Origin of the sequence: Lactonifactor longoviformis DSM 17459, from assembly GCF_900129135.1 — a bacterium.
GTDB classification, from domain to species: domain Bacteria; phylum Bacillota; class Clostridia; order Lachnospirales; family Lachnospiraceae; genus Lactonifactor; species Lactonifactor longoviformis.
This window is the reverse complement of the sequence record NZ_FQVI01000007.1, coordinates 1-57,671: the sequence shown is the minus strand read 5'-3', so window position 1 is coordinate 57,671 and position 57,671 is coordinate 1. Positions and strand designations below refer to the sequence as shown.

Annotated in this window: 55 protein-coding genes and 2 other annotated features; of the genes, 5 read left to right on the top strand and 50 right to left on the bottom strand. The window is 46.5% G+C overall.

What is annotated here, in order from left to right:
* Positions 1-201: 201 nt before the first annotated feature.
* The 20 genes from BUA56_RS08585 to rsxC form a co-directional block, all read right to left on the bottom strand.
* The gene (locus tag BUA56_RS08585; RefSeq protein WP_072850918.1) at positions 202-618 is read right to left on the bottom strand and encodes a GerW family sporulation protein; all 417 of its coding nucleotides are present in this window, start codon (positions 616-618) and stop codon (positions 202-204) included.
* A gap of 2 nt (positions 619-620) precedes the next feature.
* Positions 621-1,580: a DUF2953 domain-containing protein gene (locus tag BUA56_RS08580; RefSeq protein ID WP_072850916.1), complete on the bottom strand. Its 960-nt coding sequence runs from the start codon at positions 1,578-1,580 to the stop codon at positions 621-623.
* Positions 1,581-1,593: 13 nt separating this feature from the next.
* The gene (locus BUA56_RS08575) at positions 1,594-1,920 is read right to left on the bottom strand and encodes a hypothetical protein (RefSeq protein WP_072850914.1); all 327 of its coding nucleotides are present in this window, start codon (positions 1,918-1,920) and stop codon (positions 1,594-1,596) included.
* Between the two features lie 11 nt (positions 1,921-1,931).
* A complete protein-coding gene (pap, locus tag BUA56_RS08570; protein ID WP_072850912.1) occupies positions 1,932-3,446 on the bottom strand; it encodes a polyphosphate:AMP phosphotransferase in 1,515 nt (504 codons plus the stop codon).
* 56 nt (positions 3,447-3,502) lie between these two features.
* On the bottom strand, positions 3,503-3,955 hold the full coding sequence (locus tag BUA56_RS08565; protein ID WP_072850910.1) for an NUDIX hydrolase: 453 nt from the start codon (positions 3,953-3,955) through the stop codon (positions 3,503-3,505).
* Between the two features lie 81 nt (positions 3,956-4,036).
* Positions 4,037-5,527: a peptidoglycan D,D-transpeptidase FtsI family protein gene (locus tag BUA56_RS08560; RefSeq protein ID WP_242946745.1), complete on the bottom strand. Its 1,491-nt coding sequence runs from the start codon at positions 5,525-5,527 to the stop codon at positions 4,037-4,039.
* Positions 5,454-6,827 (bottom strand): FtsW/RodA/SpoVE family cell cycle protein, encoded by a 1,374-nt coding sequence (locus tag BUA56_RS08555; protein ID WP_072850906.1) that lies wholly within the window; start codon positions 6,825-6,827, stop codon positions 5,454-5,456. Before BUA56_RS08555 ends, BUA56_RS08560 begins: the two co-directional genes overlap by 74 nt.
* Before the next feature lie 8 nt (positions 6,828-6,835).
* Complete coding sequence (locus BUA56_RS08550) at positions 6,836-9,037, bottom strand: U32 family peptidase (RefSeq protein ID WP_072850904.1); 2,202 nt, start codon at positions 9,035-9,037, stop codon at positions 6,836-6,838.
* Positions 9,038-9,096: 59 nt separating this feature from the next.
* Positions 9,097-9,504: a cell division protein ZapA gene (locus BUA56_RS08545; protein ID WP_072850902.1), complete on the bottom strand. Its 408-nt coding sequence runs from the start codon at positions 9,502-9,504 to the stop codon at positions 9,097-9,099.
* A gap of 70 nt (positions 9,505-9,574) precedes the next feature.
* Positions 9,575-10,570, bottom strand: coding sequence for a Holliday junction branch migration DNA helicase RuvB (gene ruvB, locus BUA56_RS08540; RefSeq protein WP_072850900.1), 996 nt, complete (start codon positions 10,568-10,570; stop codon positions 9,575-9,577).
* An 18-nt stretch (positions 10,571-10,588) separates the two neighbouring features.
* A complete protein-coding gene (gene ruvA / locus BUA56_RS08535; protein ID WP_072850898.1) occupies positions 10,589-11,203 on the bottom strand; it encodes a Holliday junction branch migration protein RuvA in 615 nt (204 codons plus the stop codon).
* A 42-nt stretch (positions 11,204-11,245) separates the two neighbouring features.
* Positions 11,246-11,734 (bottom strand): Gx transporter family protein, encoded by a 489-nt coding sequence (locus tag BUA56_RS08530; RefSeq protein ID WP_242946744.1) that lies wholly within the window; start codon positions 11,732-11,734, stop codon positions 11,246-11,248.
* 16 nt (positions 11,735-11,750) lie between these two features.
* Positions 11,751-12,110: a NusG domain II-containing protein gene (locus tag BUA56_RS08525; protein ID WP_072850894.1), complete on the bottom strand. Its 360-nt coding sequence runs from the start codon at positions 12,108-12,110 to the stop codon at positions 11,751-11,753.
* Positions 12,111-12,203: 93 nt separating this feature from the next.
* On the bottom strand, positions 12,204-13,199 hold the full coding sequence (locus BUA56_RS08520; RefSeq protein ID WP_084067792.1) for an FAD:protein FMN transferase: 996 nt from the start codon (positions 13,197-13,199) through the stop codon (positions 12,204-12,206).
* Entirely contained in the window at positions 13,196-13,987 is a 792-nt protein-coding gene (locus BUA56_RS08515) for an RnfABCDGE type electron transport complex subunit B (RefSeq protein WP_072850890.1), read from the bottom strand. The genes BUA56_RS08520 and BUA56_RS08515 overlap by 4 nt, the downstream gene beginning before the upstream one ends.
* A 12-nt stretch (positions 13,988-13,999) precedes the next feature.
* A complete protein-coding gene (locus tag BUA56_RS08510; RefSeq protein ID WP_072850888.1) occupies positions 14,000-14,590 on the bottom strand; it encodes an electron transport complex protein RnfA in 591 nt (196 codons plus the stop codon).
* A gap of 12 nt (positions 14,591-14,602) precedes the next feature.
* Positions 14,603-15,301 carry an electron transport complex subunit RsxE gene (gene rsxE / locus BUA56_RS08505; protein ID WP_072850886.1) on the bottom strand — a complete coding sequence of 233 codons (699 nt, stop codon included), beginning with the start codon at positions 15,299-15,301 and terminating at the stop codon, positions 14,603-14,605.
* Positions 15,302-15,303: 2 nt separating this feature from the next.
* The gene (locus BUA56_RS08500; protein WP_072850884.1) at positions 15,304-15,909 is read right to left on the bottom strand and encodes an RnfABCDGE type electron transport complex subunit G; all 606 of its coding nucleotides are present in this window, start codon (positions 15,907-15,909) and stop codon (positions 15,304-15,306) included.
* Entirely contained in the window at positions 15,909-16,862 is a 954-nt protein-coding gene (locus BUA56_RS08495) for an RnfABCDGE type electron transport complex subunit D (RefSeq protein ID WP_072850882.1), read from the bottom strand. The genes BUA56_RS08500 and BUA56_RS08495 overlap by 1 nt, the downstream gene beginning before the upstream one ends.
* 14 nt (positions 16,863-16,876) lie before the next feature.
* Entirely contained in the window at positions 16,877-18,199 is a 1,323-nt protein-coding gene (gene rsxC, locus BUA56_RS08490; RefSeq protein WP_072850880.1) for an electron transport complex subunit RsxC, read from the bottom strand.
* A gap of 258 nt (positions 18,200-18,457) precedes the next feature.
* Between rsxC and BUA56_RS08485 the strand changes: the two genes are divergently transcribed.
* Positions 18,458-19,483 carry a ribonuclease H-like domain-containing protein gene (locus BUA56_RS08485; RefSeq protein ID WP_072850878.1) on the top strand — a complete coding sequence of 342 codons (1,026 nt, stop codon included), beginning with the start codon at positions 18,458-18,460 and terminating at the stop codon, positions 19,481-19,483.
* A gap of 333 nt (positions 19,484-19,816) precedes the next feature.
* Here the strand turns inward: BUA56_RS08485 and rpsA are convergent, their stop codons facing one another.
* From rpsA to BUA56_RS08440, 9 genes are all read right to left on the bottom strand, one after another.
* A complete protein-coding gene (gene rpsA, locus BUA56_RS08480) occupies positions 19,817-20,911 on the bottom strand; it encodes a 30S ribosomal protein S1 (protein WP_072850876.1) in 1,095 nt (364 codons plus the stop codon).
* A complete protein-coding gene (gene ispH, locus BUA56_RS08475) occupies positions 20,892-21,740 on the bottom strand; it encodes a 4-hydroxy-3-methylbut-2-enyl diphosphate reductase (protein WP_072850874.1) in 849 nt (282 codons plus the stop codon). The genes rpsA and ispH overlap by 20 nt, the downstream gene beginning before the upstream one ends.
* On the bottom strand, positions 21,731-22,420 hold the full coding sequence (gene cmk, locus BUA56_RS08470; RefSeq protein WP_072850872.1) for a (d)CMP kinase: 690 nt from the start codon (positions 22,418-22,420) through the stop codon (positions 21,731-21,733). The genes ispH and cmk overlap by 10 nt, the downstream gene beginning before the upstream one ends.
* Entirely contained in the window at positions 22,410-23,660 is a 1,251-nt protein-coding gene (locus tag BUA56_RS08465) for a BaiN/RdsA family NAD(P)/FAD-dependent oxidoreductase (protein ID WP_072850869.1), read from the bottom strand. The genes cmk and BUA56_RS08465 overlap by 11 nt, the downstream gene beginning before the upstream one ends.
* Positions 23,653-24,579 (bottom strand): MurR/RpiR family transcriptional regulator, encoded by a 927-nt coding sequence (locus tag BUA56_RS08460; RefSeq protein ID WP_072850867.1) that lies wholly within the window; start codon positions 24,577-24,579, stop codon positions 23,653-23,655. The genes BUA56_RS08465 and BUA56_RS08460 overlap by 8 nt, the downstream gene beginning before the upstream one ends.
* A 200-nt stretch (positions 24,580-24,779) precedes the next feature.
* Positions 24,780-25,979, bottom strand: coding sequence for a metallophosphoesterase (locus tag BUA56_RS08455; RefSeq protein ID WP_072851094.1), 1,200 nt, complete (start codon positions 25,977-25,979; stop codon positions 24,780-24,782).
* Positions 25,980-26,089: 110 nt separating this feature from the next.
* The gene (locus BUA56_RS08450) at positions 26,090-27,373 is read right to left on the bottom strand and encodes a nickel pincer cofactor-dependent isomerase, group 22 (protein WP_072850864.1); all 1,284 of its coding nucleotides are present in this window, start codon (positions 27,371-27,373) and stop codon (positions 26,090-26,092) included.
* Between the two features lie 18 nt (positions 27,374-27,391).
* Positions 27,392-28,756, bottom strand: coding sequence for a GntP family permease (locus tag BUA56_RS08445; RefSeq protein WP_072850862.1), 1,365 nt, complete (start codon positions 28,754-28,756; stop codon positions 27,392-27,394).
* Positions 28,757-28,787: 31 nt separating this feature from the next.
* Positions 28,788-29,828: a zinc-binding alcohol dehydrogenase family protein gene (locus tag BUA56_RS08440; RefSeq protein WP_341443408.1), complete on the bottom strand. Its 1,041-nt coding sequence runs from the start codon at positions 29,826-29,828 to the stop codon at positions 28,788-28,790.
* Positions 29,829-30,090: 262 nt separating this feature from the next.
* On the opposite strand from BUA56_RS08440, the gene BUA56_RS08435 reads away from it, so the two are divergent.
* The 3 genes from BUA56_RS08435 to BUA56_RS08425 all read left to right on the top strand — a co-directional run bounded on the left by BUA56_RS08435 (position 30,091) and on the right by BUA56_RS08425 (position 33,896).
* Positions 30,091-30,747 (top strand): GntR family transcriptional regulator, encoded by a 657-nt coding sequence (locus BUA56_RS08435; RefSeq protein WP_072850848.1) that lies wholly within the window; start codon positions 30,091-30,093, stop codon positions 30,745-30,747.
* Positions 30,748-30,894: 147 nt separating this feature from the next.
* Positions 30,895-32,367 (top strand): tagaturonate reductase, encoded by a 1,473-nt coding sequence (locus BUA56_RS08430; protein WP_072850846.1) that lies wholly within the window; start codon positions 30,895-30,897, stop codon positions 32,365-32,367.
* Between the two features lie 23 nt (positions 32,368-32,390).
* Positions 32,391-33,896 carry a UxaA family hydrolase gene (locus tag BUA56_RS08425; RefSeq protein ID WP_072850844.1) on the top strand — a complete coding sequence of 502 codons (1,506 nt, stop codon included), beginning with the start codon at positions 32,391-32,393 and terminating at the stop codon, positions 33,894-33,896.
* A gap of 994 nt (positions 33,897-34,890) precedes the next feature.
* On the opposite strand, the gene BUA56_RS08420 is transcribed toward BUA56_RS08425, so the two are convergent.
* The 21 genes from BUA56_RS08420 to BUA56_RS08320 form a co-directional block, all read right to left on the bottom strand.
* A complete protein-coding gene (locus BUA56_RS08420) occupies positions 34,891-36,303 on the bottom strand; it encodes an oxaloacetate decarboxylase subunit alpha (protein ID WP_072850842.1) in 1,413 nt (470 codons plus the stop codon).
* Positions 36,304-36,331: 28 nt separating this feature from the next.
* Complete coding sequence (locus BUA56_RS08415) at positions 36,332-37,480, bottom strand: sodium ion-translocating decarboxylase subunit beta (protein ID WP_072850840.1); 1,149 nt, start codon at positions 37,478-37,480, stop codon at positions 36,332-36,334.
* A 72-nt stretch (positions 37,481-37,552) separates the two neighbouring features.
* The gene (locus tag BUA56_RS08410; protein ID WP_072850838.1) at positions 37,553-37,924 is read right to left on the bottom strand and encodes a biotin/lipoyl-binding carrier protein; all 372 of its coding nucleotides are present in this window, start codon (positions 37,922-37,924) and stop codon (positions 37,553-37,555) included.
* An 18-nt stretch (positions 37,925-37,942) separates the two neighbouring features.
* A complete protein-coding gene (locus BUA56_RS08405) occupies positions 37,943-38,710 on the bottom strand; it encodes an OadG family transporter subunit (protein ID WP_072850836.1) in 768 nt (255 codons plus the stop codon).
* A 14-nt stretch (positions 38,711-38,724) separates the two neighbouring features.
* Positions 38,725-40,161 (bottom strand): acyl-CoA carboxylase subunit beta, encoded by a 1,437-nt coding sequence (locus tag BUA56_RS08400; RefSeq protein ID WP_072850834.1) that lies wholly within the window; start codon positions 40,159-40,161, stop codon positions 38,725-38,727.
* Positions 40,162-40,337: 176 nt separating this feature from the next.
* Positions 40,338-40,994 carry a TetR/AcrR family transcriptional regulator gene (locus BUA56_RS08395; protein WP_072850832.1) on the bottom strand — a complete coding sequence of 219 codons (657 nt, stop codon included), beginning with the start codon at positions 40,992-40,994 and terminating at the stop codon, positions 40,338-40,340.
* Between the two features lie 50 nt (positions 40,995-41,044).
* Positions 41,045-41,830 carry a tryptophan synthase subunit alpha gene (gene trpA, locus BUA56_RS08390; protein WP_072850830.1) on the bottom strand — a complete coding sequence of 262 codons (786 nt, stop codon included), beginning with the start codon at positions 41,828-41,830 and terminating at the stop codon, positions 41,045-41,047.
* Positions 41,823-43,007 carry a tryptophan synthase subunit beta gene (trpB, locus tag BUA56_RS08385; protein WP_072850828.1) on the bottom strand — a complete coding sequence of 395 codons (1,185 nt, stop codon included), beginning with the start codon at positions 43,005-43,007 and terminating at the stop codon, positions 41,823-41,825. Before trpB ends, trpA begins: the two co-directional genes overlap by 8 nt.
* Positions 43,000-43,614: a phosphoribosylanthranilate isomerase gene (locus BUA56_RS08380; protein ID WP_072850826.1), complete on the bottom strand. Its 615-nt coding sequence runs from the start codon at positions 43,612-43,614 to the stop codon at positions 43,000-43,002. Before BUA56_RS08380 ends, trpB begins: the two co-directional genes overlap by 8 nt.
* 4 nt (positions 43,615-43,618) lie before the next feature.
* Positions 43,619-44,398 carry an indole-3-glycerol phosphate synthase TrpC gene (trpC, locus tag BUA56_RS08375; RefSeq protein ID WP_072850824.1) on the bottom strand — a complete coding sequence of 260 codons (780 nt, stop codon included), beginning with the start codon at positions 44,396-44,398 and terminating at the stop codon, positions 43,619-43,621.
* Positions 44,395-45,414, bottom strand: coding sequence for an anthranilate phosphoribosyltransferase (gene trpD, locus BUA56_RS08370; RefSeq protein ID WP_072850822.1), 1,020 nt, complete (start codon positions 45,412-45,414; stop codon positions 44,395-44,397). Before trpD ends, trpC begins: the two co-directional genes overlap by 4 nt.
* A 27-nt stretch (positions 45,415-45,441) precedes the next feature.
* Positions 45,442-46,011, bottom strand: a complete 570-nt coding sequence (locus BUA56_RS08365) for an anthranilate synthase component II (RefSeq protein ID WP_072850820.1) — start codon at positions 46,009-46,011, stop codon at positions 45,442-45,444.
* Entirely contained in the window at positions 46,011-47,471 is a 1,461-nt protein-coding gene (gene trpE, locus BUA56_RS08360) for an anthranilate synthase component I (protein WP_072850818.1), read from the bottom strand. The genes BUA56_RS08365 and trpE overlap by 1 nt, the downstream gene beginning before the upstream one ends.
* Positions 47,472-47,533: 62 nt before the next feature.
* Positions 47,534-47,783 (bottom strand) — a binding site (T-box leader).
* A gap of 115 nt (positions 47,784-47,898) precedes the next feature.
* A complete protein-coding gene (locus tag BUA56_RS08355; protein WP_084067790.1) occupies positions 47,899-49,254 on the bottom strand; it encodes a DUF4367 domain-containing protein in 1,356 nt (451 codons plus the stop codon).
* Complete coding sequence (locus BUA56_RS08350; protein WP_072850814.1) at positions 49,166-49,783, bottom strand: RNA polymerase sigma factor; 618 nt, start codon at positions 49,781-49,783, stop codon at positions 49,166-49,168. Before BUA56_RS08350 ends, BUA56_RS08355 begins: the two co-directional genes overlap by 89 nt.
* A gap of 110 nt (positions 49,784-49,893) precedes the next feature.
* Entirely contained in the window at positions 49,894-51,114 is a 1,221-nt protein-coding gene (gene tyrS, locus BUA56_RS08345; RefSeq protein ID WP_072850812.1) for a tyrosine--tRNA ligase, read from the bottom strand.
* A 91-nt stretch (positions 51,115-51,205) separates the two neighbouring features.
* Positions 51,206-51,464 (bottom strand) — a binding site (T-box leader).
* Positions 51,465-51,557: 93 nt separating this feature from the next.
* Positions 51,558-52,787, bottom strand: coding sequence for a sensor histidine kinase (locus BUA56_RS08340; RefSeq protein ID WP_072850810.1), 1,230 nt, complete (start codon positions 52,785-52,787; stop codon positions 51,558-51,560).
* On the bottom strand, positions 52,784-53,461 hold the full coding sequence (locus tag BUA56_RS08335; protein WP_072850808.1) for a response regulator transcription factor: 678 nt from the start codon (positions 53,459-53,461) through the stop codon (positions 52,784-52,786). Before BUA56_RS08335 ends, BUA56_RS08340 begins: the two co-directional genes overlap by 4 nt.
* 118 nt (positions 53,462-53,579) lie before the next feature.
* Positions 53,580-55,109 (bottom strand): ATP-binding protein, encoded by a 1,530-nt coding sequence (locus BUA56_RS08330; RefSeq protein ID WP_072850806.1) that lies wholly within the window; start codon positions 55,107-55,109, stop codon positions 53,580-53,582.
* Complete coding sequence (locus BUA56_RS08325; protein ID WP_072850804.1) at positions 55,099-56,397, bottom strand: vWA domain-containing protein; 1,299 nt, start codon at positions 56,395-56,397, stop codon at positions 55,099-55,101. The genes BUA56_RS08330 and BUA56_RS08325 overlap by 11 nt, the downstream gene beginning before the upstream one ends.
* Before the next feature lie 46 nt (positions 56,398-56,443).
* The gene (locus BUA56_RS08320) at positions 56,444-56,785 is read right to left on the bottom strand and encodes a hypothetical protein (protein WP_072850802.1); all 342 of its coding nucleotides are present in this window, start codon (positions 56,783-56,785) and stop codon (positions 56,444-56,446) included.
* 111 nt (positions 56,786-56,896) lie between these two features.
* Here BUA56_RS08320 and rbr point away from each other — a divergent pair, with 111 nt between their 5' ends.
* Positions 56,897-57,487 (top strand): rubrerythrin, encoded by a 591-nt coding sequence (gene rbr, locus BUA56_RS08315; RefSeq protein WP_072850800.1) that lies wholly within the window; start codon positions 56,897-56,899, stop codon positions 57,485-57,487.
* The last annotated feature ends 184 nt before the right edge of the window (positions 57,488-57,671 follow it).

The following is a 57,671-nucleotide window of genomic DNA, read 5'->3' as shown; positions in this document are numbered from 1 at the left end:
CACTATCTGCAAAATAGATTATATCCCCCTAACAGGCATCCTGCTGCCACTAATACGATAAAAAAGCACTTGGGAAATATCAGGGCAATGAGCATTCCCACTCCTACCCAAAATAACAGGAATCCAATGAGACGACACATTTTTGACTCCTTTTGTCCTCTTACTTTTTAGTATATGCAGGGACCCGCTCCTTCAATACACCTAGTCTGTGGGCTCTTCCTGGGAATCCGCTTCTGTCTTTTTGTCCTCTGTCTTCTGATTATGAGCGATAATATCATCGGCTTTCTTGTCTGTAAACTTATTGACAAAGTCTGGCACCATATCCAGAATCTTGGTAAGTCCGTCCTGATTCTTAACATTTACCAGCTTTGTTGTCCCATTGGAGATTACAAGTACAGCGCTGGGAGATACTTTGCCGCCCATGCCTCCGGCACCATTATTCTTTTTGTCATCGGCAAAAGCGCCCGCTGCCACTCCAAAGGATACATCGATGAGCGGAAGTATAATGGTATCACCTACCGTAATTGCCTCGCCCACCACTGTCTTAGTTGTGATAAAACTGTCCATTCCCTTAAAAAGAGAATCTACTGTTGTCTGAAAATTATTCCCGTCTGCCATTATTACTCCTCCTTGTGCTTAAATCTTTTTATCATATATTTTATATTAGAATCACGATACAGCTTCCATGCCACAGCCAGCAAATGAACCCCGTAGATTCTTCCCCTGAGATAGAGATCTGTCTCCAGAATCTTTCGGTCAAAATATGGGTAGATACGCAGTCTGTCCCCATATTTGGGATAGAAAAAACTGAGCCCCGCCAATACCTGACCGGTCAGGGCAGGGTCGTCGAAACCGTAAGAGAGGGTCCCCTTTATCTTAGTCGGTCCCAGTCTCCGCAGCAGTATCCTCAGCTGCCCCCACAGCAGCGTTCTGGCTCCCAAAAATTCCTCTGACTTTATCAGCTCCAGAAACACTTTCATTCTACCATATATTTCCCCGGTTGTTGAGTAAATATTTCTGACTGCCGCAAGAATCTTTTCCGGCAAGTGAAATAGATTATACAGGATCACCTTCAGTTTCTCCAGAAATGCGGCAAATTTGTTCTTTTTGTCCTCGTTTGCCGGTATCTCCCTTTCCTCCAATGCCGCCTGTACACTGCGTCCCCCCTGCAGAGTTTCTTCCTTTTCTTCGGTATGCTCCTCCAGTGTATTATATGGAAGCTTGGTCTCCTCGGATGACGCTGTCTTCAGCTGCTTCTTTGTTTCCGGCTGTGTCTTTTTCCGCCGGAAACGAATTTTGCCAAGGCGTGTCACCAGTCCTTTCAGCCGTTCTGCAGGAATCCCTAAAATTCTTAATTTCATCCTGAATTCCCCATGCTCATAAAGGATTAGCACAGACAGTCCATGGGCCAGCCAGGTAATCTTTCCTCTCCCGGCCACCCCATTCCCATCCTTCTGCAGCTTTCCCTGGTAGCGCAGGGGCACCAGAAGCAGGGACAGCAGAAGCAGAAGAACAAGTCCTACCAAAATGCCCAATATGATTGCTATAACTTTTAGTATTCCCAAAATAATATGTAGCATATTCTCACACCTATTATTTTTCTAGTTCTTTCTGTTTCAGATATCCCCGCACATCTGCGGTCTTCGTATTCTCATAGACTTCCTGTACCATCAAAGCCACAAGCTGTACCGCTTCGTCATATCCTTTTGCCAGGCCTACAATCATGGGACAGGTACGGCGAAGAGGCTTCTGCAGAAGAAGATTTGCAGAAAATATCTCCAGGAGATTCTCCGGATTCTTAGCAAGCGTCACAAGATAGACATCAATGACTCCGGCGCCATGGTTGATTTTCCATATCAGTTTATTTTTCTTCTTTTCTGCAGTATCGCCCACATACAGATTCTTATACCATTTTAACATAATTTCTTTCCTTACTGCTCTTGCTTCAATCTTTCCTCAATCGCCTGTACCACAGATTCCAGGACTTTGATTCTTGCATAATATTTACAGTTACCCTCTACAATAATCCAGGGGGCATAGGAGGTGGAGGTCCGGATAATCATTTCATTCACGGCTTCCTCGTACTGTTCCCATTTCTCCCGGTTTCTCCAGTCCTCCTCCGTAATCTTCCACTGCTTTTCAGGATTCTCCATTCTCTCTTTAAAGCGCGCCTCCTGCTCATCCTTATCAATGTGCATCCAGAATTTCAGGACAATGGCCCCGGAGCGGGATAGATGAGCTTCCATATCATTGATCTCTTTATAGGCTCTCTGCCACTCCTCTTTGGTACAGAACCCCTCAATTCTTTCTACCATCACGCGCCCGTACCAGGTTCTGTCATAGATAGCCACGTGGCCGTTTTTCGGTATTGTTTTCCAGAACCGCCACAGATAGTGGTGCTCTTTTTCCGCACCGCTGGGAGCAGCTGTGGGATTGACAACATATCCCCGGGGATCCATTGTCTCGGTCAGACGTTTAATTGCGCCGCCCTTTCCCGCCGCATCCCAGCCTTCAAACCCCAGCACAACCGGAATCCTCCTGCGGTACAGCTCACTGTGCAGAAGCGCTATTTTATCCTGCAGCTTCTTCAGCTTTTCTTTGTACTCGTCCTTCGTATACGAAAGGCTCAGATCCACACTGCTCAGACTGGAGGATTTCAATACTAAATCTTCCTCTGTGGGCTTTTTAGACTGCCCCTCTGCCTCAGCTTTCTTTTTTTCTTTTCCGGCCCGGCGCACCAGCTCTACCTGTTCATTCAGCCTGTCAATTACCGTGCGGTAGATTTTGATGGTGGCAAACTTCCGATCCATCCCCTCAACAATGGTCCAGGGAGCATACGAAGTGTCTGTCTTCTCCAGCATCTCCTCATTCATCTCTTTGTAGAGTTCATACTTTCTGTTTCTTTTCAGGTCACCGCTGCTCACCCGCCAGGCTGTCTCCGGAGAGGCCAAAAGCTTCCGGAATCTTTTTTTCTGTTCCTTTTTGTCAATATGCAGAAATATCTTAAGGATCACGGTGCCGTCGTCATTCAGCTGCTTCTCAAAGGTATTAATCTCCTGATATGCATATTCCAGCTCTGCGTCCGTGGTTTTCTTGTCAAACCTGTCCACCAGCACCTTCCGGTACCAGCTCCTGTCAAAGATAGCGATTCTTCCTCTGGCAGGAGTCTTTGTCCAGAATCGCCACAAAAAGGGGTGCATTTTCTCATCCTCAGACTCACCGCTGATAGCGAACACTTGGAATCCTCTGGGATCCAGAGGATGGATCAGCCGGTTGATCTGCACGCCTTTGCCCGCTGCGCCAAAGCCTTCAAATACAATAATCACAGGAATCCCCAATGTTCTGCATTCTCTCTGAAGCTCTGCCAGCCTGGTTTCCAGCCTGTCGATTTTTTCATGATACTCTTTTTTCACAATGCTCTTTGTCAAATCAATCTGCTCCAACATCGTCCGCTACCTCCTTTAATTTCAGCAAGAGGGACTGAATAACAGTCCCTCTTCCGTTAAAAATATTTCTTATTTCCCCATAGATTTGCCTTTTTCAAATCCAAATATTCATTGTACGCTTTCTCCAAAATCTGCTTTTCATTGGAAAAGCGCAACAGATGGTAAGCTTCATGGAATTTATAATACCCAGAATCCACAAAATATTCCTCTCTCTGAGGTTTGCTGTAATAGCTGTTCGCCGCCATCAGATACCAGTGTACATCCTTCTCTACCATATCCTCCGGCACGCAGAAACTGTATTGACTCTTACCCACATACTTAATTATGGTCGCTGATACTCCCGCCTCTTCTCTTACTTCCCGTATGGCTGTATCTTTAAAGTCTTCCCCTGCTTCAACTGTTCCTTTTGGTAATACCCATCCCTCGTATTTGTGCTTGTAAGTCTTATACAAGGTCAGTATTTTGCCACGATAAATTACCACCCCGCCACAGCTCGTTGCTTCAATCATCTGCAATTCCTCCTGTACGGTTGTGTTCAAACCTATTTTAGTATAACTCTTTTTCAATTCTCACGCAAGGGAGGAAATAAATTAATAATAGTATTCATTAAACACTGCTCTGGCGATGGGAACGGCGGCCTCACTGCCTGTCCCTGCCCCCTCAGCTATCACGCTGACTACAATATCCGGATCCTCCACATTAGAAAACCCCACAAACCAGGAGTGGGTCTGGCGCTCGCCTCCCTGATCGTACTCTGCCGACCCTGTCTTGCCGGCAGCTGTGTAGCCCTGTCCGTTCAGCTTTTTTGCAGTACCGTTTTCCACAACATCGATCATCAGTTCTTTCAGAGTGTCCGCCTCTTTCACAGACATAAGCCTTTTGTAAGTTTCCGGCTTTGTCTCACTTACTTTGTCTTCGTTGTCATTCTCCACCCGCTCAATAAGATAAGGCGTCATCAGCTCCCCTTCGTTGGCTACTGCACTGGTGATCAGCGCCATATGCATAGGAGATACCAGCGTATTTCCCTGTCCGATGGAAGTCTGCATCAGCAGAGGCTTTCCGGCGCTGGAATCAAGAGAAAAACGGCTCTTTCTGTACGTGAGATCCACCGGCAGTTTTTTATTAAACAGCAGGTCCTCACTTGCAGATTTCAGGGCTCCCGCCCCCAGATCCAGACCAATCTGGGCAAAGGCACTGTTGCAGGATTTGGCAAAGGCTGTGGTGAAGTCCTCCTGACCGTGTACCGTATCGTTATAACAGTGAATCGTATGTTCTCCCACCGTGATACTGCCCTGGCAGTCAAAAGAATAGCCATCCAGGGTCCCATGTTCCCTCAGGTAAGCCAGAGAAGTCACAATCTTGAATGTAGAGCCTGGAGGATATGCCCCCTGGGTCGCCCGATTCAGCAGGCTGGAGTTGCTGTCGTCACTGACCAGCTCATCCCAGTTGTCAGCCAGATGATTCGGATTAAAATCTGGTTTGCTCACCATAGCCAGGATTTTGCCAGTCTTGGGTTCCATCACAACCACTGCACCGTTATAATCCCCCAGGGCATCATATGCTGCCCTCTGGATACTGGTATCCAGAGTAGTTATTACATTGTCCCCGATCACCTTATCTCCCTTAAAGGCTTTCTGCATCTGTCCCAGATATCCTTCATGGGAAGTCAGAAGCTGGAAATTGGCCAGAGATTCCAGGCCGCTTTTCCCCTTCTCCGTATAACCCACCACATGGGCAAAAAGATCATCGTAGGGATACACTCTTGTCTCGGAACCGTCCTCCGCTGTTTCCGTATAGGCCAGACTCTCTCCGTCGGCAGAGAGAAGCTTTCCGCGGATCACCCGGTCTGCAAAGGTATCCTGCCGTTTATTGTAGGGACTATTAATAAATTCCTCGCTTTTCAGAGCATCAAAGTATACCAGATAGCCAATAAGTGCTACAAAAATTGCTACAAAAAAGTAAGACACAATGGCATATTCTCTGTTTCTGGCCTTTTTTGCCTTCTTCTTAGCTTTTTGTTTTTGCTCTTTTTTGATTTGTCTGAGCTCTTCTTCTCTCTTTCTGCTTTCCAAGTTCCTCATCCTCATCTTCTCTTAAAATATATAATCCCTGAACAATGGCCAGCATAATAATCGTGCTGAGCACAGAACTTCCTCCATAGCTGACAAGAGGCAGGGTAATTCCTGTCATCGGGATAAATTTTGTAGCGCCTCCTATGGTAAGGAACACCTGAAATGCGTATTCTGTGCCAAGTCCCAGCGCAATTAGCTTGTAAAATGGATTCTTAATCTGAAGAGAAATATTAACCACCATCAAAAACAGGCTCATACAGACCAGAATCAGACACATGGCAAAGATGCCTCCCAGTTCTTCACAGATAGCAGCAAAGATAAAATCCTGCTTTACGACCGGTATAGAGTCAGGCGCTCCCTGACAAAGCCCCATACCAAACCAGCTTCCGGTTCCTATGGCAAACAGGGACTGCACAATCTGATAGCCCTCTCTGTCGTATACAGAAAAAGGGTCCTTCCACGCCACTACTCTCTGACGCACATGATTAAACAAGAAGTAGGCGCCCACAGCCGCCACACAGCCGCCCCCTGCACCCGCCGCCAGATAGAGCGGTTTTTTGGTTGCTACATATACCATTGCCAGATATGTGATAAAGAATACCACCGCACTTCCCAGGTCTTTGGATGCCACCAGTATCAGAACATAGGCACCTGCGACCACCGTGGCCTTTACCACCTGTATAAAATCCGTGTTTTTATAGAGCATGGAGGCCACAAAAAACACGAAAATAATCTTAACAAATTCAGAGGGCTGAAAGGAGAAGCCGCCCAGATTAATGGAAAGCTTGGCCCCATATTCCGTCCGTCCCAATACCAGCACGACGGCCAGCAGCACAAAGCCTGCACCGGCATAGACCCAGGTAAGCTGATTCAGAAACTTCATCCTGCGGATCATTACCGGTATCACCAGCGCTATGACTGTGGCAATCACGACAATCTGAAACTGCTTCACCGCACGCTCCAGATCCAGTCTTGCCAACATAATAAATCCTATGCTCAGCAGCATGCACATATGGTTCAATACCAAAAAAGCCGCCTTTTTATAGATAATGCGGTACAGGATCTGAACCACAGTAAAGTAGATCAGCTGTGCTGCAAAAAAGGTCAGGATCTCTATTTTCTGTATCTTCAGAAATATAACCGTAAAGGCAACCAGATCCATAAAATAAATCAGGAACAGCTGTTTCCTTAAAATATGTTTCTTTTCTCTCTCATTTCTCTCTTTAAACACAGTGAAGCACTGAAGAGTATACAAAGCCATGAGAATAATAATCAAATATCTGGATAACTCAACAATAACATTTACCACGTTTTCACCTACTCTACCCCTCTTTTAAAATGTCCCTTGGTAAACTCCGGTACATTCTGGGGATTCTTTTGATGGTACAGGTATACACCTGCGAAAAGGGCTATCATCTCTCCGGTTTCCTTTGCATTTTCAGTAGTAAATGCCATCCGGAGGCTTCCCGGTCCCAGATTCTTAACACTTTGACTCTCCTTCAGAAGTCCGGTGGGGATACTGTTATATATGACGTTATAACAAAAGCTGCAGAAGCATTTCACAGGAAACCTCTGTCCGTACCGATCTGCAAGCTCAGCCCGGCCGTCTCTTCCGCTGCACTTCCCTGCAGTTTTTAAGAGACACTGTGCAGAGATCATCATCGGATATCTCCCGTAGATAATCATCTCACTGCCGCTGTTATACCGCCTGTGCAGTTCTCTTTCATTCAGTTCCAGCGGCACGGTCTGCCGCTTTACGCCCTCGTGCTCCCAAAAAGACTCCGCCCGGTTATTAAAACTGTACACTACATAGTCTAACACAGCTTTCCTCTCCAGTCCAAGTTTTTTTAGCAGTGCCCAGCTTTCCAGATTCCGCACCAAATATCCGTCAAGTCCTGCATCCGCCAGCTCTTTCAGAGTGTTTTTTTCTTTTTCCAGGGTATCGCCTCTCACAATATAGGGAAGCGAAAGATAACATTCCTTTCCCGCATTCTGAACCTCACGAAGCAGCTTTTCCGCTCCGGCAAATAAACTATTTCCCGCTGTCATAGAACAGTCAACATAAATCCCTGATACCTCTTTCCGTTTCAGCGCCTCAGAAAGCTGTTCCCTGGTTTCCACAGAGACATAGAGAGATAGCTTACACGATCCCACGCCGGGCTTTTCCTCTGCTCTGCCTGCGGGAACAGGCGGCTTTCTCCTGTAAGTCTTCAGCAGTTCCTTTTCCAGTTCTTCCAATCCCCTGCGTCTCAGTTCATTGAGACTCTGCATAGGAAGGAAGAGTTCCCCTTCCATCATAATCCCGGGATTTTTAAATGAAAAGGGGGTGGCACCAGTTTTTCTCAGCTGTGCCTTAATCCTTTCTTCGGACAAAGGCTGTTTTACGGCCCGCTGAGCCGGTTCCCCGGATACACTGACCGAGGCTTCCCGGCACTTGACAGTGAAAAGAGAAGGTTCTCCCTCCTTCAGATGCAGGCTTCCCTCTATGCCCACCGGACTGCTCTTCCCCACAAACTCCCGGGCCAGCTTTTCATAAAGAGCCCTGGTATTTTCTTCTCTCAGACAGCCTTTTTTTTCGGCAAGCTTCTGGTTTTTCACCGCCATCATTTCTTTTCCATTGTGTACCTGATAATAGCCCCGGCTAAATCCATCCCTCTGGTATAGGGCAGCCAGTTCTCTGTAATCATCCTCGGACACGGAAAACGTCTCAGGACTTGTCAGCGCCATGTCCAGATACTTTCGATAGATCCGGGTAACCCCGGCCGCATATTCCGGTTTTTTCATTCGTCCTTCTATCTTAAGGGAGTATACTCCCCCGCGGAGAATCTCGGGAAGAAGCTCTATGGTACACATATCTTTTGGACTTAAAAGATACTTGTCCTCCTTGCTGTTCAGGCGCTTCCCATTTTCATAGACATCGTAGGGAAGGCGGCAGGGCTGGGCGCACCTCCCTCTGTTCCCGCTTCTCCCTCCCAGAATGCTGCTGAAAAGACACATGCCCGAGTAAGAGTAGCACAGGGCACCATGGATGAAACTTTCTATCTCTACATCTGCAGTATCGTGTATGGTGCGGATTTCATTCAGGGAAAGCTCTCTTGCCGTCACTACTCTGGTTACTCCCAGTTTTCTCAGATATGCGGCGCCCCCGGCACCGGTCACAGCCATCTGTGTGCTTGCGTGTATGGGAAGAAGGGGAAAATTCTCTCGGATGAAAGAGAGTACCCCCAGATCCTGCACAATGACCGCATCCAGACCCCGCTCATAGAGAGGAGCCAAATACTGAAAAAGGCGGTTCTCCAGTTCAGCGTCTTTAAGCAGGGTATTCACCGTAAGATACAGTTTTTTCTCATGTATATGGGCATAATCTATGGCCTCTGCCATCCGTTCATCCTCCAGGTTATTAGCATATGCCCTGGCTCCGAAATTCTTCCCGCCAATGTAAACGGCATCCGCTCCTGCCAGAAATGCCGCTTCCATGCCCTCCCAGGAGCCTGCAGGAGATAAAAGTTCTGCTTTCATATCGTTCCTTTCTATTTTTCAAACAAGAAAAGGAGATCACCGCGGCAATCCCCCTTCCTCTATGATAATAATTCATTTACTTCTTTTTCCAGCTCTTCCACCTGACCGGACAGCTTATGATTCTTATCCTTCAGCTCATTCAGCTCGTTCACAGCATTCTCAAGCCTCACCTGAAGCAGTGCCATCTCATGCCTCAGATCGTATACTTCTTTATCTTTGCCCTGCAGATCCTCTTCAAACACTTCTGCCTGCCTTTTCGCTTTAAAATAATCATCTGTGACATTCAGGCTCAACAGTGTATGCTTTGTCTCCACAGACTGCCTGTTATATCCCGGCAGCTGACTGAGCTCTGCAATTTTATTATTAATATAGGACGCCACCTTCTGTAAATACTCTTCACTTTCATAACCGCTCAGGGTAATAATCTTTCCTCCGATTAACACCTGCGTCGTATTTTTTACTGCCATCTCGGGTCCTCCCACCTATTTTCTCATATGTCTATTATAATCGAATTCTGCAGAAAAACAACCCTTTTTATCAGGGCTGTGCGATCCCCAGATGATGATAGGCCAGCTCTGTCGCAATCCTTCCCCTCGGTGTGCGGGATAAAAAGCCGTTCTGAATCAGGTAAGGCTCATAAACATCCTCAAGGGTCCCCGCATCTTCACCGATAGACGCAGCCAAGGTATCCAGTCCCACAGGTCCGCCCTGGAATTTGACTATCACAGTGGTAAGAATTGTCCGGTCCGCCTGGTCCAGGCCATACCGATCCACCTCCAGCAGATTCAGTGCAAAATTTGCCACCTCTTCTGTTATCCTGCCGTCATATTTCACCTGTGCAAAATCCCGGACCCGCTTCAGCAGCCGGTTGGCCAGACGCGGGGTTCCTCTGGACCTGCGTGCCATCTCTTCCGCGCCCTTTTCGTCTATCTCCACCCCAAGCACTTCTGCTGAGCGGATAATAATCGTCTTAAGCTCACTCACATTGTAGAATTCCAGACGGTGTACCACGCCGAACCGGTCTCTCAGGGGTGCTGTGAGAAGTCCTGCCCTGGTGGTCGCGCCCACCAGGGTGAATTGAGGAAGATCCAGACGAATGGATCGGGCAGTAGCCCCCTTTCCAATCATGATATCAATGGCATAATCCTCCATGGCGGGATAGAGAACCTCCTCTACCTGCCGGTTCAGCCTGTGTATCTCATCAATAAAGAGTACATCCCCCTCCTGGAGGTTATTCAGAATTGCCGCCATCTCCCCAGGCTTTTCAATGGCCGGTCCGGAGGTTACCTTCATATGAACTCCCATTTCATTGGCAATGATTCCTGCCAGGGTGGTCTTTCCAAGACCCGGAGGACCGTAAAAAAGTACGTGATCCAGGGCATCCCCACGCTGTCTGGCTGCTTTTATATAAATCTTCAGATTCTTTTTCGTCTTTTCCTGGCCAATATATTCGTCCAGTGTCTGAGGCCGGAGGCTGCCCTCTATAGGCAGATCTTCTTCCGTTACATCTGTGGTTATAATTCTTTTTTCCATGTTACCATCCTACTTCTGTTATATGTGCATTTTCTTCAGAGACTGTTTCAGGATCTCCTCCACACTCATCTCCCTGGCACCTTCTACCAGTTTCACAGCCCTCAGGGCATCTGTGCTGGAATATCCCAGGGCTACCAACGCCTGCACCGCCTCTTTTGAGGCGTCGCCGCTCCCGGGAAGCTCCCCCCGGGCCGTCTGGCGGCTGCTTAGCTTCTGTTCAAAGGCATCCTCCAGATTCAGCTTGTCCTTCAGCTCCAGAATCAGCTTCTGCGCCGTCTTTTTTCCGATTCCCGGTGCCTTTGCTATGGTGGCCGCATCATCTGACAGCACAGCGAATCTCAGCTCATCCGCTGTTATTCCCGACAGAATGCCAAGGGCACCCTTAGGACCGATTCCATTGACTCCCAGCAAAAGCTGAAAGGTATTCAAATCATCCTTTGTCAGGAAACCATACAGCTGCATAGCATCCTCACGGACATTCAGATACGTGTATATTTTCACCTCATCCCCGGGATGCAGCATCCCATCCAGTGTAGAACCCGGCATAAAGATATTATATCCTATCTGACTGCTCTCCAGAATAATTTTATTCTCCTGAACCTCAATCACTTCACCTTTAATAAACGCTATCATATTTCCTCCTGCCTAAAGTATGCCAGGGCCGTCTGCCGTTCGTTAGAGCAAAGGCTTCAGACGCCTTATGAGCATCTGGCCTACTATTCCGATCAGCAGCCCGGTTACCAGACCCGCCACCAGTAAAACTGGCACATAATAAAACAATTTTATATTCTCTACTACCAGAGCAGCTACCAGAATCTGTCCGATATTATGAAACACACCCCCGGCAATACTCACCCCTATAACACTGAGTCCCGGAACCTTCTTCATCCACACCATCACCATAAGACTCAGATATCCCCCGGCCAGACTGAACAAAATGCTGAACAGACTGCCAAAGAGAAAGCCTATTACCAGAATACGTATAGTAGCAATTACAGCGGCTTCTTTCCATGTAAATACATAGAGCATAAACACAGTTACCAGATTGGCAAGTCCCAGCTTAATCCCAGGTATTCCGGTGAATATCGGAAGGAGCGTCTCTATGTATCCGAATATAATGGCAATCGCCGCCATAAGACCCATCCACGCTGTCTTTTGTCTCACCTCTGTCTTCCACTCCTCACTGGGCTATAGTATCTGCCTGTGCATCCTTCCCGTCCTGGGAGATTTCCAAAACCACTTTGTTTGGAAGACACACAATCGTACCGCCGGAAGCGTCAATACTCTTCTGCTTTCGGCAGAGCTGATCCGGGCAGTCAGCCTCTGTCATCCTAACCACACCATCTTTTATCTCACACCGGTTGGTAGAACCGATTACAATTTCCTGATCTACAGATAGATCGTAAGTCCCGTATACCTCTCCGTCTACGGTTATCACCAGCATATTCCCTTTCTGATCTCCAAACATCCTGAATCCGGCCCAGCAGGCTGCCGCCGCAAGCAGAATAATTCCTATAAGAATCAAATCTTTTTTCTTCACATTCAGGCACCTCCCGAAAAGTATGAAATATTGCTAATGCAGGATGCTTGAAAGAGTATACCATAAAAAAGACGTGATTGCAAAAATATCCGTCTATTGTTCTGTCAGATTCATCCCTTCTGTTGTATGAATAGTTCCGTCCTCCAAAACAAAGGCAGCCTCCACGCCCTCCAGGCTTTCTGCCAGTTCCCTCCCCTTCTCGTATCCCAAAAGCAGACAGCTGGTGCTGAGACCGTCTCCCTGTAAAGAGCTGTCAGACAGGATGGTTACCTGGGTAAGGCTGTTCTCCACCGGACAGCCCGTGGCAGGATCCAGCACATGATGGTATCGCTTATTATTTTCCTCAAAGTAACGCTCGTAAATGCCGGAGGAAACCACGGATTGGCCGTCTGCCTCCACAACCGCAAGAAGCTCGTTTCTGTCGGCAAAGGGTTTCTGGATACCTACCTTCCACGGCGAACCGTCACTCTTTCCCCCCAGAGTCAGAACATTTCCTCCCAGATTAATCACCCCTTTTGACACTCCCTGTTCTCTTAGGAACTCCTTCAGCCGATCTGCAATATAACCCTTTGCAAGCGCTCCCAGATCAATCATAGTTTCATCATTTTCAAAGGTAAGAGTGTCTCCCTCCAGAGATATACCGGACATTCCCACCTTACCTAAAGCTTCCTGAATCTCAACCGGAGAAGGAACCCGGGGATTTTCTCCCGTAAAATTCCACAGTTCCTCCAGGGGGGCAACGGTAATATCAAACTTTCCATCTGTCAGTTTATAATATTCCATAGCTGCTGCGATCAGCCTTTGCACATCCTCTGACACTTTTACGCTGCCGGTGCTCCTGTGATTAATCTGATACACCTCGCTGTCCTCTCTGGTCCGGCTGAAAATATTCTCATACTTCTGGCAAAGCGCCAGGCATTGGTCCAGAATCTTCTCCGACTCTTTTTTGGCTTTTCCCGCTATACTGATTTTAATTACTGTATCAAAATAAAAACCCTGCTTGCTCACCAGGGTATCTTGTTCTCTGCAACCAGTCAGGCTGCAGACGAGAACGACTGCAGCCATAACCAGACAACTTATTTTTTTCATTGTATAATTCCTAATCTCGGGCAAGAATCTTTGCACTTACCGCAATTGGTACATTTTTCATAGTCAATATGTGCTATATTGTCCGTAACCGTAATTGCCCCTGCCGGACAATCCTTTTCACACTTTTTGCAGGCAATACAGCCTACCTTACAAGCATTCATAACTGCTTTGCCTTTGTCCTTGGAGCTGCAGGCCACTAAGTATTTCTGCTCATAGGGAACCAGCTCAATGAGGTGCTTCGGACAGGCATCCACACATTTCCCGCAGGCCTTGCACGCTTCCTTATCTACCACAGCAATTCCGTTTACGATATGAATCGCATCAAAAGGACACGCCTTTACACAACTTCCGTAGCCCAGACATCCATATTTGCAGGCTTTTTCTCCGCCTCCCGGGATGAACTGCATCATCGTACAGTCTTCCACTCCTGTATACTGATAACTTTTTGTTGTTTTCTCACAGTCGCCGGCGCATTTCACAAAAGCTACTCTGTGAACGGCTTCCCCTGCATCCTGGCCTAAGATAGCGCCAATCTTGGCAGCAACAGGCGCCCCGCCTACCGGGCAGGCATTCACAGGCGCTTCCCCGGAAGCAATTGCCTTTGCCAAACCGTCACAGCCAGGGAATCCGCAGCCGCCGCAGTTATTTCCAGGCAGTTCTTCTCTGACGGCGATTTCCTTTTCGTCAATCTCCACGGCAAACTTCTTGCCTGCAATTCCCAGGAAGATTCCGATAAAAAGGCCGGTTCCGCCTACTAATACTGCCGCAATAATAATACCTTGTATCATCGTCTCTCCTCCTTATATAATTCCGGAGAATCCGAAGAATGCGATAGCCATAAGTCCGGCAGTCAAAAGCACACTCGGAAATCCCTGGAAAGCTTTTGGAATATCATTGTACTCCATCTTCTCGCGCAGTCCCGCCATTAACACAATGGCAATGGTGAATCCCACAGCAGTGGCAAACCCATTTATGGTTCCCTCCAGCACATTATACTCTTTCTGTACATTGATGATAGCAACACCGAGAACCGCACAGTTTGTAGTAATCAGAGGAAGATAGACTCCCAGACTGTTATACAGGGACGGAACTGATTTTTTCAGGAACATTTCGACGAACTGTACCAGTGCCGCGATTACCAGAATAAATACAATTGTCTGCATATATTCCATGTGAATGGCTTCATTGGCCAGAATATATTTATAAATAATACTGGTAACAAAGGAGGCCAGGGTAATAACAAAAACTACCGCTCCTCCCATACCTGCAGCTGTGTCTATCTTTTTCGATACACCGAAGAACGGACACAGGCCCAGGAACTGACTCAATACAACGTTATTTACTACTGCCGCACCAATTCCGATGATCAATAACTCTTTTAATGCTTCCACGGTACCTACCCCCTATTCTTTCTCTTTGGCAGAAGAAATTCTTCCGCCGCAGGATTTATTGCCGCAGGCCTCACAGCCCTCGATGCAGCTGTGCATACTGTACTCTTTCTTTGGTTTGCCGTCCATCACTTTATTGCGGACAGCTGCCAGCATAGCAAGCACAAAGAAGGCTCCGGGAGCCAGGATAAATATAGTTACCGGCACATAGCTGTCAGGCATAATCTGCAGACCGAAAATCTGGCCGGCCCCTATAAGTTCACGGAACGCCCCCAGGATAGTGATAGAGACAGTAAAGCCCAGTCCCATTCCTATACCGTCAAAGATAGAGGCAACCACACCGTTTTTGGAAGCGTAAGACTCTGCTCTTCCCAGAATAATACAGTTTACTACAATCAGCGGGATATAGATTCCAAGCGCATCATACAGAGATGGTATAAATCCCTGAAGCAAAAACTGTACCATGGTTACAAAGGATGCCACCACCACAATGTAGGCAGGCATTCTCACCTTGTCGGGAATCACATTCCGAAGAAGGGAGATGAACAGGTTTGACATGGTAAGAATCACTGTCGTAGTAAGTCCCATTCCAAGTCCATTCATAGCTGCAGTCGTAACCGCCAAGGTGGGACACATTCCTAACACCAATACAAAGGTTGGGTTTTCTTTAATAATACCGTTATAGAGACGTTCTCCAGGTGAATTTGGTTTCATTCTTAGTTACCCCCTTTCTCATATTGGAAAGCCAGAAGACCGGCATTGACACCTCTGGTTACAGCTTTGCTGGTTATGGTGGCACCGCTCAGCGCATCAATCTCATTGTCAGCCGAAGCCCCTGTTTTTGTAACTTCAAAGGAATCCACCTGTTTATCCTTAAACTGATTTTTGAATTCATCCTTCGTGGCATTCATACCAAGACCGGCTGTCTCACTGATGGTCAAAATGGAAATGCCATTGGTGGTTCCATCCGCTTTCACACCCAGAGAAAAGGTAATATCACCGCCGTATCCCTCTGAGGTTGTAATATTAAAAGCATATCCCAGACTGTTTCCGCCGGCATCTACTGCCTCCATCACTTCATTAATGGTCTGGGCCGCATATCCTTTTTCCGCCAGAAAAGCCTGAAGATCCGCATCCTCTTCCGATATCACAGGTTCAAAGGTATCTGCTTCTTCAAATACAGCTTTATAAGCCTCAATTTTTGCGGTTTCTTCCTGCTGGGCAATGGGCTCAGCGGTAATCTCGTGCACTAATCCAAGCAAAAGCCCTGCCACTAATGTAATCAGAGTAAGAGCTAATGTATCTTTTACAATATTTTTCATTATTTCTTACCTCCCTTTCCAAAAGCTGTAGGACGAGTAAATCTCTCAATGATAGGAATCAGAAGGTTGCTGAATATAATCGCATAGGAAACACCTTCTGCAGAGCCGCCGAAAATACGGAACAGGCCTGTCAGAATACCGAGGATGATACCATATACAATCTGTCCTTTTTTCGTGATAGGTGTTGTCACGTAATCAGTAGCCATAAACCAGGCTCCCAGCATCAATCCGCCGCCGCACAGATGAGCGCCGATAAATTCCAGATCAAATCCATGTCCGCCGAACAGGATAATGAACACCAGAAAAGTAACTATGTAAGTGAGCGGAATCCGAAGGTCAATCACCTTCACCGCCAGAAGGAAGATCGCTCCGATGAGAATCGCAATCACTGAGGTCTCGCCAATGGTTCCCTGGGTGTTTCCCAGAAACATTCTCATTACATCGACACTTTCTCCTGCTTTCACTGCAGCAAGAGGAGTGGCTCCGGATACAGTATCCACCAGTCCCCAGGCACCTTTTTCCACACTGAAATCCGTCATCAGACCGGTAAATGAGATGAGCAGGAAACATCTCCCCGCAAGAGCCGGGTTCATAAAATTCTGTCCCAGTCCCCCAAACAGCTGTTTTACAATAATGATAGCAAATACCCCGCCGATGATCGGCATCCACCAGGGAACGCCGACCGGAAGATTCAGTGCCAAAAGAAGGCCTGTAATCACTGCACTGTAGTCCCTGACCGTTACTGGTTTGTGCATGAAATGTTCGTAGACGCCCTCGGAAAGTACGCAGGTAGCTACGGATATGAGAACCAGAAGCAGTGCTTTTGGCCCAAAGTTAATAATTCCAAAGATCGTTGCCGGCATCAATGCTATGACAACCATCAGCATAATATTACTTGTGTTCACCTTTGACCTAACGTGAGGCGAAGATGATACGTGTAATAATTCATTCATACTTTTCTTTCCTCCTACTTAGGTTTCTTACGGTTCGCAAGCGCAATTTTTCTCATAGACCTGATGGACTGTGTCAGAGGACGTTTTGCCGGACATATGTAACTGCAGCAGCCGCATTCCACACACTCCACTCCGTCATATGCTTCAAACATATCCAGCTGGTTGTGGTTGGCAAAGGTCGCCAGTCTGGACGGCAGAAGTCTCTCCGGACAGGCACTGACGCAGCGTCCGCAGTTTATGCAGGCCGTCTCCGGCTGTTCAGAGACATCATCATTGGTCAGACATAGAATTGCTCCGGATGTCTTCACAGTAGGAACATTCAGGTGAAACAGCGTCATTCCCATCATAGGGCCGCCGGCAATCACCTTTTTGGGAGTTTCTTTTAACCCTCCCGCTTCTTCAATCAGGCACTCCATGGAAGTACCGGTACAAACAGAAAAGTTACAGGGGTTGGCAATTGCATTCCCTGTCACGGTAACAATACGGTGCATAAGCGGCTGTCCAAGCATAACGGATTTATAAATAGCCACGACCGTATCTATGTTGTCAACCACACAGCCTGCGTCGGCCGGAAGCATAGAGGAATTAATCTCTCTGCCGGTGGTTGCATTGATCAAACAGCGCTCCGCGCCCTGAGGATACTTGGTCTGCAGAGGTTTTACCTGAATCCTGGATTCATTTTTTACCATTTCCTCCATCTTTTTGATGCAGTCCGGCTTATTATCCTCAATACATATAAATCCCTGGGCATTGTCAAACAGTTTCAGCATACATTTCAAACCGCCCACTACTTTTTCCGGCTCTTCCAGTATTCTGCGGTAGTCAGATGTAAGATACGGCTCACACTCTGCACCGTTGACAAGAACATATTCTATTTTATCCGGCTCTTTGGGAGATAACTTCACATGTGTGGGGAATCCGGCTCCTCCCATGCCTACGACTCCGCCCTCCTGAATCCGCTTCAGAATCTCTTCCTTTGTGAGAGCTTCCAGTGATTCTGCAGGATGGTATTCAACCGTCTCATACTGGTCGTCGTTTTCAATCACTATGGCATTTACCATAGCACCGCTTGTAGTCAGACGCGGCTCAATGGTTTTCACTGTACCTGAAACCGATGCGTGAATAGGTGCAGACACAAATCCGCCTGCTTCCGCAATTTTCTGGCCTACCAATACCCGTTCTCCTTTTTCCACGACAGGCTTTGCCGGAGCCCCGATGTGCTGTGAAAGCGGATACACCAACTCTCCCTTGGGAAGTACGGCCTGAATTGGCTTTTCTTTTGACAGTTCTTTTCCGTCATAAGGATGAACTCCACCCTTAAAGGTTAAAAGCCCCATTTCTTTCCCTCCTTCAATTAGTAGAATCTTCTTGGCTTTTAAACTGCATATACTCCTAATTTGCTTAATTTGTTGAAAGTGCCTTAGGGGCATCATTACTTTTTATTTGTTTTTAATTTAACAAGGAGAAAGCCAAACTCCTTTCACAATAATACCACTTTTCTATAGAAAATACTATAAAAAATACTATATTTTTTATTCAATTTTTATTCATGTTTCATGCTATAATATGTGCAATCGGAAAGGAGTTTGTATTATATGTTTAAAAAAAATATGATCCTGACAAATTTATCTCATACTTTTCTTACCGGTTTTCCACTGGAAGAAAAATCCCCCGATCAGATTCTGTTCTTTGATATTGAGACCACAGGACTTGGATGGAAGCGTTCCATCGTCTATCTGATAGGCGCGGTTCACTATAAAAACGAACAATGGATCCTGACACAATGGTTCGCCGAGACAGAGGATGAGGAGAAAGAAATCCTCGTGGATTTTTATCTTCTGGCCGACAGAAAATCCTATTTCATCCACTATAACGGAACCAGTTTTGACGTGCCATATCTGAAGCAAAAGTACAATTTTTACCAGCTTTTCCATCCCTTTACTGACAAGAAGCAGCTGGATCTTTATCAAAAATTTATGCCTTTAAAAAAGCTTTTCAAACTGGAAAATATGCGCCAGAAAGACCTGGAGTCACTCCTGTCCTACCCAAGAAAGGATACCTTTTCCGGAAGAGAACTCATTCAAAAATATAAGGAATATCTTAAAAATCCCGCATCAGAAGGGTTGGAGCTTATACTACTCCACAATTTTGATGACCTGATGGGAATGATCGCGCTCAGGTCCCTGTTCTCCTTCTTTCAGCTCTGGAACGGCAGCTGCATCATCCGGAAAGCCAGCGTAATATCCACAGAGACTTACGAAGGGACAGAAGAACCGGAACTGCTGATTACCCTTGATCTGCATGTACCTCTCCCCTTCCCTTTTTCCTTTTCCAAAGCAGGCTATTACCTCACGGGTAAAGACCGGCAGGCACACATAAAATCCCCTGTGAAAGACGGGATGTTAAAATTATATTTTCAGGACTACCAAAATTATTATTATCTGCCTTTGGAAGATACTGCAATACATAAAAGCATTGGAGGCTACGTAGATAAAGAACACCGGATAAAGGCGACCCCCGAGCTGTGTTACCAGAAATTCGAGTGTACAGAAGAATTTCTGGAAGATCCGGAAAAGCTCTTGCGGTATGTGAGAGGGGTGTTGGGGGTGTTGAGGATGTGAAGTTTGGGTTTAATTAGGCTGTGGACGGAGACAGAAGGGAGCACCGGTACGAGGGACACAGGGCGGCCGGAGGAGCAGGGCAGCTCGAGGCTTCGCTCCCCTTAGCTTAGTCCTACCAGCTGCTAAGTTCGTCGGGAGAGCCCTCCTCACTAATCAGCTAGTGGACTGGATCTTCGGCTCGCTCCGCTTAACCTCCCTGCCCTGCTCCTCCGGCCGCCCTGTGTCCCTCGTACCGGTGCTCCCTTCTGTCTCCTGGCAACGATTCACTTCACATTATTGAATAACAGGAGAAAAGAGCCGCCGCCTCTCAGCAACAGCTCTTTCATCTCTCAATTATTCTTCTGTTTCAAATGCATCCTCTGCCGGTGCTTCACCAACTGGTTCTAACACCTTCATACTCAGGCTGATCTTTCTCTCGTCTCCGTTGAAGTCTACCACCTTTGCTGTGATAATCTGTCCTACTGACAGTACATCAGATGGTTTGTCCACGTGTTCCCTGGAAATCTGGGATACGTGAAGGAGTGCGTCCACACCGGGTTCTAATTCTACGAAAGCGCCGAAGTCGGTCATACGTGCGATTCTTCCCTCGATTACATTTCCCACTGCATATTTGTCAGCTGCTGTGAGCCATGGATTCTGATCTTCAAATTTCAGGCTTAAAGCAATTTTATCTCCATTGATGTCTTTGATTAGAACCTTAATCTGATCTCCTACCGTAAAGACTTTTTTAGGATTCTCTACTCTGCCCCAGGACATTTCGGAAATGTGCAGGAGTCCGTCCGCACCGCCCAAATCGATAAATGCACCGAAATCGGTAACGTTTTTGATAGTTCCCTCTACAACATCACCCGGCTGAATTCTTGCAAAAAGTTCTTTCTGCATCTCAGCTTTTTCTGCCATTAACAGCTGTTTTCTGTCACCGATGATACGGCGGCGTCTTGGGTTAAATTCACTGATTACAAATTCGATTTCCTGATCTGCATATTTAGATAAATCTTTTTCATAAGTATCGGATACCAGACTTGCCGGGATAAAGATTCTTGCCTCATCAATGACAACGCTTAAGCCGCCGTCCAATACCTGTGTCACTTTAGCTTTTAAGATTTCTTTATTCTCGAATGCTTCTTCTAATCTCTTGTTGCCTTTTTCTGCTGCCAGTCTCTTATAGGTAAGCAGCACCTGGCCCTCACCGTCATTGACCTTTAATACCTTAGCTTCCATTGTGTCACCGACATGTACAAGAGTTGTCAAGTCCACATTCGGCTCATTTGTATATTCACTTCTGGAAATGATTCCATCTGCTTTATAGCCGATGTTCAGGATAATTTCATCTTCTTTTACGTCGATGACCGTACCCTCTACCACCTCTCCATTTCTGATGGTCTTAAATGATTCGTCTAACATTTGTTCAAAGCTCAGTTCTGACATGTTCTTGAACCTCCTCAATAATATTATTTGGGGTGGATGCCCCTGCTGTAATACCTACGCAACCAATGGATCGAAAACAATCAGAATCCAAGTCAACAAGTGTCTGTATATAGTAAGTATTTTTACATTCCTCTTTACATATCTGGTATAGCTTCTGGGTGTTGGAACTATGCTTTCCACCAATAACAATCATAGCATCCACATCTTTTGCGATCTGTCTTGCTTCCGTTTGTCGCTCCTTTGTTGCCTGGCAGATCGTATTAAAAACAAGTCTATCATACCTCTTTTTGCTAAAAATTTCAACTAGATCTTGAAAATTATTGTAATTAAATGTCGTCTGTGCCACGATACACAGCTTTTCTACAGGCTTTTTCAGGAATTCCAGGGCCTCTTCTTTCGTCTGGATCACTGTCACCGGGCCGTTGCACCAGCCCTTGATCCCTTCCACCTCCGGATGGCTGTCATTGCCAAAAATTAATATATGCCGGCCCTTTCGGCTTTCCTCATCCACGATTCTGTGTATCTTTTTAACAAAGGGACAGGTGGCGTCAATATAGGAAATCCCTTTTTCCTCCATTTTCTCACACACAGCACGGGGGACACCATGAGAGCGGATCAGTACAGTGCCCTCCCGGATTTGATACAGATCTGCCTCTGTTTCCAGGATCCTTACCCCTCTGCCTGCAAGCTCCTCCACTACCTCTTCATTGTGAATAATAGGACCGTAGGTATAGACTTTGCCATCCTTTTCAGACTCTTTATACGCGGTTTCCACCGCCCTTTTGACTCCAAAACAAAACCCTGCGGACTTCGCTACTTTTACTTCCATACTTCCTCATTTCTCTGTTTTTTTTCTTCATATATTTCAAGAATTGCGTGTATTACTTCAGGAATATCCATATCTGAGGTATCCACCAAAACAGCATCCTCAGCCTGTCTCAGGGGAGATATTTCACGGGTCATATCCCGGTGATCCCTCTCATTAATGTCCGCCTCAATTGCATGGATATCGCAGGCAATTCCCCTCTCTGTCAATTCCTTATATCTGCGCACAGCCCTGGTGTGAGCGCTTGCAGTGAGAAAAATTTTGACATTGGCATCCGGAAGCACCTGGGTTCCGATATCCCTGCCGTCCATGACTACATTTGTACTTCTGGCCATCTGCCGCTGCAGCTCCACCAGTTTCCTGCGGATAGCCGGACTGGCCGAGCTTACAGAGGCCATATTCCCTACCTCTTCGCTTCTGAGCCTTGCGGTCACATTCTCATGATTCAAAATCACCTGCTGTTCGCCGTTTTCATACTGTATGGTAATATCCGCCGTACGGCAGGCCTTTTCCATCCCCTGGGCATCCTCCGGAGGAATGCCCTGCTGCAGGAGATAGTAAGCCATTGCCCGGTACATAGCTCCTGTGTCCACATAAACGAAGGACAATTGTCGGGCAATTTCCTTTGCAATGGTACTTTTCCCGGCCCCCGCCGGACCATCAATTGCGATGTTATCTCTCATCCTGCTCTCCTCCTTCTATTGCCTGAGCCGCCGCGTAAGCGGTAGACCAGGCGATCTGCAGATTAAATCCACCTGTAACTGCATCCAGATCCAGCACTTCTCCTATAAAAAAGAGCCGCTTTATTAGTTTTGACTCCATAGTCGATGGATTTACCTCCGAAACCTTAATCCCGCCCTTTGTAATAATAGCTTCATTAAAATCTCTGGTCCCGGTTATAGTAAACGGAAAGGCTTTCAGCAATTCCAGTAGCCCCGCCCTCTCTTCCCTGGAGATTTGATGTATCTTTTTTTCCGGGGGGATTTTACTCAGCTCAATGATCACAGGAAGAAACTTCGCCGGTAAAAGACCGTGAATTACATTTTTAAACTGTTTGTTCTTCCCCTCTTCAAAATCTCTCAGAATCCTGTCATCCAGCTGTTCTCTGGACAGAGCCGGCTTCAGATCCACATATCCCTGGAGCGGCTTTTTTTCCAGCTTTCTGCTCAGACTGGCACTGGCGGTAAGCACCAGGGGACCTGTGACACCGAAGTGTGTAAACATCATCTCTCCGAATTCCTCGTACAAGGTCTTCTTCCCATCTTTAATGGTAAGAGTGACATTTTTCAGGGAAAGCCCCTGAAGAAGAGGGATATAGGCTTCTTTCGTCTCCATAGGGACCAGCGAGGGAACCAGCTCCGTTACCTTATGCCCAGCCCGTTTCGCAAATTCATATCCGTCTCCCGTAGAGCCTGTAACCTGATAGGAAAGCCCTCCCGTAGCGACTATCACACAGTCACCAGAGATTACCTGCCCGTTTTTAAGCAGAATCCCTCTGGCCTGTCCCTCTTCTGTCACAAGATCCATCACCTGCGTTCCCAGATGTATCTTAACCCCCTCCATCTTCATTCTGCGCTCCATGGCACCGATAATTTCTGACGAATGATCGGAAACCGGAAAGACGCGGTTTCCCCGCTCCACCTTGGTTTTCACCCCGATAGATTCAAAAAAGTCAATGGTATCCCAATTGGTATACCCATAGAATGCGCTGTACAGAAACTTGGGGTTGCTCATCACTGCGTTCAAGAGGTCACTGACATCACAGGCATTTGTCAGATTGCACCTGCCCTTTCCTGTGATATAAAGCTTTTTGCCCAGCTTCTCATTTTTTTCAAACACATGTACCTCGTGGCCATTTTTAGCGGCAAATACAGAAGCAAACATACCTGCTGCCCCGCCGCCTACAATTAATACTTTAGACATTATTCTCTCCCATATTAGGATTCTTTATTTCAATATTGTTATCTGCCAGATTAATTTCATCATTATTATATACCTGAAATTCATCCCAGATTTCCTCCAGAGATTCCAGCGTGGACACTACTTCTTTCTGCTTTTTCATACAAAGTGCCACAACAAGAGCATTCACTACACTCAGAGGCGCCACCAGAGAGTCCACAATGGATGCCATATCACTTCTCGCTATAAGATTACAGGAGGAATACAGGTTCATAGGTGAGTGGATACTGTCTGTGAGCGTAATCACTTTGGCACTGCGCTTGTTGGCGAACTCCATTGCCTTCAGTGTCCGCATAGAATATCTTGGAAAACTGATTCCAATGATAACATCCTTTTCATCGATTCGGATCATCTGTTCAAACAGTTCACTGGCACTGTTTGTCTGTAGAAGATGCACATTGTCGAAAATCAGGTTTAGATAAAAGCTTAGAAAGCTTGCCAGCGGTGCACAGCTTCTGATTCCTACTATATAAATCCTTTTCGCTTTCAAAATGGTATCTACCGCTATCTCAAAGGCTTCCTGGTCCATATGCTCCAGGGTCAGCTTAATCTTATCAATATCTGACTGCAGCACCGTTTCCAATATCTCTGACTGAGGGACCTTTCCGTAAGTGACTTCCATTCTCTGGATAGAGTTCAATTTGTTTCTCACAAGCTCCTCCAGTGCTTTCTGAAACTCGGGATACCCCTTGTAACCCAGATAGATTGCGAAACGCACAACGGTGGACTCACTTACTCCCACGACTTCCCCCAGCTTTGCTGCTGTAAGAAACACCGCCTTATCATAGTTGTCATTGATATAAGTTGCCAGTTTTTTCTGTCCCTTGCTGAAAGACGGGAACAGGCTGTTCATTCTGCTTAATAAATTCTCTGTCTTTCCCATTTCATACCTCGATCCTTTTTCGCTCCCTCAGGAGTCACTGCCGGCATTATATCATGCCTTCGGCATGATCGCCATTCGCCGCTCTCCAAAAGTGAGCCAAGCTCCCTATGGCTCGCTAACGCTCATTATATCACAAAAGCGGCTGAATTTAAATCTGCCACTTTGGATTTTGTTTAAAATCCCCTGTATTGCCCTGGGTTCTAAGGATTTTCTGTAAAATGCACAAGAATTTCGGCTATTTCACTATTTGTTCCCACACGCATAGCCGGCCCCCATACCCCCACGCCTGAGGAAACAATAGATGTCATATCCCCCCACTGCAGCAGGCCGCAGGGATTCTTCCATCCCAGCTTTACCGTAAGATTTCCGGGAAACATCTGCCCGTCATGAGTATGCCCGGACAAATCCAGATCTGTCCCTGCTTCTGCCAGTTCCTCCAGCTGAGAAGGCTGATGATCCATCACTATAACTGGGATATCCTTATTCAGATTTCCCAGCAGTTCCCCCGGAGATTCTCTGCTCTCCCTCATCTTTTTCACCATGGAAGGATCTTTTCTGCCCGCCAGATAGAAGGCATCGTCCACCAGCAGCACCTCATCAGAGAGCAGGGTAATATCCGCTGACTCCAGGAATTCTTTCATTCTGGGATCTCCCTTTCTGACTTCTCCGGATGGAAAAGAAAATCCTGCCAGCAGCTTTTCATTTAGATCGTGATTTCCCCAGCATGCATATACTCCATAAGTGCTTTTGATCTGTCTTAAAACAGACGCGATCCTCTCCGGATGCGAAATGGCATTGTAGTCATTATCGAATATATCCCCTGTCAGACAGACAAGGTCTGCATCGCAGGCATTGATTGCCTCCACCATCCTTCTCATCTGATCTTCTCCTACGCTGTACCCAAGATGCAGATCCCCGGCCGCTATAACACGGAGAGTCTCCCGTCCCCGGCATTCTTTTTGTATATCCACTTCATATTTGGCTGTGTATACATGCTTTGCGTGAAATATACCGTATAGGCTCAGCAATGTGATAAGAAAAACACAGATCCCGCCTGCCGCTGCAAAAGTTTTTCTGTACTCCAGGAAATCTTGAGGGATCCTTTTTATCTTTTTCATCAAAATACGCGCAAGACCAGCCGCAAGAAGCACCAGCAGGGTATAGAGAAAAATCCCCAGCCAGTAATTATTCAACAGCTTTAAAAATCTGTGAAGCGCCCCCTTATAGACTACAAAGGAAGTGAGAGGCGTCAGGGCCATAAACAGATATACGCCCACAAAGCCCCTGGAAAACCATTTCGACCGGAAATACTTATGGCATGCGCCCATCCATCTCATGGCGAGACGCAATACATACCAATTTATAAGAAGATACGGCGGGGCAAGTAAAAATGCCAGCAAAACCATCACTCCCCTTTCTTTTTTATGATTGTAACATAAAAACAGAAAAAAAGGCATCTGTATGAACTGTGTTCTTTACAGATACCTTCTATATTATATATAGTTATTATTTACCATAGATTTCCATCCGGGCCGAAGGGTAGATACTCCGGTTCACTCTCGATTACCAGATCCGGATTTTTCTTAGCCTCCTCATAATAAGCCTCTGAGAGCATAATATGTTCAATATGTAAGCTGTTAGGGATCCTGACGATTCTGGCATGTTTTTTATCAATCTCATTGCAGGTACGCACGCACACCTGAATAGCTTCCCTGTCGCTCTCCATAATAATAGGGATTCTCACACCCCCCAGCACTGTGCAGGTAATTGCATTGGGATACATAGAAGCCAGATCCAGCTTCTCAAAAACTCTCTTGGTCGTCGCGCTGGAATATCCCAGTCCGATGCCGTTCCCGTGGGTCTCAGGACTCAGATCCAGCACACATACTCTCTGAGCTTTGATTCCGCCCGTCGCATAGGGAGTGCAGAAGGTTCCTGTAATATTGGGGTCCATACCGTCTCCGCTAAAATTCTTGCCGATCTGATCCACTACCAAAACATCACATTCATCCACCAGTATTCTTGGCATATTGGCAAATGCCTCCTGAAGCAGCGGCGGCTCTTTTTCCGCTATCTCCTCCGCACTGACTGCCACAATTTTACAAGTCTCGTCAAAGGCATTTTCAATGGTGGGGACTGCAAACAGAATCGGTGCGTTTTTAATGATTGCTTTTCCGAACATAGGAACATATTTGGCCATATTTTTAAATCCCGCCTCGTGGCAGACCTCCGCTCCATGCTGTTTTCCCAGTCCGATGGCCATCATCTTCATAATACCGCTTTCATAAGGACCCCGAAACGCGGTATGGGGTTTGATCCTGCATCCAAGGATAATCCCGTCCGCCTCTGCTGCATATTTATCAATAAATACATCCATTCCCTCTTCATTGACGCCAATCTTTTTCACTTCCATAGACGAAAGAATAGGACACCCCATAGCTTCCTCTGTGATACCATAGCTTTCCAGCACAGCCTTTTGTCCCTCAGCGGTGGCACCTCCGTGGCTGCCCATGGCTGGCACGATAAAGGGCAGGGCACCTCTGTATTTCACAAAATCGGCAATACATTTTGTGGTCAGAGCCACATTGGCAATTCCCCTGGAACCCGCTGTAATAGCAATCCGCATCCCAGGCTGCACTTTATCTGCAAATTTTTCCTGGGAAAGAAGCTGCCGGATAATGCCTGGAATCTCTTCTGGATCAATCCTTGGCCTCGGAAAAATCTGTTTTACCTTAAACATTTTCGGCAAAGCTATATCGCTCACCAAATCTGCCACTAACTGTCTGTCCCGCATACTGTCCAACTCTCCTTACTAAAAAATTATTACATATCCTAAGGTTACAAGTAACAGAAGGATTAAGAATGTTACGGATTCTATCATTTCCGACAGTGTATATGTCTTAATTCCGCCCTTTACTGAGACGCCGCTCATATTCGTAACAATCCAGAAACCGCTGTCATTTACCGTTGCCCCGAACAGAGTACCTGCCAGACAAGCCATAGCGATCATGACCGGCGGCAGTGCCACAGAAGAGGCTACACTCGACATAATTGTCATACTGGTCAGTGCTGACACAGTGCCGGAGCCCGTTACCTGTTTAATCAGAAGGCCAACAAAGTATGCAAGTATAATCACAACAAACACATTGCTTGTAAAACCGCTTACAATATCAGAGATTGCGTCACTCACACCGGTAATTGTTATTATGTTGGAAAAAGCTCCGCCTGCGCCGGTTATCAGGAAGACAATACCCGCTGAAGAGAGGGAATCTGTTGCCGTTTTCTCTGCTTTTTCTTTTCCCATACATTTTACCCCAATAAGGTATGCCACTATGGCTCCTGCAAGAAGAGCAGTGGTCTTGTCTCCCAGAAAGACAAAAATGGACGGCTGAGCATCCCCCATGGCACTTCCGGTCACAGTATTCAGAAGGATTAAAATGATAGGTACGAAAATAGGAAGCAGAGACAGGCCAAAGGAGGGAGGATTAACTGCAGCATCTTCTTTTGCATCTATCTGCACACCCTCTGCAGACTCATCCAGAGCCGGATTCCAGAATGACGTCCTCTTGTCCAAAAACTTTGTATAGATAAATATCACTAAAAACACACCGATCAAACCAAATACGGTACCAAAACCAATCATAATTCCTGTGTCAAAGCCAAAGATCTCACCTGCGGCCAGAGGGGCAGGTGTAGGTGGCACCATGGTGTGGGCGGCTGCAGCTCCGATGGTGATGGCACCTACAATGTGGGCAATTGACTTGTTAATTTCCTTCATCAGGGCAACGCCGATGGGAATTAGAATCACGAAGGTTACATCAAAATAAACAGGAATTGCCAGAATAAAGGCTGCAAGTCCAATGGCATAAATAGCCTTTGTTTTCGGAAATGCCTTTACAATCTTGTGGGCAATGATTTTGGCTCCCCCGGACGCACTTACTAGTTCTCCAAGGATAATACCAAATCCAATAGGAAGACCCATACCTTTTAACATGTTACCAAATCCTGTATTAATTCCCTCAATGGTATCTACCATAGGGATACCGGATAACAGTCCCATAAGAATACTCCCCAGCACCAGTGAAATAGCGGCATTGAGTTTAACCTTCAGGATTAACACCAGGATTACCACCATTGAGATAATCAGGGAACAAAATAACCAAGCTGAATGTGACATAAATTTCTCCTCCAATATATCTTCTTTTTATTTAAAATTCAACTAAAACCTTCAATTTGCTGCCGGCATGTTTATCAAATTCTTCAAATGCTCTCCCGGCATCTTCGAATCTGTAGGTATCCGTCACTATCTTTTCCAAATTTACCTTACCGCTTTTTACAATATCGATCAGCTCTTCAAAATCCTTTTTCAGTGCATTTCTGGAACCAAAAATATTCAGTTCTTTCTTCTGAATTACAGTAAAATCAAAATCAAGATTCTGTTTGCCAACCCCGATGAGAACTACTTTACCCCCAAAAGCCGCTGCATCAATGCACGCCTGGAAGGTTGACGGAAGCCCTACTGCCTCTATTGCCACATCAAAGCCATTGCCTTCTGTCACCTCTCGGATTTTATTCTTAAAACTGTCGGGGCCGTCATTGAGAATCGTGCCGTCTAAATGAAACTCCTCCATGGCGTATCTCAGCTTTTCCTCAGCCACATCGGCAATATAAACCTCTGCTCCCTTTATCTTGGCAGCCACAGCAGCCAGAACGCCGATGGTTCCTGCACCGATAACCAGTACCTTGTCGTGACTCTGCACATGAGCCCTTGAAACTCCATGATAACTGATACAGAAGGGTTCGATCAACGCTAAAGTTTTGGCAGACAGCCCTTTGCCGTCATAAATTCGCTCCACAGGCATCGTTATGTACTGGGCAAACGCCCCTTCCCTCTGCACACCCATAGTCTGATTAGTAGTACAGCAATTTACAAGCCCCCGTTGGCAGGAATAACAGGTTTCGCAGTTAAAATAGGGATTGCAGGTAACTACCATGCCAGGTTTTAGTCCCTTGTCGTTCGGTCCAATCTCTACAATCTCCGCAGAAAATTCATGGCCCGGAGTTCTTGGATAAGATACGTACGCAAATGTTCCTCTGTAGGAACCCAGATCGCTTCCGCAGATTCCGCCGTATAAAAGTTTCAGCAGCGCCTCCCCTGGCTTTATTTCCGGCACAGGTCTCTCCACAACCGCCACATCATAGGGTTCATTAATTACAATAGCTTTCATCCTTCTAATTCCTTTCTCCATACAACGCCGCGTGTTGAATCTAACGTTGTATTTGTTGTTGTATACAACATATCACAGGCCTGTCATATTTGTCAACCGCTCTCCGACAGTTTTTTTCTCATTCCTGCTATTATGTATATATCTAACGAATATAAGCGCTCCAATTTGTATGATTTTACCTAATTTAGTAGTTTGAACTGCTGATTGACTATTATTTTCTGGAATGATATGATTATTTTATCAATATTTTACGCCATACAACAGAAAGGAACTGCCGATATTTATGCCAAAACAAAGTCTGAAACAACTTGCCTATAACTCTATAAAAGAGAAAATATTAAACTGCGAATACATGCCAAATTCATTTTTAAACGAGGATCTCCTGTGTGAAGAATTCGGCGTAAGCCGCACCCCTATCCGGGATGCTCTAAGCCGTTTGGAGCAGGAATACCTGATTACAATTGTTCCAAAAAAGGGATTTTTCGTTGCCCCATTGTCAGCAAATGAAATCAATATGGTATTTGAGGGCCGTCTGCTCATTGAGCCCTATGTCCTGTTAAATTATTGTAAAGATTTCCCGGCAGATAAATTAGATCGTCTTTACGCCACTCTGGAGGAAACGCAAAAAGGAATTGTCTCAAAAAGAAAAGATATCTATGATTTGGACAATGAGTTTCACGAAACAATTATGTCCCAGTGCATAAACCGATATCTGGTACAGACCTACTATAATATACACAACCAAAACTGCAGGCTGCGAATTATCAGCGGGCGGGCAAATGACAAGAGACTTTTGGATACCGTGGAAGAACACTTTCAGATTTTGGAGGGACTCCGCAATAAAAATTATGAAAATGCTGCCCAGGCCATGACTGTTCATCTTACAAATTCCCGCGCATCTGCTTTCCAAGCTTTTTTGGAAGGCAACAGCTATCTCTAAATCACATCAATCTGCACAAAAAGAACATCCGATTTTATCATATTTTTACAAATCAGATGTTTTTTTATTTTTGTTGTATACAACATAGGATACATCTGTTATAATACAGCTAAAATTAATAAAGAATAGAATCCGGAGGATAAAAAAATGGAATTCATTAACAAAACAGTAAAAAAAGTATATGGAAACTACCCGGAAAGAATCCTGCAGTTCGGGGAAGGTAATTTTCTGAGGGCCTTTGTGGACTGGATGATTGACAAAGCAAACCGTGACGGTATATATGAAGGCAGCATCGTTCTCTGTCAGCCTATCGACCGGGGAATGGCGGATATGATTAATGCGCAGGAAGGTGTTTACTCTCTGGCCATGCGGGGAATCGAAAATGGTAAGCCTTTGGAGAGAATTGAACAAATCACTTCTGTCTCCCGCTGCCTGAATCCCTATAAAGACTATGAGGCGCTTATGGCACTTGCACGAAGTGCTGACCTGGAAGTCATCGTTTCAAATACTACAGAGGCCGGGATTGCCTACAAGGCCGGAGATAAGCTCACAGATACCCCTCCTTCCTCTTTTCCCGCCAAGATCACAGCCTTTCTCTATGAAAGATACAAAGCATTCGGAGGAGACCAGGAGAGAGGACTTCTCTTTCTTCCTGTGGAGTTGATTGACAACAACGGGGACGAATTAAAGCGCATCGTCCTGCAGTATGCCGCAGAGTGGGAGCTGGAGGAAGATTTCATCAGCTGGGTCTGCACAGCCAATGAATTCACAAATACACTGGTAGACCGCATTGTCACTGGTTATCCCAGAGACCAAATCGAATATTTTGAAGACAAGCTGGGGTGGAAAGACAATATTATAGTTACCAGTGAACTTTTTCATCTGTGGGTGATTCAGGGTGATGAGGCATGGGCCGAAAAACTTCCTATCCATAAAACAGATGCAAACGTCATATGGACCAGAGATGTGACTCCATATAAGAAAAGAAAAGTACGCATTCTGAACGGCGGTCATACCTCCACCGTTCTGGCCGCATACCTGGCAGGCTATACTATTGTCCTGGATTTTATGAAGGATGATGTATTCCGCTCCTTCCTTCAGAAAGTGATTTATGAAGAAGTAATACCTACTCTGGATCTGCCCCGGGAAGAGCTGGAAACCTTTGCAGCCGCCGTATCAGACCGTTTCTCCAATCCTTATATTAAACACAAGCTGCTGGATATTTCTCTGAATTCCTGCTCTAAATTCAACGCCAGGTGTCTGCCCTCACTCCTTGGATATGTGGAAACCAAAGGACAGGTCCCGGACTGTCTCAGCTTTTCACTGGCAGCTTTTCTTAAGTTTTATCAGGGGCAGATGAGGGAAGAAGGCTGCTTCGGGGTCCGCGAGGACGGCACTGAATATCAGATCAAGGATGACAAAGAAGTGCTGGATTTCTTCCATAACATCTGGTCCTCCAATGACACATCTCTGGTTGCCCGCCAAGCCCTCTCTCACACCTCTTTCTGGAGCGGCAGAGATTTGACCAAAGTGGAAGGCCTGGAGGAAAAAATTGCCGGGTATCTGGCGGAGATGGAACACAAAAATATTCGCTCAATTATAGCAAATTTGATAAAATAATACAGGAAAGGATACATGATTATATGAAGGAAACACAGCATCTGATACAAATTGCCCGGGAGGATAATGTGGCAGTTGCCCTTGCAGATTTACCTGCAGGAACCGTCTGCCGCGCGGGAGATACTGCTGTTACTCTGGCAGATCCCATCCCTTTCGGACACAAGGCAGCTCTCACAGACATACCAAAAGGAGAAAACATTATTAAATATGGGCATCCCATCGGGTATGCCTTGTGTACCATCCGAAAGGGTCAGCATATTCATACTCAGAACTTAAAGACGAATCTGGACGGAATTCTGGACTACACCTATACCCCCAACCAAACATGCCTGAACAGCTTTTCTGTCCCAAAAGAAAACGCTTTCTTTCAGGGATACCTGCGGCCGGATGGAAAGGCAGGCATCCGAAATGAAATCTGGATCATTCCAACCGTCGGCTGTGTGAATACCACTGCATCCCTTCTGGCCAAAGAGGCAAATAAGGCCTTTGGACAGCAAACAGATGGAATCTTTGCCTATACCCATAACATGGGCTGCAGCCAGCTTACCGAAGATTTTGAACGAACGCAGCAGATTCTCAAGGGCCTGATCCAACACCCCAACGCCGGAGGCGTCCTGGTCCTGAGCCTGGGGTGTGAAAACAATAATCTGGATGTATTTAAACCTGTCTTAGGCGATCTGGATCCCAACAGGGTAAAGTTCCTGGTAACCCAGGAGACAGAGAATGAATACGAGGAGGGAATGAAGCTACTGAAAGAACTGACGGACTATGCCTCTTCCATAAAGAGAGAAAAAGTATCCGCAGAGAAGTTAGTGATTGGTTTCAAGTGCGGAGGTTCCGACGCATTTTCGGGCATCACAGCCAACGCCCTCTGCGGCCGCATCACAGACAAACTAGTCCGCTGCGGGGGAAGCGCAATCCTCACCGAGGTACCCGAAATGTTCGGCGCTGAGACACTTCTGATGGAGCGGGCGGCATCGGAAAAAGTTTTTCAGGATGAAGTAAATCTAATCAACAATTTCAAACAATACTTCACCAAATACAAACAAACCATCTACGAAAATCCCTCCCCCGGAAATAAAAAGGGCGGTATTTCTTCCCTGGAAGAAAAGTCACTGGGCTGCACCCAAAAAGGCGGCCAGGCGCCGGTAGTGGGTGTGCTGGATTACGGCCAGTCGGTAGAAACACACGGTCTGAACCTCCTCACCGGCCCTGGCAACGATCAGGTGTCCTGCACCAATCTGGTTGCCAGCGGCGCCCAAATGGTACTCTTTACCACAGGCAGAGGAAACCCCTTCGGCACCCCTGTGCCCACAGTTAAAATCTCCTCCAACACGCCCCTCTATCAACGAAAAAAACACTGGATCGACTACAACGCCGGCCAGCTTTTAGAAGGAAAAACCTTTGAGGAAGTCACAGAGGATTTCTTCTCCTATCTCCTGAAGGTAGCATCCGGGGAAGTGAAAACACAAAATGAAATCTATGGGTATAAGGAGATCTCTGTGTTCCGGGATGGGGTTATTCTATAAAATGATAGTTTTGTGTATGTGAAGTTCGGGGTGAAATAGTCGGCAAGCGCATCGCAGACGGACGGATATAGGAGGGAGCACCGGGGAGACAGGGCCAGTCCAGGGGCCGGGGTATAGGGGCAGGTCAGCTCGAGGCTCCGCTCCCCTTAGCTAAGTCCTACCAGCTGCTAAGCTCGTCAGGAGAGCCTTCCTCGCCAATCAGCTGGTGGCCTGGATCTTCGGCTCACTCCGCTTGACCTCCCTGACTTGCCCCTATACCCCGGCCCCTGGACTGGCCCTGTCTCCCCGGTGCTCCCTCCTATATCCTGGCAGAGACTCACTTCACATTCACGGAAAACGGTTGCGTTGTTTTGCCCCTATACCCCGGCCCCTGGACTGGCCCTGTCTCCCCGGTGCTCCCTCCTATATCCTGGCAGAGACTCACTTCACATTCACGGAAAACGGGTGGGGAAGGTCGAGAGTTGTACACTTTTCCTCTTGTTCCGCACTATTGTCCGCTTGATGTTTTGGATAAACTGCCAAAAACCTCCCCCTGGAACTCCCCATACCCAGGTGAGAGGAATCCTGCGGCAGCGGGCGGGCTGGGTTGGGCGGGAGGGAGGCTTAAGGGCCGCGGACGGTTCCGCAGGAGTGATTAGAGAGTCTTAGGCAAAAACGGGATTCCCGCAGGAGATTTTTTCGGCAGTCAGGGCCGAAAAAAAGTGAGCATGGGCAGAGAATGCACATCAAGCATTCTTTGCACATACGAACGGTGCTCCGGCGGGGATTCCGGTTTTGTCTTAGACTCTCTTCACGACGGAGGTGTCCCCGGAACTTAAGCCTTCCTCCCGTACGAACCAGACAGCCCGCTGCCGCGGGATTTCTCTCACCGTCCCCCTGCCGCCTCATACCTTCCGACTTAGATCACCTTGAGCCGTAGTCCAAGTAATTGCATTAAATTCCAATTTAACCAAAAAAAGAGGACCATCACCTGGTCCTCTCTTTTCTCCCTATCCTAAACCGGATAAGCCTTATTCTCTGTATCTGCCACTGTAGGATCTACTTTTGTCTTCTGCGCTTCTCTGTATTTAAAGAAGTCAACAGCAACCTGCGGGAACAGTGCGTAAGTTAAAACGTCCTCATCCTGCTCTGACCACTGTGCCATCTCTCCTCTTAAGGTATCTAACTCATCAGGAATCAGATCTGCAGGACGGCAGGTAATCGGCTCTTTATCTCCGATACATTTCTTCTGAACCTCAGGATTAAAGGGTTTTACGGTTGCGCCGTATTCTCCGGAAAGTACAGCCTTTGTTTCCTTGGTAACCATCTTGTAGCGCTCTCCCATAAGTACATTGAACACTGCCTGTGTACCTACAATCTGAGAAGATGGAGTTACCAGAGGAGGCTCACCTAAATCTTTTCTTACCCTTGGTACTTCTTCCAGAACATCATAATATTTGTCTTCCGCATGCTGCTCTTTTAACTGTGACGTCAGGTTGGAGAGCATACCGCCAGGTACCTGGTATAACAAGGTTTTAATATTCACACCCATGTTCTTAGGATTCAGAAGGCCGCTGTCCAGAGCCTCGTCACGGATCGGACGGAAATAGTCCGCAATCTCTGCCAGCAGATTCTGATCAAATCCTGTGTCATATGGAGTTCCTTTAAATGTCTCAACCATTACCTCTGTGGCAGGCTGGGAAGTTCCCAGTGCGAACGGGGACATGGCTGTGTCAATTACATCGACACCGGCCTCTACTGCCTTTAAGTAGGTCATGGATGCCACACCGGATGTGTAATGGGTGTGAAGCTGGATCGGAAGGCTCACATTTTCCTTTAAGGCAGTGATTAACTCCGTTGCCTTATAAGGAAGAAGCAGGCCTGCCATATCCTTGATACAGATAGAGGTTGCACCCATCTCTTCAATTTTCTTGGCAATGTCAATCCAATACTCCAGGGTATAGGCATCTCCCAATGTATAGGAGAGAGCCACCTGAGCATCTGCTTTTTCTTTCACTGCAGCTTTGACAGCTGTCTGAAGGTTGCGCAGATCATTTAAGCAGTCAAAGATACGGATGATATCAATTCCATTGGAAACTGATTTCTGAACGAAATATTCCACTACATCGTCTGCGTAGGGACGGTATCCCAGAATATTCTGTCCGCGGAATAACATCTGTAATTTTGTATTTTTAAATCCATCCCGGAACTTACGAAGTCTGTCCCATGGATCTTCTTTTAAGAAACGCAGGGATGCGTCAAAGGTTGCACCTCCCCAGCACTCTACGGAATGGTAACCTACCTGGTCCATTTTATCTACGATTGGAAGCATCTGCTCTGTTGTCATTCTTGTGGCAATCAGAGACTGATGGGCATCACGCAGAATAGTCTCAGTAATTTTGATTGGTTTCTTTGCGATTTCTGACATATTCTTACCTCCATTCTTATTTTAACTATTAAACTCCAAAGATTGCCATGAATGTACCGGCTGCTACTGCAGTACCGATAACACCGGCAACATTTGGTCCCATGGCATGCATCAGCAGGAAGTTTGTAGGATCTGCCTCAGCTCCTACCTTCTGAGACACACGGGCTGCCATAGGAACGGCAGATACACCAGCAGAACCAATCAACGGATTAATCTTTCCGCCGGACAATTTGCACATCAGTTTGCCGAGGAGCACACCGCCTGCGGTACCCACAGCGAATGCAACCAGACCCAGGACTACGATTTTGAGTGTATCCAGGTTCAGGAATGCCTTAGCGCTTGTAGATGCACCTACGGAAGTACCAAGTAAGATAACTACGATGTACATAAGAGCATTGGATGCTGTCTCTGTTAACTGCTTTACAACACCTGATTCTCTGAACAGGTTACCCAGCATAAGCATACCTACCAGAGGAGCCGTAGTGGGGAGAATCAGACAAACAACGATTGTGATAATAATAGGGAACAGAATTTTTTCCAGTTTTGTTACCGGGCGAAGCTGTTCCATCTTAATTTTTCTTTCTTTCTCAGTAGTGAGAAGCTTCATAATCGGCGGCTGAATAATTGGCACCAGTGACATATAGGAATAAGCTGCCACGGCAATGGGGCCCATCAAAGTGGTCTGTCCCAGTTTACCAGCCAGGAAGATAGAGGTCGGACCATCCGCCCCTCCGATAATGGAAATAGCCGCCGCAGCTTTTCCATTGAATCCTAAGAAAATTGCTAAGAAATATGCCCCGTAGATACCCAGCTGCGCTGCGGCACCCAGAAGGAAGCTTTTGGGGTTGGCAATCAGGGGACCAAAATCGGTCATGGCGCCAACACCCATAAAAATCAGAGACGGCAGTATACTCCACTCGTCAAGCAGATAGAAATAGTGGAGAAGTCCGCCCACGCCGTTTGATGCATCTTCGGCTCTCAGCATAATATCCGGATAAATGTTAACCAGCAGCATACCGAATGCAATCGGAACCAGCAGCAAAGGTTCAAAACCTTTTCTTATTGCCAGAAATAAGAATACACAGGCAACTGCGATCATCAGATAGTTTCCCCATGTTAAATTAAAGAAAGCAGTCTGATGAAGCAGGTTAGACAGTGTTTCTGTTACATAAGACATTTTTTTACCTCCCATTGTAAGTTTTCAGGCAGGCAGATACCTGCCGCAGGGAATTTACACAGAATGCAAATTCTAGTTCATTGATGCTAAGATGTCACCAGACTCAATGGCGTCGCCTACAGATACATCAATACTTGCAATGGTTCCGTCCTGAGGTGCTACAACCGGAATCTCCATTTTCATGGCTTCCAGAATAATAATCGCGTCACCGGCCTTCACAGCCTGTCCTGCAGAAGCTTCTACTTTAAATACCTTACCTGGTACGGAAGCTTTTACTTCAACAGCCCCTGCTGCCCCTGCTGCTGCCTTTTTAGGTGTTGCTGCAGGTGCTGCCTTAGGTGCAGCTTTTGGCGCTGCCGCCGGTGCTGCAGGAGCGCTGCCGGTACCTTCTTCTACGGTTACATCATATGCAGTTCCATTCACTGTAATTGTATAGTTTTTCATGATTTTTCCTCCTATTGATTAAGCTCTCTGCCAATTTCTTTTATTTGATTTTCTGATAGATCTTACTACAAAACTGTCAGTGGAAGTATTCTCAGATGCTGCAATCGCCGCTGCGATTGCTGCTACCAGCTCTCCGTCATCCACAAGCTCTTCTTCCTGCACCAGGGCAGGAGCTGCAGCGGTTGCTGTTTCTGCTGCAGGCGCTGTTTTCTGGGGAGCAGCCTCGCTCTTCTTAAACTTACTTTCAATGGCTGGTATAAATTTAAAAAGATAAATCAGAAAGCTCAGGAAGATCAGCATACAGAACACAATGCCGACTCCCATCAGTGTATTCATACCGGCTCTCTGTAATTTGGTTCCCATGGAGTACTGTACATCAATACCCATAGAGGTAGCAGCGTACTTTTTATCAAATGTAATAGTAAAAACTGCTTCTTCCTTTTCAAATTTAGTTGGTATGGTAACCGTAATCATATCTTTATCTGTCTCCAGAGCGGCATCTCCCATACTCACATAGGCACCCAGTTCATCTCTGCTCCCCTGCCATGCTTCCATAGCAGATACAGAGAATGCATCTTCGGATTCCAGATAAGACTGTATGGTCTCATCATCCATGACCACAATTGCTTCAACGGCGGACTGGGCAGACTGAATCAGCTGACTTTGAATGTCTTCGCTCACCTCAAGCCCAGTGCTCTCATCCTTCTTCCCACCGCAGGCGGTAAGGGCAGCGAAGAGAACGCCCATCAAAACAATGCTAAATATTTTTTTCCATGTCTGCTTCATATGATTCACCTCGCCTAAACCGTGCCATGTTTCTTACTTGGTCGGTCTTCTCTCTTTGTGAATAACATTTCAAAAGCTCCAATCACATATTTTCTTGTGTCTTCTGCTTCAATAATTGTGTCCACATATCCTCTCTTCGCAGCTGCCTGAGCGCTTGACTGAAGAGTTGCATATTCTGCTGCTTTTTCATTGATTGTCGCTGCGTCTGCGCCTGCATACATAATCTTTGCCGCCAGCTTTGCATCCATCATACCGATCTCTGCTGTAGGCCATGCAAATACCATATCTGCTCCGGTAGATTTGCTGTTCATAGTCAGGTATGCACTTCCGTAGGCTGTGCCAATCACAACGTTCACCTTCGGCACAGTTGCATTTGTATATGCATATGTTAATGCCGCAGCTGCTTTTGCCATATTCGCTTCGGCACATTTTGTTGCTTTATATCCTTTTGCGTTGGTAAGCGTCAGCACTGGAATATCAAAAGCATCACAGAAATCTACAAATTCTGCCGCCTTTTTACATCCTCTTGCAGAGAGGACATTGTCGAATTCTTCTGTCTTATTGCCTTCTGCATCATATACTTCGGTTCTATTGGCAACACATCCAACGGTTGCGCCGTTCAGACGGATAAAACCAGTTACCATGTCTTGCGCATAGCTGGATTTCACTTCAAAAAATACATTATTATCTGCAATCTGAGAAAGAGCAATAGAAGTATCGCCGACACAGTTAGCAAGTTCTGTACAAACCCGATTTAAATCATCTGTACATTCTGTGTAAGACATATCATCTTCGTTGTTGGCCGGAAGCATACTTACCAAAGCTCTCATCTGTGCTATGATTTCTTCTTCACTTCCCACACCGTCTACCAGTCCGGTCTCTTCGCTCTGGAACTTTGCGCTGGATGTATCGCATTTGGAGATTTCATTCCCGTCAATTGCGTTGGGAGAGTTTACAAATAATTTGCCTTTTTTCTCTTCCATAAATGTAAAATCTGTCATCGCAGATGCAATGGCAAGACCGCCTCCGCACGTTCCGAAGATACCTGTAACCTGAGGTATCACACCTGATGCCAGAGCCTGCTTGGTGTAGATTTCGCCGAATCCGTTTAATGCGTCTGTAGCCTCTTCCAGACGAAAACCTGCGCAATCTACCAGTCCGATTACAGGTGCTCCTGTCTTCATTGCCAGATTATAGAGGTTTGTGATTTTTTTAGCATGCATTTCGCCGATGGTTCCGTTTAATACAGAAGCATCCTGGCTGTAAACATAGACTAAATTGCCGTCGATCACACCATAACCTGTAATGACACCATCAGACGGTGTTTCCTTTTCAGATAAGTTGAAATCCGTATTTCTAGCTGTAATCTGCCCGCCGATTTCAACAAAACTGTTCTCGTCAAGTAAAGAATTAATTCTTTGACTTGCTAAGCTTTGTGCTGTACTACTCATTCTTCAGCCCTCCATTTTTTATTATTGACCAAAATTTTACCAATGTAAAACCAATTTCTGCCGAGTATAATTGTACCTTGTTTCACGACTTTTTTCAACATGTATTTTGTGAAAATTTTAATGAAAAAAGGGCAAAAAAAGCCGGGGTTTCTGGCTTTTTTTCTAAAGAACCCCGGCTATTTTAAACGATATTTATTAGTTATTTCCTGAATCATATAAAAAAACTTCACTGCAGCCTCTTTTGCTACTCCCGGATTCCGGTAATCCATCCTGTGTTCCATAAGCATTCCGTGAAAAAGATAACAATTCATCTCACTCAATATCCTGGCCGCTTCCGGCGTAATCTCCCCTGCCCGGGCTGCCCTTTGAAGCATCATATAATCCCTCTGTTTCAGGTCATTGCTGAAAAACACACTGTCTGAAAGACCGTCAAATTCTGTCACATCTTCCGGAAACATCCGGTAATATTCAAAAATAGTGTCTCCCAGATTCTCTTTATACTTGCCGAAAAATAGCATTTCATAGATGGGGATCGACGCAAAGGCATACCTTGCAAAACAGTTCCACAGCGTCAGATACTGCTCCAGAGGATTCATATTTTCGTTCAATGTGTTTTTAAAACAGCGGATATAATCCTGAAGAAAACGCACGGAAGCATACATAATCAACTGATCCATATCTGCAAAATGTTTATACAATGCAGTACTGCTCAGACCCAGTCCGCTTGTTATTTTCCGGATGCTCAGGCCCTGCAGGCCTTCCCGCTGCATAATCTCATAGGTCCTTTGAATCAGCTCTTTTTTCGTATTTTTTTCTCCCATTTTTTCACCCATATCTGTCCTTTACAGCTGCAAATCCCGTATCTTTTTTAGAAGAATCTCAGTTACCGCAGGGATTCCCCGGATACTGCCGCTTTCATCTTTTTCACATACTCTGCCACCGGTGCCACAGCATTTTCCCCATAGCTGGCGACGATTTTAACAATAGCTGACCCCACAATAGCCCCGTCTGAAATCCGGGCCATTTTGGCCGCCTGTTCCGGTGTGGAGATGCCGAATCCTACGGCACAGGGAACCTGGGTTTCCTCCCGGATCATAGCGGTCATCTCCCCCACATCTGTCTTAATCTCACTTCTGACGCCGGTAACCCCCAGGGAGGAAACACAGTAAATAAAGCCTTTCGCTTCCTTTGCAATCATCCGGATTCTCTCATTAGACGTGGGGGCCACAAGAGAGATCAGATCCACTCCAAAGGCTTCGCATTCCCCAGCAATCTCTTTCTTTTCCTCAAAGGGAAGGTCCGGTACAATCAGTCCGTCGATCCCGCATTCCACGCACCGTTTTAAAAAGCGTTCCTTTCCATACGTATAGATAGGATTGATATAGGTTAAAAACACTATAGGAACCGTAACCTTTTCCCTGGCTCTTTTCACCATATCAAAGAGCCTGTCTGTGGTACATCCCGCTGCCAGAGCTCTCTCATTAGCCTCCTGGATCACAATCCCTTCTGCGATGGGATCGGAAAAGGGAACACCGATCTCAATCAAATCCGCCCCGGCTTCCTCCATGGCAGCCAAAAGCTTTTCTGTCACGTCCAGATTGGGATCTCCTCCTGTCACAAAAGGAATAAATGCTTTTTTATTTTCAAATGCTTTATATATATTACTCATAGATTTCCACTCCTCTGTATCTTGCAATCGCCGCCACATCCTTGTCTCCCCGTCCGGATATATTGATCACGATGATTTTATCTTTCTCCATGGTTGGCGCCAGTTTTCTGGCATAGGCTACAGCGTGTGCGCTTTCTACCGCCGGAATAATTCCTTCTGTTCTTGATAAGTATTCAAAGGCGGCCACAGCCTCTTCGTCGGTTATGGGCACATACCGGGCCCTTCCGGTGCCGGCCAGATGGGCGTGTTCCGGTCCGATGCCGGGGTAATCCAGGCCTGCGGAAATGGAATAAACCGGAGCAATCTGACCGTATTCATCCTGACAGAACAAGGATTTCATCCCATGGAAGATGCCTTCGCTGCCCTTAGCAATCGTAGCCGCGTGTTTTGAAGTATCCACCCCCAGCCCGGCAGCCTCGCACCCAATCAGCTGCACCTCTTTGTGAGGAATAAATTCATAAAACGCACCCATAGCGTTGCTTCCTCCGCCTACACAGGCAATGACTGCATCCGGCAGCCTTCCTTCCCGCTCTGCAATCTGCTCTTTGATTTCTTTCCCAATGATTTTCTGAAAATCTCTTACAATCATGGGAAATGGATGGGGGCCCATCACAGAGCCGAGAACGTAGAGGGTATCGTCCATCCGCCGGGTCCACTCTCTCATGGTTTCATTCACGGCATCCTTCAGGGTCATGGTGCCGCTGGTTACAGCATGCACCTTAGCCCCCAAAAGCTCCATCCGGTACACATTCAGCGCCTGGCGGTCCGTATCCTCCTTTCCCATAAACACTTCACATTCCATACCCATAAGGGCAGCTGCCGTTGCTGTGGCCACACCGTGCTGTCCGGCACCTGTCTCTGCTATCACTCTTGTCTTTCCCATTTTTTTAGCCAGCAGCACCTGCCCTAAGACATTATTGATTTTATGGGATCCAGTATGATTCAGGTCCTCTCTTTTCAGATAAATCTTGGCTCCCCCCAGATCCTTTGTCATTTTCTCTGCATAGTACAGACGGGAAGGTCTCCCCGCATAATTTCTGTATAAATCATCCAGCTCTGCCACAAAGTCCGGATCCTCTTTGTAAGTATTATAAGCCTCCTCCAGCTCATGGACTGCATTCATTAATGTCTCAGGGATATACTGTCCTCCGTATTCCCCGTATCTTCCTTCACTCATATGCCCTTACCCTTTCTATAAATTTCTTTACTTTTTCAAAATCTTTATATCCGTCGGTTTCCACTGCACTGCTTACATCTACGGCATAGGGGGAAGCCGCCGCTATGGCCTCTCCTGCGTTGCTCTCCTGTAATCCCCCGGCCAGAAAAAACGGTTTGTCTATAGGCGGGATCAGATGCCAGTCAAATGTTTTTCCGCTTCCCCCATACATTCCTTTCGTATAGGTGTCCAAAAGGAGATAGTCACAGGGAAGCTCAGCCCCCTCTCGAATCTGCTGTCTGTCTCTAACTCTCAATGCTTTGATTACCGGAACCTCAACCTTTTCTTTCAGCCTCTGTATATATTCTGCACTCTCATCTCCGTGAAGCTGCACCATATCTATGATTTGGCTCTCACAGAGAGTCTCTATCACTTCAGGATATTCATTTACAAATACCCCCACTGCCTGAATCTCAGGGTCCAACGCCTTTTTCAGTTCCAGAGCGCTGTCAATCCCCAGCTGCCTGGGACTTTTGGCAAACACGAACCCCACATACTCGGGCCTGCATGTATTTGCCATTAGAATATCTTCTTTTCTGCGCATTCCGCATACCTTAATTTTTGTCATTCACTCACATCCCCTGAAGCATTCTGAGCATCTGCTTCTTATCTCTGCTTCTCATTAAAGTTTCTCCAATTAGTACACCGTTCACCTTTGCGCTGCGAAGTGCCTGTATATCCTCAGGGGTTTTTATGCCGCTCTCAGCCACAAAAATTTTGTCGGCAGGCGCCATGGAACGCAGCCGTATACTATTGTTAATATCCACGGTAAAATCCTTTAAGTTTCTGTTATTTACACCGATAATTCTGGCGTTGGCCTTTAGTGCGGATTCCATCTCCTTCTCGTCGTGGACCTCCACCAGCGCGGAAAGTCCAAGAGTATCGCACAAGGATATATACTCCGCAATCGTCTCTGTATCCAGAAGGGCACAGATGAGAAGCACCATGGAAGCGCCCAGGACTTTTGCCTCATAAATCTGATAAGGGTCCACTGTGAAATCTTTTCTAAGCACAGGAATGTTTACGTTCTCTGCGATCTCCTTCAGATACTTGTCACTCCCCATAAAATATTTCGGTTCTGTGAGGCAGGAGATCACAGCTGCGCCTGCCCGCTCGTATTCACCAGCGATCTCGAGATAAGGAAATTCTTCTGCAATGATTCCTTTGGAGGGTGATGCCTTTTTCACCTCGCAGATAAAGTGTATCCCCTCTTCCCCCAATATCTGCTCTGCCGGGAACCCCGTATCTCTCCCTTTTTTCAGAGCCTCCTCCCGGATGGTATGGTACGGGATTCTTTCCTTTGCTTTCTGTACCCTCCGGACGGCATGGGCTGCAATTTCTTCCAGTATCATCCTTTCACCTCTTTCGTTGCGGCAACAAACTCGTCTAATTTTGCCAGAGCTTTCTTTTCATCTATCAGGTCTGCGGCCATGGCAATTCCCTCCTTAAGGCTAATGTCATCAATTCCCAGATACAAGCTCATGCCGGCATTCATAAGGATTACATCTCTTTTTGGCCCCCGTTCGGTTCCCTCCAGGATATCCCTGGTAATCCGCGCATTCTCTTTTGGGCTGCCGCCTACCAGCTGAGAAAGCTCACACCGTTTCAGACCAAATTGTTCCGGTGAGATATTGTAGGAGGATATTTCCCCGAACCGAATTTCATATACTGTAGTCTCACCGGTCAGGGTAATCTCATCCAGGCCGTCATCTCCGCATACCACCACGCCTCTGGTCACTCCAAGATTCGACAGCACCTGTGCCAGGGGTTCTGCCAGTTTTCTGTCATACACCCCCAGAAGCTGCATAGTTGCCGCCGCCGGGTTTGATAAAGGTCCAAGAATATTGAATACTGTCCGGGCCCCCAGCTCCTTCCGCACAGGCGCTGCGTATTTCATGGAAGAGTGATAGGTCTGGGCGAACATAAAGCACATATTCGTCTGTTTGAGAACCTTTTCATTTTGCTCCGGGGACAATGCCACCTCAGCGCCGAGATGCTCCAGAACGTCAGCTGCTCCGCTTTTGCTGGATACGCTGCGGTTGCCGTGTTTCGCCACAGGAACTCCTCCGGCGGCGACAACAAAAGCAGAAGTTGTTGATATATTAAAGGTTCCGGCCTCATCGCCTCCCGTCCCCACAATATCTATGACCTCTCTCTCTGGCTTTAGTTTAATTCCCTTTTCACGCATCACAGTTGCAAATGCTGTAATCTCGTCTATGGTCTCCCCCTGCATGCGGAGCGCGGTTAAAAATCCCCCCATCTGGGCCTGGGTGGCTGTACCATCCATCATCTCTTCCATAACGCCTTTTGCCTCTTCATATGTTAAGTCTGAACCGTTTAATACTTTATGAATTGCCTCTTTAATCATGTTATCGTCCTCCTGTTTGTCATCGTTTTATTCTAAATTTAAAAAATTCTCCATTATTCTCCGACCGTTGGGAGTCAGTATCGACTCCGGATGGAACTGCACCCCGTATACCAGATACTTCTGGTGCTGTACTGCCATAATCTCACCATTTTTTGCCCTGCCGATTACTCTCAAACAGTCCGGCATAGTATCCGGGACCGCCACCAGGGAGTGATATCTGGCTACCGCTATCTCTCTGTCCAGTCCCCGGAACAAATAGCTTTCGGTATCTATTGTAATTCTGCTCTGTTTGCCGTGCATCAGTTCTTTTGCATGGCCGATAGCCGCGCCATAGGCTTCGCATATTCCCTGATGGCCCAGACACACCCCCAGAATGGGAATCTTTCCCTGAAGCTTTTTTACTGTCTCTTCACATATCCCCGCATCCCCGGGGTATCCTGGTCCCGGAGAGAGTATAATATGGGATGGCTGCAGCGCTTCGATCTCCTCCACTGTCATAGCATCGTTGCGGATGACCTTAATATGGGGGCAGATACTACCTGCCATCTGTACCAGATTATATGAAAAACTATCATAGTTATCGATCAGCAGTACCATTATTCCAGCACCTCCCCTGCATGTATGATTGCGTTCATCACTGCCGCCGCTTTATTGGCAGATTCCTCATATTCTTTTTCCGGAACACTGTCGGCCACGATGCCGCCGCCTGCCTGAACATATACTTTTCCGTCCTTTTTTACTGCCATACGTATGGCGATGCAGGTATCCAGATTGCCTGTAAAATCCAGATATCCCAATGCTCCTCCGTAAATTCCTCTCGGTTCGCTCTCCAGCTCCTCGATGATTTGACAGGCCCTGATCTTAGGGGCTCCGGAAAGTGTTCCTGCAGGCAGCACTGCTTCTATGGCGCTTAATCCGTCGCATTCCCTGCGTATCTCTCCTTCTACCTGAGAACATATATGCATGATTTTTGAATACTTGTGAATCATTTTATACTGGGTCACCTCAACTGTATCAAACTTAGAGATTCTGCCTAAGTCATTTCTTCCCAGGTCCACCAGCATATTATGCTCTGCCAGCTCCTTTTCATCTTTCAGAAGCTCTTCTTCCAGGTTTCTGTCCTCTTCTTCGGTCTCTCCTCTGGGGCGGGAACCGGCCACAGGGAATGTCGTCAGTCTTCCATTTTCCAGCCTGACCAAAGTCTCCGGGGAGGAGCTCATAATCTCTTCCCCGTCAATATGAAAATAGACCATATATGGAGAAGGATTGGTGGTTCTGAGCACCCGGTAGGGAAGTATCAGGCTGCCCTCATAGGGGCTTGTGAACTGTCTGGAAATCACTGCCTGAAAGATATCCCCATCCACAATATGCTCCTTGGTCTTCTCCACAATCCGGCAGTATTCCTCTTTGCTCACATTGCAGGAGAACTCTATCTTTTCTTTGGGAGCTTCCTGCTCTCCCACCGGCGCGTTGCGTATCAGGCTAATGATATTCTCTATATCCGCCATTGCCTTCCCATAGTTTTCCATCACCTTGTCTGTTTTCATATTCACAACAATGCAGATTTTCTGTTTCAGGTGGTCGTAGGCGATCACCTTATCAAAAAGCATCATATCGTAATCATTAAAATTGCCCTTTTTAATATTCAGGACCGGCTCTGCATACCCCATCATGGAATACGCGAAGTATCCCACGAATCCCCCTGCAAAAGGAGGCATTCCGGACAATCTTGGGGCTCTGTGGGATTTCATCACCTCACGGAGCACTTCCAGCGGATGTTCTGTGGGGATCACCTCTTTCTCCAGGCCCTGCTCTTTTATCACCTGACCATTTTTACAAAAGACACGCATCACAGGATCATATCCCAAAAAGGAGTATCTGCCCCACTTTTCACCGCCCTCTATGCTCTCCAGCAGAAAAAAGCGGTTGCTGATATTTGCCAGTTTTCTAAGTAGTGTAATTGGCGTAATTACATCTGCATAGATTTCCCTGCACACAGGAATTACCTGGTAGTCTTTTGCCAATTCTAAAATTTCTTCACAGCTTGGCTGTATCATAATATGTTCCTCCTTTTTGATTAGATATCCAAAGATCAAAAAAACCTCTGCCCCTTCTGAAACGAAGGGACAGAGGCAAACTCTGCGGTACCACCCAAATTGCCGATCACTAATCGGCCACTCTATCATGCACTGACATACATGCCCTGTTGATAACGGATAAGGCTCCCGTCGGTGTCTACTCTCTTCCAGGAAGATTTCAAGCCGCCCTCGCAAGTCCATTCAATAAAAACTGTTATTGCTGCTATCCCACCACCAGCAGCTCTCTGGAAATAAATATTTTTACCTACTACTCTTGCTCATTGGTTTGTTCTTTGAATTAGTTCTTTAATGTAATACAGTATATGGAATTTTTCTGTGTTTGTCAACCGTTTTTTTTATTCAGATTTGCAAACGGCATCCTGCTTACCGGGATGCCGTTTAATGCTTACCAGAAAAGATATTTGGTAAATTCAGAATTCTCCTGGAAAACCAGGCAGGTATCCTGAAGTCTGTCCTCTGCAATTGCGAAGCCCAGATGTATTGTTTTTGACTCTGAAGGCGCAAAATTCATATAATAAAAATGTTTTCTCTCCTGCAGATAGCTGGACTGATCGAAATAGAAAGGCATCTGATCCGGCTGTATGCCGTACATATCCTGGGATAAAATCCGATAAGTATCGCTGTCCTCTCTGCCGTACGTATACAGCCTGGGGGTTAGACCGATATCTTCAATCGTTTCCTCTGTGGTATTTGTCATCTCCATGGTCACCCAAAGGTATTTCATATTCACAGTGCCCAGATCCTTAGTTTTTGTCTCATTATCCTCCCAGACCACCTCTGTCCTCTGATAGGGAAGAAGGGTTCCGTCTTCGCTGATATACTCTCCAACTGCCTCCGGATCACTGAAGTATTGGGAATCCAGTGAGTCTGTGGGCACTTTATCAAGAATATCCACATCTTTTACCGTATAGGTCAGACTCTCTTGCCCGGCTCCTGCACTCTCCCCTATATCCTGGAAGTTTGCGTACGGCAGGGTGTCTCCTACACGGATGATGTCATCCTGTCCGAATTTCAACTGTTCCTCGATCACCTCCGGATCGTCCTTTACAGGTTTCTGAAAAGCCTGATATGTTTTGTCATCCTCCTGGACAACCTCATATCGGATATTCTCCGCCACCTTGATCACCTCGTCCAGAGGGATTTCATCGGAAGCCATAATCTCGATGACATTTCCCGTCTCTTCATAGAAAAGATAGATTATATGACTGTATTCGGATCCCTTTCTTGTTATTACCGTTGCTTTGACTCCGTTAATCGTAGTATCCTCTGCCTCGCTTGCCCCCGGCACGGTCAAATCACTCTGCCAGTTTGCCGACACAATCGAAATTCCGGTTCCTCCGTACTCCCCATTCAGAGAATATTTGTTATCATCCCACTCCTGATATCCCTGAGGCAGGTAATCTGCATAAATTTTAATGGGGGGAACGTATGTATCGTCTGTCCGTTCCAGATGAATATTCGCCTCTCCCTTATCTTTATCCACGTCTACACTGGCTTGATAGATAGAAATGGCCGCATATACGCTCAGCGATACACTCAGTACCAGCACGGCACAGGCGCAGGCCGCAGCTGTTCTGCTCCATCTTCTCCTGGTTTTTCCCCCGGCTGCTGCCAGAAGGCTCTCTTTCTTTTTCTGATATTCCTGTGAGAATTCATGATCTTCTTCCTGCTGAAGCTGTTCTCTCAGGTACTCTTCCCCCAGATTCTTCAATAATTGCTCCATATTGGGTTTCTGACTCATTTATTTCATCTCCCATCCGTTTTTCTATTAATTTTCTGGCACGCTCCATTCTTTTGGATACTACATCCTCTGATACATTGAGGATTCGTGCCGTTTCCCGGTTGCTGAATCCAAAGTAGCAGCGAAGTTTAATCACTTCCAGATAGATTGGCTGCAGTTCATAGAGAACTCTGCTTAAGAAATCTCTGTCCACAGCCTGCTGCCCGATATCTATAGATATTACCTTCTCCTGGGACAGCGCATCCTCCACGGTACACATCTCGCTGTCTCTGTAATTTTTCCTGTATTGATCAATGGCCGTTGTTTTCAGTATCCGCATAACCAGCCTTTTGGTTTTTCCGCTGTCAGCTTCTGTGATCCTGGGCAGATATTTCATCAGTTTTACAAATGCATCCTGTACGGCGTCCTCTGCCTGCTGCACCTGGTGCAGAACACAATACGCTGTCTTATACATATCCTGCTCATAAAGCCGGTATATGTCTTCCAGGATCTCTCTCTGGTCTGCCTTATTTTTAAGACGCAGACTCATCGATTCCACCTCCCCTTTTTCTTTTTTCGAGCGCTCTTATCTAATATAACGAATGGGGCTTCTGATTACTGACAAAAGAGCAGAGAAAATTACTTTCTCTGCTCCATTTCCTACAAGGTTACTTTTCTGAAGTTCTTTTTGCCTCTTTTTACAACAATGCCATCCCCTTTCAGGGATTCCCCGGGAACCAGATGCTTGATGTCCGTTATCTTCTCTCCGTCCACAGAGACGCCGCCCTGTTCCACTGCACGTCTTCCTTCGGAACGGGAGGGCACTAATCCGGATTTCTGGAGGAGTGAGATAATGTCAATGCTGCCGTCCGTAAGATCCGACTCCTCCAGCTGTGAGGCAGGCATATTCACCGCATTTCCCTTTGAAAACAACGCTCTTGCACCCTCCTGCGCCTTAAGGGCTTCCTCTTCGCCGTGCACAAGATTCGTCAGTTCATATGCCAGAATCTCTTTTGCCTTGTTCAGCTGGCTGCCTTCCCACTTGTCCATCTCGTCAATCTGTTCTATCGGAAGGAAGGTTAGCATACGCAGGCATTTCAGCACATCTGCGTCCCCCACATTTCTCCAGTACTGGTAAAAGTCAAAGGGTGATGTTTTCTTCGGATCCAGCCAAACAGCCCCAGACTGGGTTTTACCCATTTTTTTGCCCTCTGAGTTCAAAAGCAGCGTTATGGTCATGGCATACGCATCTTTTCCCAGCTTTCTTCTGATAAGCTCTGTACCCCCCAGCATATTGCTCCACTGATCGTCCCCGCCGAACTGCATGTTACAGCCGTATTTCTGGAACAGTGCATAAAAATCATAGCTCTGCATGATCATGTAATTAAACTCCAGGAAGCTCAGTCCCTTTTCCATACGCTGCTTGTAGCACTCAGCTGTCAGCATCCGGTTCACACTAAAATGAGGACCTACCTCTCTGAGAAGTTCTATATAATTTAGATCCATCAGCCAGTCCGCATTATTGACCATGAGTGCCTTGCCCTCAGAAAAATCAATAAAACGGCTCATCTGCTCTTTAAAACAGTCACAGTTGTGCTGGATCGTCTCCACCGTCATCATCTGGCGCATATCCGACCGTCCGGAAGGATCACCAATCATGCCCGTTCCTCCTCCGAGCAGGGCAATGGGTTTATTTCCGGCCATCTGCAGGCGCTTCATCAGACATAATGCCATAAAATGCCCTACATGAAGGCTGTCTGCCGTTGGGTCAAACCCAATATAAAAGGTTGCCTTTCCGTTATTGACTAATTCCTTAATCTCCTCTTCATCTGTTACCTGTGCAATGAGGCCTCTTGCCTGCAGTTCTTCATAAACTGTCATTTCTGTTCTCCCTTTCTCTTTTAAACTTATTATTCCATCTTGCAAGTTCTATAAGGATAAGAAAGCAAAAAAACTCCCGTCCTTCCCGTTGCGAAAGGACGGGAGAGATTCCCGTGTTACCACCTTACTTCACAGCCAGTTCACACTGACTGCCTTATCAAGTACAGCATTCGTTGCGATACTTCTGCACGGTAACGTGTGCAATTCCGTCGCAGCCTACCAACACAGTGTGTGCCTTCAGTGCGAAGCTCCAAGATGTATTCAGAATCAGTTTCTGCCTGCACCTCTCATCCGCCGGTTGCTTTCTGTAAGTTCCCCTGATTCCTACTTGTTCTTTTCTCTGCTTTTCTTTATCTTATACTCCGGGGACCGCTTTTTCACGGGTCCTCTTCGTTATGCGACATATGAAATTAAATTCAGTATACAAACAGCATTCCCGTTTGTCAAGTATCAAATACAACAGTAACTGTGGTTCCTTCCTCCAAACTGCTCTTTACCCTAATTTTTCCCCTGTGATTTTCTGTGATTGTCCTGGCAATGGCCAGTCCCAGTCCGTAACCTCCTGCTTTTCTGGATCTGGACTTGTCGGAGCGGTAAAACCGTTCAAATAAATGTTCCAGCTCTTCTTTGGGGATCACGTCCCCGGTGTTTTTTACCTCCAGGTGAATCTTTTCCTGTTTTTTTTCCAGATTTACGGTTATCTTTCCTTTGGGCTTTACGTACTTGCAGGCATTGTCCAAAAGGATGGCAATCAGCTGCTTAATCTGCCCCTCATCTCCAAGGAAGGATATCTCCGGAGAAATATTTTCCTCCAGAAGTACATCCCGCTCAAATGCCAGAGGTTCAAAGGGCAGGATACAGCTCCACAATACATTGCTCAGATCAAAGGCAGCGTATACCACAGGTGTCTGCATGGCATCGGATCTTGCAAGGAAAAGCAGATTGTCCAGGAGCTCCTTCATGCGCCCGGCCTCTGTCTGTGTATTTTCCAGCCATCTTTTTTCTTCCCGGATTGTTCTGTCCTGATGGTTGGAGAGAATGCTGAGGTTGGCCAGAATCACGGTTAGAGGCGTTTTAAGCTCATGGGAAGCATCTGCGATAAACTGCCGCTGCTGCTCCCAGGCTTTCTCCACCGGATTCAGCGCCCAGCGGGACAGAAAAAGGCTGACCACAAAAAAAGCAAGGAAGCCTCCGGCAAATACCAGTGCGCTGGCTGTGAACAGATTTTTCATTCCATTGATTTCTCTGCTGGCATCCACAAAAGCGATGATATTCCCCTGTTCCGTCTTTTTTATCTGATATCTCAGCTGGTAGCTGCGGAGCAGTCCTTTTTCTTCCCCCTGGCTGCGCACAGTTTCTGCAATCTCTATGGCATCCTCCTGGTCAATGTCCACTCCGCTGTCATCAATATTCAGGATATTTCCTTCCCCATCCAGGGCTATCACAAACAGAGCACCCATATTTATGGGGAGCTTTTCCTGTCTGGGCCTCATCTCCATCCTTGGAAGCAGGCTTCCCCTGCCTTCGCTCAGGGCATGATTCAGCGCAATATCACTGTCCATCTGGTATCTTTTGTAATTGGTGAAGCACAGTACACCGAATACAATCAACAGGACCAGAGTAACCAGTGACATATTTATAAGAATAAATTTTTTCCGAAGCTTCTTGATCATGCTTCCGCGGCCTCCAGCCTGTATCCCGCCTTGCGGATTGTGCCTATGGCTGTGCGGGATCCTAAAAAGTTCAGCTTCTTTCTCAGAAACGATATATAGGCTTCCACATTATTATCCTCCACATCCGCCTCCACGCCCCATACCTTTGTGATCAAAGTATCCTTCGATACAATAATTCTGGGATTGGACATTAGTATCTTCAGAATTTCAAATTCTTTATACCCTAAATGTATATTTTTTCCTCCGCACCAGAGGTCATTGGTAGACAGCACCAGCGTAAGGTCCTGAAACTTGAGTTCTTCCATAATTACCTCTCCCATGCGCCTGGTCAGTGCCCGTATCCTGGCCAATAGCTCTTCTTTTACAAAGGGTTTGGTCATATAATCGTCAGCCCCTTTATCAAGGCCCACCACTTTATCCCTCACCTCATCCCTTGCGGTAAGCATCAGGACGGGAACTTCTATTTTTTCTGCCCGAAGCTCCTTTACAATCTGGAATCCATCCAAACCGGGAAGCATCACATCCAGAACCACCACGTCATACTGACCGCTCAGAGCATAGCTCAGCCCGTCCCTCCCGTCATATACCACATCCGCCATATATTTTTCTTCCCGCATTATCTCGCCCAGGGCATCTGCCAGTCTGATCTCATCTTCTACAATTAATACATGCAATTTTTGTTCCCCGCTTTCCAGGTTATTCCACGTCCTATCACTATATTACAAGAATATAGTATCAGGCTGAAAATAGTCTGAAAGCCTTTCATCTGCCCTGCAGTCTGTTCAGTTTATTCTATACCTGCCACTGACGCTGAAGACTTTCTATCTCTTGTTTCAGTTCCTCTTCCCTCTCCCGGAATAAAAGCTTTTTGCTGCAGGCGAAGTATTCCGGACAGCCGTGCCGGCGTATGAAGTCCATCCCCTCACGGTTTTTTGACAGCCCGGTGACAAACAATATCATCTCCTGGTCATCCCCGAAGGTATCCTGCATAAAATCAAAGGCTTTTTTCAGAGCCTTTTGGGTCCGGAGTATTACCTGCTTTCTGCGTTCAGTCTCAAGAGCAAACAATGCACGCAGTTTTTCCACTGCCAGGTCTGCCCGGGTTAGTCTCTCCTCTTTTAAGATTAGCAGATATCCTTCCAGGATACGCAGCACCTTTTCTTCCAGTTCCTCTTCTTTCACAGATATCAGTTCCGCCTGTACCTTTACCTCCAGACTATGTCTCTGCTGTTCCAGAAAGTCTTCCAGAGCTGCTGAGCTGCTGTTGTCCGAAAGCCAGTCCCTGGCGGATAACAACCGCTGATGCAGACGCTTTACCAAAGCTTCTGCTTCTGTATATCTGCCAAAGTACTCACTCAGCTGATCCAGGAGGAGGCCGGCAATTGTCAGCCTTTCATCAAAGGCAGCCGCCTGTCCCATATCTACTTTCCGGGAGTATGCCTCTGCCCCCAGTGTTCCTTCCAGCATCTCTGTAATCTGATAGTCTCCCTGATATTTCTCATACAAATGATAATAGGAGGCAAAATCTCTGGCAATGTCCTCTTTCTGCAGATACTGTACCATTAAATCTTCTGTTACAGGTATATGCAGTTCTTCGTAGCTCTTTATCATTTCCGAAAGATCCTCCCAGCCTCTTGCTGTGACGAAGAATTTGCCCTCTGGGGTATTCTCTACTAGATAAAAGTTGTCTTTCCTGATATTCAGATACGACCGAATGCCCCCGTGTATACGATTTCCGCTGGCATACTCCATCCAGACACTGCAATCTGCCTCTACAAGAATCTTTTTTACACGGTCCAGAGTGACTACGTCAAATTCCCGGACGGACTTATTGTACGCAGGGGGGTTCCCTGCCGCCACAATCACCCAGCCTTGGGGAACCTTATGACTTCCAAAGGTCTTATTCTGCAGAAACTGAAGCATCGTCGGAGCCAGTGTCTCTGAGACGCAGTTAATCTCATCAATAAACAGGATTCCCTCCTGATGCCCGGTGCGTTCTATGCACTCGTATACAGAGGCAATAATCTCACTCATGGTATATTCGGTGACCTGAAAAGACGTGCCCTGATAAATCCTCTCCTCAATCCTCGGAAGTCCTATGGCACTCTGGCGGGTGTGGTGGGTAATGGTGTATGCCACCAGTCCCACGTTGCATTCCTCTGCAATCTGCTCCATAATAGCCGTCTTTCCGATTCCCGGAGGTCCTATTAAAAGTACCGGCCTCTGCCGGCTGCGGGGAAACAGATACTCTCCCCTCTCGTTTTTTCGGGTATATGCCCGTATGGTATTTTTTATCTCCGTCTTTGCCTCTTTAATGTTCATGGGATCCTCCCTCTAAAATCAACTTCGCAGCCCAGGCGGGAAGCATCTGCTGCTTCAGGCTTTCCTCCCGCAAAAATACAAATGCGGCCTCATAGTCCGGTTTCACCCTGGGGTAGATGCCGTCGCCGTCTGTAAAATATATCAGGGCTTTTAGATTTCTGATCTCTTTTTGCTTTTTCAGCTGCTCCACATAGTTAAAAACAGGGCGGAAATCAGTGCCTCCCCGGCCCTGGATCCGAATATGATCCCTATAGTTTTTCCAGGTCTCCCGGCTGGTAACAACGGCCACATCCTGAATATAGCAGTCACACTGTATGATAAATACTTTCATTTTTTGAAAAAAGTTCTCTTTTTCGCTTAAGATTGTATACGTTTCTTCCAGAAATCTCTGTACCATTTCCCTGGAGCAGGAGCCAGAGGTGTCAATGGCTATGACAAGCTCCTCCAGCTTATGTCCCTCTTTGTATTCCAAAGGCTCGATCAGGGGCATATTCCCATAATGCTCCATCCCGTAATGATAAAATATATAGTCAAAGCTCTCGGTATCCAGCTCCACTTCTTCTCTGGGTACTGCAAACCGCTTTAGAAAACTACGGTAGTCATATTTTCCCTTGTGCAGCCGCTCCACGCAGTCAGACCGGTCCCCTTTCCGGCTTCCCGCTCTTTTGCTCATCCCCCGCACATTCTGGCTGGTATAGGCTGTAATTTTCTCCCATTTATGTTTGACTGCTTCCAGTCTGCTGGGATCTGCCTTTTGTATCCAGAAGTGATGGTCATCTCTCATAAACGCTGTTCTCAATGCTTCCGCCGGCCAGGGGAATACCTCTTTCTGAAGCATATGGTAGAGGTTCTCAGCGGAAGCCGGGGTGCCCTGAAGACAGGCCATACAGTCCCGGGCTTCCGGTGCCAGCGGATACACAGCTCCCGCCATCCTTGCTGCCGCCATCTCGACCGCCATATCACAGGCCAGGTTCCACAGCGGGATATCCTTGTCCGGCTCCTCTGTTATATGCAGAAAGAGGCAGTGAAGTACCATATGAAGATATGCTGCCTTCACCCGTACAGGGGACTCCCTGTAGCAATCCATTACATATTCCGGGGAATAGTAGACCGAATCCCCATCCGTACCCCAGCTTCCCGTATCCTTTCCTGCCTGAAACCTCAGTCCTCCCAATGCTGCGGGATACAGAGGAAACCTGGTAAAAAGCTCATTTCTGCAGTTTTCCCATATTTTCAGGCACAGCAACTCTTTTGCCTGTCTAAGCGCCCGCTTCCTGTCTGTCTCCATTTGTCCTCACCTTTTCCGTTTTATCGCACTCCTTTTACTGTTTTCATCAGAAAGGAAATTCCTCATCCTCAAAGGAAGAATTCTGCTCCTTCCAATGGAGCAAAAAAGTCATTGCTCCTATCCTTCCCCTGTCTGCAGCCATGGTAATAAACGAATCTATCAGTTCTGTCTGCAGCCAGCCCAATTTTGCCGTACGGGTCAAAAGCTCCATATTTTCTTCCTCTATCAGCCGCTCCATCATAGGGCGGATTCTGCTTTTCAGATACCTTTCATAACGGTTTCTCAGCTCTTCATCAAAAACCTCCCCTGAAAAGTAGCGTTCTAAAGCAATATCCAGCTTAATCCTCCCCTGTCCCGACTCCAGAAATTTTTGATCCCGGGGATCCATGCGTTCGCCTCCCTCATCAGTTTCTATTCTTAAGCCATTATAACAAAAAATGCGTAAAATTTCTAATTTTGGTAAAAATATAGAGCATAAATATTGAAAGGATGAATTGTCATGTCAATTGATTTTAAAAACAGTGAAACAAAAGAAAACCTCATGCGTGCCTTTGCGGGAGAGAGCCAGGCCAGAAACCGCTATACCTTTGCCGCCTCACAGGCAAAAAAAGAGAAGCTTCCTGTCATTGAGGCCGTGTTCACCTTTACCGCCAATCAGGAAAAAGAGCATGCAGAAATATTTTATAACCACTTACAGGAGCTGGCAGGAGAAACTATAACCGTGGATGGAACCTATCCGGTTGACATTCACAGCAGCGTAGAAAAGCTTCTTAGAGCCGCACAGCATAATGAATATGAAGAACACGATGATGTATACAAAAACTTTGGAGATAAAGCAAAGGAAGAGGGATTTCCCAAAGTAGCTGCCTCCTTCCATATGATTGCAGAGATCGAAAAATTCCATGGGGATCGTTTTGGTAAGTTTGCCGAATGGATGGAGCAGAACAAACTCTTTGTATCCGATGTAGAAACAGGCTGGATGTGCCTCAACTGCGGATACATTTATCACGGAACCGAAGTTCCGAAGGAATGTCCTGTCTGCCATCACGAGAAAGGGTACTTTATTCGTCTGGAACTGGCACCTTTCTAAGGGGCTGTGAAAAAAGTCCCGTAAAAAAAGAACGCTTTCAGGTATACAAACCTGGAGGCGTTCTTCTTTTTGTGGTAAAATTAATCTACTATGAACAATAATACCGAGAAATATTATACCGCAAAACAGGGAAGGCTGCCACTGTTTTTTTCGGATTGTCTGGATCTCTGTGATCCAGTATTAG

Excerpts from the sequence above, each read along its gene's own strand:
- trpA (WP_072850830.1), bottom strand. The coding sequence starts at position 41,830 with ATGAGTAATATATATAAAGCATTTGAAAATAAAAAAGCATTTATTCCT.
- BUA56_RS08325 (WP_072850804.1), bottom strand. The coding sequence starts at position 56,397 with ATGGAGACAGACAGGAAGCGGGCGCTTAGACAGGCAAAAGAGTTGCTG.
- BUA56_RS08380 (WP_072850826.1), bottom strand. The coding sequence starts at position 43,614 with ATGACAAAAATTAAGGTATGCGGAATGCGCAGAAAAGAAGATATTCTA.
- trpD (WP_072850822.1), bottom strand. The coding sequence starts at position 45,414 with ATGATTAAAGAGGCAATTCATAAAGTATTAAACGGTTCAGACTTAACA.
- tyrS (WP_072850812.1), bottom strand. The coding sequence starts at position 51,114 with ATGACAGTTTATGAAGAACTGCAGGCAAGAGGCCTCATTGCACAGGTA.
- trpE (WP_072850818.1), bottom strand. The coding sequence starts at position 47,471 with ATGATACAGCCAAGCTGTGAAGAAATTTTAGAATTGGCAAAAGACTAC.
- BUA56_RS08440 (WP_341443408.1), bottom strand. The coding sequence starts at position 29,828 with ATGGAGAAAGGAATTAGAAGGATGAAAGCTATTGTAATTAATGAACCC.
- BUA56_RS08515 (WP_072850890.1), bottom strand. The coding sequence starts at position 13,987 with ATGATACAAGGTATTATTATTGCGGCAGTATTAGTAGGCGGAACCGGC.
- BUA56_RS08445 (WP_072850862.1), bottom strand. The coding sequence starts at position 28,756 with ATGTCACATTCAGCTTGGTTATTTTGTTCCCTGATTATCTCAATGGTG.
- BUA56_RS08410 (WP_072850838.1), bottom strand. The coding sequence starts at position 37,924 with ATGAAAAACTATACAATTACAGTGAATGGAACTGCATATGATGTAACC.
- cmk (WP_072850872.1), bottom strand. The coding sequence starts at position 22,420 with ATGAGAGATAACATCGCAATTGATGGTCCGGCGGGGGCCGGGAAAAGT.
- BUA56_RS08340 (WP_072850810.1), bottom strand. The coding sequence starts at position 52,787 with ATGATCAAGAAGCTTCGGAAAAAATTTATTCTTATAAATATGTCACTG.
- BUA56_RS08320 (WP_072850802.1), bottom strand. The coding sequence starts at position 56,785 with ATGGATCCCCGGGATCAAAAATTTCTGGAGTCGGGACAGGGGAGGATT.
- BUA56_RS08395 (WP_072850832.1), bottom strand. The coding sequence starts at position 40,994 with ATGGGTGAAAAAATGGGAGAAAAAAATACGAAAAAAGAGCTGATTCAA.
- trpB (WP_072850828.1), bottom strand. The coding sequence starts at position 43,007 with ATGAGTGAAGGAAGATACGGGGAATACGGAGGACAGTATATCCCTGAG.
- BUA56_RS08430 (WP_072850846.1), top strand. The coding sequence starts at position 30,895 with ATGGAATTCATTAACAAAACAGTAAAAAAAGTATATGGAAACTACCCG.
- BUA56_RS08520 (WP_084067792.1), bottom strand. The coding sequence starts at position 13,199 with ATGAAAAAAATAAGTTGTCTGGTTATGGCTGCAGTCGTTCTCGTCTGC.
- BUA56_RS08545 (WP_072850902.1), bottom strand. The coding sequence starts at position 9,504 with ATGGCAGTAAAAAATACGACGCAGGTGTTAATCGGAGGAAAGATTATT.
- trpC (WP_072850824.1), bottom strand. The coding sequence starts at position 44,398 with ATGATACTGGAAGAAATTGCAGCCCATGCCGTCCGGAGGGTACAGAAA.
- BUA56_RS08580 (WP_072850916.1), bottom strand. The coding sequence starts at position 1,580 with ATGCTACATATTATTTTGGGAATACTAAAAGTTATAGCAATCATATTG.
- BUA56_RS08460 (WP_072850867.1), bottom strand. The coding sequence starts at position 24,579 with ATGGGAAAGACAGAGAATTTATTAAGCAGAATGAACAGCCTGTTCCCG.
- BUA56_RS08420 (WP_072850842.1), bottom strand. The coding sequence starts at position 36,303 with ATGTCAGAAATCGCAAAGAAACCAATCAAAATTACTGAGACTATTCTG.
- BUA56_RS08330 (WP_072850806.1), bottom strand. The coding sequence starts at position 55,109 with ATGAACATTAAAGAGGCAAAGACGGAGATAAAAAATACCATACGGGCA.
- BUA56_RS08550 (WP_072850904.1), bottom strand. The coding sequence starts at position 9,037 with ATGAAAGCAGAACTTTTATCTCCTGCAGGCTCCTGGGAGGGCATGGAA.
- rsxC (WP_072850880.1), bottom strand. The coding sequence starts at position 18,199 with ATGGGGCTTTTAACCTTTAAGGGTGGAGTTCATCCTTATGACGGAAAA.
- pap (WP_072850912.1), bottom strand. The coding sequence starts at position 3,446 with ATGTTGGAGCAGATTGATTTGACAAAGAGCATTGTGAAAAAAGAGTAT.
- rsxE (WP_072850886.1), bottom strand. The coding sequence starts at position 15,301 with ATGAAACCAAATTCACCTGGAGAACGTCTCTATAACGGTATTATTAAA.
- BUA56_RS08500 (WP_072850884.1), bottom strand. The coding sequence starts at position 15,909 with ATGAAAAATATTGTAAAAGATACATTAGCTCTTACTCTGATTACATTA.
- ruvB (WP_072850900.1), bottom strand. The coding sequence starts at position 10,570 with ATGGAAAAAAGAATTATAACCACAGATGTAACGGAAGAAGATCTGCCT.
- BUA56_RS08415 (WP_072850840.1), bottom strand. The coding sequence starts at position 37,480 with ATGTCTTATGTAACAGAAACACTGTCTAACCTGCTTCATCAGACTGCT.
- BUA56_RS08465 (WP_072850869.1), bottom strand. The coding sequence starts at position 23,660 with ATGTCTAAAGTATTAATTGTAGGCGGCGGGGCAGCAGGTATGTTTGCT.
- rbr (WP_072850800.1), top strand. The coding sequence starts at position 56,897 with ATGTCAATTGATTTTAAAAACAGTGAAACAAAAGAAAACCTCATGCGT.
- BUA56_RS08565 (WP_072850910.1), bottom strand. The coding sequence starts at position 3,955 with ATGATTGAAGCAACGAGCTGTGGCGGGGTGGTAATTTATCGTGGCAAA.
- ruvA (WP_072850898.1), bottom strand. The coding sequence starts at position 11,203 with ATGATAGCGTTTATTAAAGGTGAAGTGATTGAGGTTCAGGAGAATAAA.
- BUA56_RS08400 (WP_072850834.1), bottom strand. The coding sequence starts at position 40,161 with ATGAGTAGTACAGCACAAAGCTTAGCAAGTCAAAGAATTAATTCTTTA.
- BUA56_RS08355 (WP_084067790.1), bottom strand. The coding sequence starts at position 49,254 with ATGAGTCAGAAACCCAATATGGAGCAATTATTGAAGAATCTGGGGGAA.
- BUA56_RS08495 (WP_072850882.1), bottom strand. The coding sequence starts at position 16,862 with ATGAATGAATTATTACACGTATCATCTTCGCCTCACGTTAGGTCAAAG.
- BUA56_RS08450 (WP_072850864.1), bottom strand. The coding sequence starts at position 27,373 with ATGCGGGACAGACAGTTAGTGGCAGATTTGGTGAGCGATATAGCTTTG.
- ispH (WP_072850874.1), bottom strand. The coding sequence starts at position 21,740 with ATGGAAGTAAAAGTAGCGAAGTCCGCAGGGTTTTGTTTTGGAGTCAAA.
- BUA56_RS08350 (WP_072850814.1), bottom strand. The coding sequence starts at position 49,783 with ATGAGTCTGCGTCTTAAAAATAAGGCAGACCAGAGAGAGATCCTGGAA.
- BUA56_RS08485 (WP_072850878.1), top strand. The coding sequence starts at position 18,458 with ATGTTTAAAAAAAATATGATCCTGACAAATTTATCTCATACTTTTCTT.
- BUA56_RS08585 (WP_072850918.1), bottom strand. The coding sequence starts at position 618 with ATGGCAGACGGGAATAATTTTCAGACAACAGTAGATTCTCTTTTTAAG.
- BUA56_RS08405 (WP_072850836.1), bottom strand. The coding sequence starts at position 38,710 with ATGAAGCAGACATGGAAAAAAATATTTAGCATTGTTTTGATGGGCGTT.
- BUA56_RS08575 (WP_072850914.1), bottom strand. The coding sequence starts at position 1,920 with ATGTTAAAATGGTATAAGAATCTGTATGTGGGCGATACTGCAGAAAAG.
- BUA56_RS08435 (WP_072850848.1), top strand. The coding sequence starts at position 30,091 with ATGCCAAAACAAAGTCTGAAACAACTTGCCTATAACTCTATAAAAGAG.
- BUA56_RS08425 (WP_072850844.1), top strand. The coding sequence starts at position 32,391 with ATGAAGGAAACACAGCATCTGATACAAATTGCCCGGGAGGATAATGTG.
- BUA56_RS08560 (WP_242946745.1), bottom strand. The coding sequence starts at position 5,527 with ATGAGGAACTTGGAAAGCAGAAAGAGAGAAGAAGAGCTCAGACAAATC.
- rpsA (WP_072850876.1), bottom strand. The coding sequence starts at position 20,911 with ATGTCAGAACTGAGCTTTGAACAAATGTTAGACGAATCATTTAAGACC.
- BUA56_RS08365 (WP_072850820.1), bottom strand. The coding sequence starts at position 46,011 with ATGGTACTGCTGATCGATAACTATGATAGTTTTTCATATAATCTGGTA.